General features: G+C 65.3%; 34 protein-coding genes (2 of these 34 cut by a window edge). 9 read left to right on the forward strand and 25 right to left on the reverse strand.

The genetic code is table 11. From position 1 onward, the window contains the following. From EA187_RS14805 to EA187_RS14840, 8 genes are all read right to left on the reverse strand, one after another. Positions 1-270, reverse strand: the 5' portion of a protein-coding gene (locus EA187_RS14805; RefSeq protein ID WP_115605685.1) for a DUF6918 family protein. It extends 183 nt beyond the left edge of the window; only the first 270 of its 453 coding nucleotides appear in the window; it begins with the start codon at positions 268-270; its stop codon lies beyond the left edge, outside the window. A gap of 136 nt (positions 271-406) precedes the next feature. After that, positions 407-1492 carry a hypothetical protein gene (locus tag EA187_RS14810; protein ID WP_115605683.1) on the reverse strand — a complete coding sequence of 362 codons (1086 nt, stop codon included), beginning with the start codon at positions 1490-1492 and terminating at the stop codon, positions 407-409. Positions 1493-1530: 38 nt separating this feature from the next. Next, positions 1531-2436 carry a hypothetical protein gene (locus tag EA187_RS14815; protein WP_115605681.1) on the reverse strand — a complete coding sequence of 302 codons (906 nt, stop codon included), beginning with the start codon at positions 2434-2436 and terminating at the stop codon, positions 1531-1533. Between the two features lie 711 nt (positions 2437-3147). Beyond that, positions 3148-4962: an RCC1 domain-containing protein gene (locus EA187_RS14820; RefSeq protein ID WP_127780755.1), complete on the reverse strand. Its 1815-nt coding sequence runs from the start codon at positions 4960-4962 to the stop codon at positions 3148-3150. A 472-nt stretch (positions 4963-5434) separates the two neighbouring features. Beyond that, complete coding sequence (locus EA187_RS14825) at positions 5435-7258, reverse strand: RCC1 domain-containing protein (protein WP_127780756.1); 1824 nt, start codon at positions 7256-7258, stop codon at positions 5435-5437. Between the two features lie 422 nt (positions 7259-7680). After that, the gene (locus tag EA187_RS14830) at positions 7681-9528 is read right to left on the reverse strand and encodes an RCC1 domain-containing protein (protein WP_115605669.1); all 1848 of its coding nucleotides are present in this window, start codon (positions 9526-9528) and stop codon (positions 7681-7683) included. Positions 9529-9552: 24 nt separating this feature from the next. Next, a complete protein-coding gene (locus EA187_RS14835) occupies positions 9553-10380 on the reverse strand; it encodes a tetratricopeptide repeat protein (RefSeq protein ID WP_115605667.1) in 828 nt (275 codons plus the stop codon). A 99-nt stretch (positions 10381-10479) separates the two neighbouring features. Continuing rightward, the gene (locus EA187_RS14840; RefSeq protein ID WP_115605665.1) at positions 10480-12213 is read right to left on the reverse strand and encodes a serine/threonine protein kinase; all 1734 of its coding nucleotides are present in this window, start codon (positions 12211-12213) and stop codon (positions 10480-10482) included. A gap of 375 nt (positions 12214-12588) precedes the next feature. On the opposite strand from EA187_RS14840, the gene EA187_RS14845 reads away from it, so the two are divergent. Then, positions 12589-13704, forward strand: coding sequence for a M23 family metallopeptidase (locus EA187_RS14845; RefSeq protein WP_164856300.1), 1116 nt, complete (start codon positions 12589-12591; stop codon positions 13702-13704). Between the two features lie 520 nt (positions 13705-14224). Here the strand turns inward: EA187_RS14845 and EA187_RS14850 are convergent. The 4 genes from EA187_RS14850 to EA187_RS14865 all read right to left on the reverse strand — a co-directional run bounded on the left by EA187_RS14850 (position 14225) and on the right by EA187_RS14865 (position 18636). Then, entirely contained in the window at positions 14225-14557 is a 333-nt protein-coding gene (locus EA187_RS14850) for a beclin/Apg6 coiled-coil domain-containing protein (protein ID WP_127780757.1), read from the reverse strand. A 74-nt stretch (positions 14558-14631) separates the two neighbouring features. After that, complete coding sequence (locus EA187_RS14855) at positions 14632-15894, reverse strand: aminotransferase class V-fold PLP-dependent enzyme (protein WP_127780758.1); 1263 nt, start codon at positions 15892-15894, stop codon at positions 14632-14634. Positions 15895-16018: 124 nt separating this feature from the next. Then, positions 16019-17386, reverse strand: a complete 1368-nt coding sequence (gene hisS, locus EA187_RS14860) for a histidine--tRNA ligase (protein WP_115605657.1) — start codon at positions 17384-17386, stop codon at positions 16019-16021. Positions 17387-17529: 143 nt separating this feature from the next. After that, entirely contained in the window at positions 17530-18636 is a 1107-nt protein-coding gene (locus EA187_RS14865) for an aminoglycoside phosphotransferase family protein (protein WP_127780759.1), read from the reverse strand. Positions 18637-18729: 93 nt separating this feature from the next. Between EA187_RS14865 and EA187_RS14870 the strand changes: the two genes are divergently transcribed. Continuing rightward, the gene (locus EA187_RS14870) at positions 18730-20019 is read left to right on the forward strand and encodes a threonine/serine exporter family protein (RefSeq protein WP_127780760.1); all 1290 of its coding nucleotides are present in this window, start codon (positions 18730-18732) and stop codon (positions 20017-20019) included. A gap of 51 nt (positions 20020-20070) precedes the next feature. Here EA187_RS14870 and EA187_RS14875 read toward each other — a convergent pair whose 3' ends face one another. Together EA187_RS14875 and EA187_RS20995 are read right to left on the reverse strand one after the other, a co-directional pair. Beyond that, the gene (locus EA187_RS14875; protein ID WP_241250205.1) at positions 20071-21222 is read right to left on the reverse strand and encodes a MopE-related protein; all 1152 of its coding nucleotides are present in this window, start codon (positions 21220-21222) and stop codon (positions 20071-20073) included. 692 nt (positions 21223-21914) lie between these two features. Then, positions 21915-24887, reverse strand: a complete 2973-nt coding sequence (locus tag EA187_RS20995) for a transglycosylase SLT domain-containing protein (RefSeq protein ID WP_127780762.1) — start codon at positions 24885-24887, stop codon at positions 21915-21917. A 386-nt stretch (positions 24888-25273) separates the two neighbouring features. On the opposite strand from EA187_RS20995, the gene EA187_RS14885 reads away from it, so the two are divergent. Both EA187_RS14885 and EA187_RS14890 read left to right on the forward strand, forming a co-directional pair. Continuing rightward, a complete protein-coding gene (locus tag EA187_RS14885) occupies positions 25274-26173 on the forward strand; it encodes a radical SAM protein (protein WP_164856301.1) in 900 nt (299 codons plus the stop codon). Next, positions 26161-26955 carry a metallophosphoesterase family protein gene (locus tag EA187_RS14890; RefSeq protein ID WP_206524391.1) on the forward strand — a complete coding sequence of 265 codons (795 nt, stop codon included), beginning with the start codon at positions 26161-26163 and terminating at the stop codon, positions 26953-26955. The genes EA187_RS14885 and EA187_RS14890 overlap by 13 nt, the downstream gene beginning before the upstream one ends. 59 nt (positions 26956-27014) lie before the next feature. On the opposite strand, the gene EA187_RS14895 is transcribed toward EA187_RS14890, so the two are convergent. The 4 genes from EA187_RS14895 to EA187_RS14910 all read right to left on the reverse strand — a co-directional run bounded on the left by EA187_RS14895 (position 27015) and on the right by EA187_RS14910 (position 31408). Then, positions 27015-27875, reverse strand: coding sequence for a PEGA domain-containing protein (locus EA187_RS14895; protein WP_164856302.1), 861 nt, complete (start codon positions 27873-27875; stop codon positions 27015-27017). Positions 27876-28060: 185 nt separating this feature from the next. Continuing rightward, positions 28061-29578: an AAA family ATPase gene (locus EA187_RS14900; protein WP_127780764.1), complete on the reverse strand. Its 1518-nt coding sequence runs from the start codon at positions 29576-29578 to the stop codon at positions 28061-28063. A 36-nt stretch (positions 29579-29614) separates the two neighbouring features. Next, positions 29615-30151 carry a hypothetical protein gene (locus tag EA187_RS14905; protein ID WP_127780765.1) on the reverse strand — a complete coding sequence of 179 codons (537 nt, stop codon included), beginning with the start codon at positions 30149-30151 and terminating at the stop codon, positions 29615-29617. Between the two features lie 195 nt (positions 30152-30346). After that, positions 30347-31408, reverse strand: coding sequence for a nucleotide exchange factor GrpE (locus tag EA187_RS14910; protein WP_127780766.1), 1062 nt, complete (start codon positions 31406-31408; stop codon positions 30347-30349). 809 nt (positions 31409-32217) lie between these two features. On the opposite strand from EA187_RS14910, the gene acs reads away from it, so the two are divergent. From acs to EA187_RS14930, 4 genes are all read left to right on the forward strand, one after another. Beyond that, entirely contained in the window at positions 32218-34176 is a 1959-nt protein-coding gene (gene acs / locus EA187_RS14915) for an acetate--CoA ligase (protein WP_115605638.1), read from the forward strand. A 99-nt stretch (positions 34177-34275) separates the two neighbouring features. Further along, on the forward strand, positions 34276-35292 hold the full coding sequence (locus EA187_RS14920) for an alpha/beta hydrolase (protein ID WP_127780767.1): 1017 nt from the start codon (positions 34276-34278) through the stop codon (positions 35290-35292). Continuing rightward, the gene (locus tag EA187_RS14925; RefSeq protein ID WP_127780768.1) at positions 35285-36091 is read left to right on the forward strand and encodes an Fpg/Nei family DNA glycosylase; all 807 of its coding nucleotides are present in this window, start codon (positions 35285-35287) and stop codon (positions 36089-36091) included. Before EA187_RS14920 ends, EA187_RS14925 begins: the two co-directional genes overlap by 8 nt. 14 nt (positions 36092-36105) lie before the next feature. Next, entirely contained in the window at positions 36106-36405 is a 300-nt protein-coding gene (locus EA187_RS14930; protein ID WP_127780769.1) for a hypothetical protein, read from the forward strand. A 1-nt stretch (position 36406) separates the two neighbouring features. On the opposite strand, the gene EA187_RS14935 is transcribed toward EA187_RS14930, so the two are convergent. Further along, complete coding sequence (locus EA187_RS14935) at positions 36407-37036, reverse strand: hypothetical protein (protein WP_127780770.1); 630 nt, start codon at positions 37034-37036, stop codon at positions 36407-36409. A 167-nt stretch (positions 37037-37203) separates the two neighbouring features. Then, entirely contained in the window at positions 37204-40338 is a 3135-nt protein-coding gene (locus EA187_RS14940) for a choice-of-anchor Q domain-containing protein (protein ID WP_127780771.1), read from the reverse strand. A 730-nt stretch (positions 40339-41068) separates the two neighbouring features. On the opposite strand from EA187_RS14940, the gene EA187_RS14945 reads away from it, so the two are divergent. Beyond that, positions 41069-41701, forward strand: coding sequence for a class I SAM-dependent methyltransferase (locus EA187_RS14945; protein ID WP_164856303.1), 633 nt, complete (start codon positions 41069-41071; stop codon positions 41699-41701). A 186-nt stretch (positions 41702-41887) separates the two neighbouring features. Here the strand turns inward: EA187_RS14945 and EA187_RS14950 are convergent, their stop codons facing one another. The 5 genes from EA187_RS14950 to EA187_RS14975 form a co-directional block, all read right to left on the reverse strand. Continuing rightward, positions 41888-45319, reverse strand: coding sequence for a choice-of-anchor Q domain-containing protein (locus EA187_RS14950; RefSeq protein ID WP_127780773.1), 3432 nt, complete (start codon positions 45317-45319; stop codon positions 41888-41890). A gap of 234 nt (positions 45320-45553) precedes the next feature. Continuing rightward, positions 45554-48214 carry a choice-of-anchor Q domain-containing protein gene (locus EA187_RS14955; RefSeq protein ID WP_127780774.1) on the reverse strand — a complete coding sequence of 887 codons (2661 nt, stop codon included), beginning with the start codon at positions 48212-48214 and terminating at the stop codon, positions 45554-45556. A 279-nt stretch (positions 48215-48493) separates the two neighbouring features. After that, complete coding sequence (locus EA187_RS14960; RefSeq protein WP_164856287.1) at positions 48494-51730, reverse strand: hypothetical protein; 3237 nt, start codon at positions 51728-51730, stop codon at positions 48494-48496. Between the two features lie 470 nt (positions 51731-52200). After that, positions 52201-54885, reverse strand: a complete 2685-nt coding sequence (locus EA187_RS14970) for an Ig-like domain-containing protein (protein WP_127780777.1) — start codon at positions 54883-54885, stop codon at positions 52201-52203. A gap of 1054 nt (positions 54886-55939) precedes the next feature. After that, a protein-coding gene (locus EA187_RS14975; RefSeq protein ID WP_127780778.1) for an LVIVD repeat-containing protein crosses the window boundary here: on the reverse strand, positions 55940-57671 show its 3' portion. Its footprint extends 233 nt past the window's final position; only the last 1732 of its 1965 coding nucleotides appear in the window; its start codon lies beyond the right edge, outside the window — the gene reads right to left on this strand; its stop codon occupies positions 55940-55942.

Raw genomic sequence — 57671 nt, forward strand, 5'->3', positions numbered from 1 at the left:
CTGGATATACGCCTCAAAAGTGCTCAGCGCGGCGTTCTCCACGTAGTCCTGGTAGAGCGGGTCGAGCGCGCCGGTAAAGGCGTCGAGCAGGTGATCGATGGACTCCTCGATCATCGTCGGCTTGAGCTTTTTGACGACCTTATAGCCGCCTTTGATCGCCATGCCCGAGAGGCCGCTCTTCGACGAGACCTCGTTTTCGATGAGACGGGCAGCGTCTTTAATAACTTTCTGGCGATCGACCTGGGCGAGTTTTTCGGTGAGCGTCGGCATGGGCATCTCGGTAGCAAACAGAAGTTCATTGGTGGTGGTAGAGGGGAGGGCAGGCTCAACCGCCAGGGGCGTAGCAGGCCTCCATATGCAGCGCTGCTTTTAGACGTCGACAAAGGTGCGTGTAAAGCGCGCCGAGTCAACGCGGGCGAGCGCCAAAAAGTTCCTCGGCCCCCAGGGGGTGGCGCTGCGGGGTGCCGCTGGCGTCGAGGAGCTGGAGGGTGGTGGGGGGCAGGCTCACGCTGAGAATATCGCCAAAGAAGGGCAGCGCGCGCGCGCGCTTCTCCAGGCAGAGGGTGAGCCAGCGCGTCAGAAGCGCGTCGAGCCGGGCCGGCTCAACGCCGAGCTCCTCGCTCATCGCCAGGGGGAGGTTGAGGTGGTGCGGATCTTCGCGCTCATCGAACTCAAAGAGCTCATCGGGCCAGTCGCGCCATAGAATCAGCGTGCCCAGGCGCTCGGTGTCAAAGCCGTGGCGCTCGAGCACGTAGCGGCGAAGGTTATGGTAGACGTCGTCAAGAAGCTCGGCTGCCACCCGCCCGGCGACGTCGTCGGGGGGCGGGAGCTGCCAGTCCCGGGGCAGGAGAAGGGGATGCTCGGGGGGCTCCTCGGAGAGCGGATCGAGGCCGGCGCGGAAGTGGTCGTCGATGGTGGCCCGCCAGATCTCCTGGCGCTCCTGGTCCGCCCAGGTCGCCACGCCGAAGATGCCCTGGTTGGCGTCGTGGTCGACCCGCATCCAGCGCGCCTGGCCGATGAGCTGCACAAACTCCTCATGGTCCATGCGCCCGTCGTCCTCACCCCCGTAGTCGACGATCGACCAGGGCAGCGAGGTCAACGTCTGACGGAGGCGAGGCACCAGGAGCGGTTGCAGCGTGCGGTGGGTGGCCGCGTCGACCTCGGAGGTGCGGTAGAGGATGAGCCAGTCGTCGACGTTCTCAAAAGGAAAGAGCATCGCCGCATCGAGCCAGCTGGCCTGGCGCGTGCGATCAAAAAGCCAGAAGGCCTGCTCGGGAAACTCCAGGGTGCGCTCGCCGTGGTGCATCTCGCGGGCGGGAAACTCCCGGCGTTCGGCAAGCCCCAGCGCCGGGAGCAGCAGGCGCTCATAGGCGCTGTCCTGGGCTTCGAGCACGTCGACAAAGACTCGGGCCAGACGCTCCATCTCGGGCAGACCCGGGTGCTCCGGGAGCAACTCGCGCAACAACTCGAGCGCGTGGGGGGAAGAGGGCATGGGCGCGTGGGTCACTGGTTCGGCAGGGTCGATATGTCCTAAAAACGCCCTCGCACAAGGGCGCCAGCGTGCTCGCCGGTGAGCATGGGCGCGACGCGGAGCGCGTGGGGATGCGGGCGGTCGGCACGCGCGTCGAGAAATAGCATGGTGGCACCGGCCACGCCCAGAGAAACTCCACTGGCGAGCAGCACGATGTTGAGGGTCTGGTGGGTGCGAAGCCGGCGAAGGTCGTCGGCGCGGGTGTGCCCGCTGCCTTCATATACCGCGAGCTCCGCCTCGGGCAGGCGGCTGCGTTCGAGGCGGTCGACGGACGCTTCGATGAGCAGACCGCTGCCAAAGAGAACTCCCGCGCCAAGCGCCGCTCCGCCCGCGCCCACCAGCGACCAGGCCAGGATGGGCGGCGCGTCCTCAGCGGGCTCGGGCGGTGCCTCCACGGGGGCGGGTTGGGTGGGGGATGCCGGGTGTTCCGCCTCCCGGGAGCCCTCTCTGGCCGCAAGTTCCCGGAGGGCGATGGCCCTGCGAAGCTGTCCGCGAAGGTCCACGAGGTCCTCAAAACGGCCGTCCCGCTCAAACGCTTCCGTGTTTTCATCGAGCAGACGCAGCGCGTAGGCCGGATGCTCCATGGCCTGGTAGGCCAGGACCTGGTTGTAGGCGTAGACCAGATCGGGGTGGTGGGCGCGGGCGCTCTCAAGCAGGTCGGCGGCGCGGGCAAAGTCGCCGCGCTGGTAGGCCTGCGCGGCCTCTTCATAGTAGCGCGCGGCGCGGGCCTCGGCGCTCTCTTCGGTGCTTTCAGGGCTTTCGGTGGCCTCAATGAACTCGGCGCGTTCAGCAGGCTCCTGCGCCGACGCCACACCCGGAGCACCGAGCAGCGTGACGGCGAGGAGGGCGGCGAGCAGAGGAGCGAAGAGGGCGTGGGCTTTGGTGCAGATGGTGGTCGCAGGCATCGGAACCCCGGCGGTGGAAGTTGTCTGAGGCAATGAGCCCGTACAACACCACGGTTACGGCGCGTGGATGCGGTCTCGCGAGAGCGGGTACTGCGTGATGTGATGAGGGGGGACTATCTCTCTGAGGGGCGTTCAGTTCAAGCCTGCCGAGCGCGTGCCGAGCGCCCCGGGACGACGCTGACTGCGTCGTCAGGGATTCGCGGTAGCGTTGCTACAGCTTCATCCCTGCCTCCTTGTCAGCCCCGCCCTGGATGCGCTCGGGTTTTTTATGGTGCGGAGGTGCCGAGCGCCCCGGGACGACGCTGGCTGTGTCGCCCTGGATGCGATCGGGTTGGGGGGATCGCTTTTGTGGTTGGGTGGTTGGGTGGTTGTGGGGCGCGGGGGTTTGCGATGTGGGTCGATTTGTGCGGGCGGTGTCGGGTTCGCTTTGTGGTTGGGTGGTTGGGTGGTTGGGTGGTTGTGGGGCGCGGGGGTTTGCGGCGTGGGTCGATTTGTAATGGTCGGTTGGGGTTCGCGAGTTCGCGGTCGAGGTCGAGAGCGAGTTCGAGCCCGAGTACGAGCCCGAGCCCGAGCACGAGCACGAGTACGAGTACGAGGTCGAGCACGAGTACGAGTACGAGCCCGAGCCCGAGCCCGACGCAAAACACCCCACCTCCAGCGTTTGCCGGGGGTGGGGTGTTTTTAGATGGGACGTGTTCCCGAAGCCCGAGTTTATGGCGTGTAAGGCCAGGCGACGGGGGTGGGGGTGGAGGTCTGGTTGGCCACAGCCGGGTCGCCCAGCTGCCCCACTTGATTTCTCCCCCAGCAGCGCATGATACCGCCGGCGATGCCGCAGGTATGCTCATGGCCAGCGGCGATGGCGGTCCAGTCTTCCCGCGGTGCGGTGATGAGCGTGGGGTCGGCGGTGGATATAGCATTCGTTGGGAAGGTCAGGTCGAAGCCCAGTTGGCCGCGGCTATTATCGCCCCAACAATAGGCCTCGTTCGCGGCGATGGCGCAGGTGTGCTCCGATCCGGTCGTGATAATGTTGATACTGGAAAGGTTTAAAATTCCGCGGACATAAGGGGGATCATCGTGGCCAACTTGCCCGGATCCTCCATGAGTTCCACCGCCCCAGCAGTACATTCCAGGATTGAAGTCGCTTGATACAAATGCACATGAATGTGCTCCGCCTGCCGCTATTGTGGTAGTGGTGTAGTTCGCACCTGAGACCGGAAGGCCCACGGGACGAGGAGCACTATCACCCGAAGTGCCACCGTTCAGCTGCCCACTCGAATAATTCCCCCAACACCACCCATTCGCGCCTTCGGCTGTGACCGCACACGTATGCGCATCGCCGGCGGCGACCGCCACGAAGGTGTCGATGGTGGTGCCGCTGCTATTGATACGTACTCGGCCTTGAGTGCTAATGCCGGGTCCAAGTTGCTGATAAGCGTTGTAGCCCCAACAAAATAGCGCACCGTCGGTTTGCAGGGCGCAACTGTGTTCCGAGCCGGTTGTCACGGTGCTCCAATTGGTATTTGTGCCAATGCGGTGGGGGGTGGAGTAACGTGCGAGGTTGCCCGGCTCCGTGCTCACTTGATTTGTGGCGTTGTCTCCCCAACACCACAAACTCCCATCGTCTTTAATCCCGCAGGTATGAAGCCCACCCGCGCTCACTTGAGTCCACACGCCATCACCGGCCACTCGCGTGGGTTGGCTGCGCGGGGTGCTGGATCCGTCGCCCAGGCGACCGTCGCCATTGCTACCCCAGCACCAGAGCGTGCCGTCGTCGAGGATGCCGCAGGTATGTTGTTCGCCAGCGCTCACATCGACCCAGGTGGGACTTTCATAAATGAAAGTGTAGCGCTGTTCTGCCAGGCAATGCTCAAGCTCGGTGTTGGTAGCGCACGCGGTCAAAACGATGGTGACCGAGGGGGCGGCGGGGATCGCCAGATCTTCACATTGTATCGTGGTGCCGCTTTCATCCTCACAACGATGTTCGATCGTGCATGTATCGGCGCGGGTGCAAAAGGGCGTGAGCTCGGGCGGGTGGCTGTAGGTATAGGACTCGCCAGGCGACAGACCTTCAAGGCCAGCCTCAAAGGCATAAAGTACCTCGAAGGTGCGGGAGGCACTTTTGCGCTCCAGACCGAACTCGGCTTCGGCTGTTAGCGTCCAGGTGCCCTCGCGATCGAGCAAGGTTGTGTCGAGCTCAATGGTGCCATCACATGACGTCAGCAGCCGGGGGGCTTCGTTGGCAACGCCGATGGTGCAACGTGCGATGACGCATTCCTCCGGGGCGCACGCCGCCTCGAAGTTCAAAACCCCCTCGGTTTCGTTGATGACATAGGGGCTCTCCTCGCCGCCGGTGAGTGTCAGGGAGAGGTCCGGGTCGGCGTCGGCGTCGGGGGTGGTGTCGGTGTCGGCGTCGGGATCGACGTCGGGGGTGTTGGTGTCGGTGTCTGTGGGCGTCGCGACGCCGTCGCCGCCGCAGGCCGCGGCGAGCAGGGTGAGTGCAATGAGGATCATCCGAAGGTGTGGCATGGTAGGGCCCTCCCGGTACCAATCTGGGTTGATGTGAAGAGTCCCAGACTTAGCGCGGATGGTCGCTGCGGGGCAAGTTTATTGCGCAAAACGGCTCACGGCGTGGTTGGGTGGCGGGTTCGCTCTGTGGTTGGGTGGTTGGGTGGTTGGGTGGTTGTGGGGCGCGGGGGTTTGCGATGTGGGTCGATTTGTTCGGGCGGTGTCGGGTTCGCTTTGTGGTTGGGTGGTTGGGTGGTTGGGTGGTTGTGGGGCGCGGGGGTTTGCGGGCTGGGTCGATTCGTAATGGTCGGTTGGGGGTCGCGAGTTCGCGGTCGAGTTCGAGTTCGAGTTCGAGTACGAGTTCGAGTTCGAGGTCGAGGTCGAGGTCGAGTACGAGGTCGAGCACGAGCACGAGCCCGACGCAAAACACCCCACCTCCAGCGTTTGCCGGGGGTGGGGTGTTTTAGATGGGACGTGTTCCCGAAGCCCGAGTTTATGGCGTGTAAGGCCAGGCGACGGGGGTGGGGGTGGAGGTCTGGTTGGCCACAGCCGGGTCGCCCAGCTGCCCCACTTGATTTCTCCCCCAGCAGCGCATGATACCTCCGGCGATGCCGCAAGTATGCTCATGGCCAGCGGCGATGGCGGTCCAGTCTTCCCGCGGTGCGGTGATGAGTGTGGGGTCGGCGGTGGATGTGGCATCTGGTGGGAAGGTCAGGTTGAAGCCCAGCCGACCATATATACTATTTCCCCAACAATAGGCCTCGTTCGCGGCGATGGCGCAGGTGTGCTCGGAGCCAGTAGTAATAACATCAACAATAGAAAGAGTTGAAATTTTTCGGGGATAGGGGGGGTCATTATGGCCAACCTGACCCGATCCTCCACTAGCTCCACTCCCCCAGCAATATGTTCCAGGATTAAAGTCGCTTGATACAAATGCACATGAATGGGAGCCGCCTGCCGCTACTAGTGTGGTATTAGCATTAGCACTTGAGACCGGAATGCCCACGGGGCGAGGCTTGCTATCCCCCAAAGTATTACCATTCAGCTCCCCACTCGAAAAACGCCCCCAACACCACCCATTCGCGCCTTCGGCCGTCACCGCACACGTATGCGCATCGCCGGCGGCGACCGCCACGAAGGTGTCGATCGGCGTCGGGGTATCGGGGTTGATGGTGACCCTGTGACGTTGGTTGGCGGCGGGGGTGTCGGTGCCGAGTTGTTGGTCGCTGTTTTCGCCCCAACAATAAAGTTCATTTGCACCGGTCAGTGCGCAGGTATGTTCGGCGCCAGCCGCTACTGAAACCCAGTTGGTATCAGTGCCGACTTGATGCGGGTTGGCGTAGTTGAGGGCGCTGCCAGATGTTGGATCGACCTGTTTCTCATTGTTGCGCCCCCAACACCACAAACTCCTATCCTCTTTAATCCCACAGGTATGCTGCCCACCCGCGCTCACCTGAGTCCACACGCCATCACCGGCCACTCGCGTGGGCTGGCTGCGCTGGGTGCTGGATCCGTCGCCCAGGCGACCGCTGCCGTTATTACCCCAACACCACAACGTGCCGTCGTCGAGGATGCCGCAGGAGTGCTCGGCGCCGGTGGCCACCTGCGTCCAGGTGGGGGCTTGATACGTGAACGTATAGACCTGCTCCGGCAAACAATGCTCCGGCTCCAGACCGGTAGCGCAGGCGTTGACTGTGATGACCACCTCGGCCACGCCCGCCGGGAAGGCCAGCCCCTCACACTCCAGCGTGTCGCCCCCGCCGTCGGTGCAGGTCGTGGTGGTCGTGATCGTGCAGTCGTCGTGGGTGCAAAAGCTCGCCAGCGTGGGTGGGTAACTAAAGGTATGATCGCCCGTCGCAAACCCCTCCAGCCCGGCCTCAAAGGCGTAGCGCACGTCGAAGGTTTTTGAGGCGCTCGTGCTTTGCTCGTCGAGGGAGGCGTCGACGGTGAGCGTCCAGCTGCCCTCGGCGTCGAGCTCGTTGGTGGTGAGCACGATCGACGCGCCGCACTCATCAAGCGGCACAGCTTCGCCGCCCTCATAGCTCAGGGTGCAGGAGTCCAGGGTGCAACCCTGGGGGGCGCACGCCGCCTCGAAGTTCAAAACCCCCTCGGTTTCGTGGATGACATAGGGGCTCTCCTCGCCGCCGGTGAGTGTCAGGGAGAGGTCCGGGTCGGCGTCGGGGGTGGTGTCGGTGTCGGCGTCGGGATCGGTGTCGGGGGTGTCACTGTCGGTGTCTGTGGGCGTCGCGACGCCGTCGCCGCCGCAGGCCGCGGCGAGCAGGGTGAGTGCAATGAGGATCATCCGAAGGTGTGGCATGGTAGGGCCCTCCCGGTACCAAGATGGGTTGATGTGAAGAGTTTTATGCTTAGCGCGGATGGCCGCTGCGGGGCAAGTTTATTGCGCAAAACGGCTCACGGCGTGGTTGGGTGGCGGGTTCGCTCTGTGGTTGGGTGGTTGGGTGGTTGTGGGGCGCGGGGGTTTGCGGGCTGGGTCGATTTGTGCGGGCGGTGTCGGGTTCGCTTTGTGGTTGGGTGGTTGGGTGGTTGGGTGGTTGTGGGGCGCGGGGGTTTGCGGGCTGGGTCGATTCGTAATGGTCGGTTGGGGGTCGCGAGTTCGCGGTCGAGGTCGAGCCCGAGGTCGAGTACGAGTTCGAGTACGAGCCCGACGCAAAACACCCCACCTCCAGCGTTTGCCGGGGGTGGGGTGTTTTAGATCGGACGTGTTCCCGAAGCCCGAGTTTATGGCGTGTAAGGCCAGGCGACGGGGGTGGGGGGGGCACCGCTGCCCGGATGACCAAGCTGACCAGTGTTATTTCGTCCCCAGCAATACATCGTGTCGTCGGCGATGCCGCAGGTGTGTTCTTTGCCGGCAGAGATGGCAATCCAGTCGGTAAAACCACCATTTACAGCGGTGGGGACCGTGGTGGTGTTTTCGGTATGACCGAGTTGACCGCGAACATTATCGCCCCAACAATATGCCACCCTGTTGACCCCCTCTTGCTGGATGGCGCAGGTGTGCTCCGATCCGGTAGTGATAATGTTAACACTGGAAAGGTCATCAATCGGATGGACATTTGGGGGGAAAGCATGGCCAAGTTGGCCTGCGCTGTCACTACCCCAACAGCGCATTCCAGAAATTTGGGTCGCTGACACATAGGCGCATGAATGTGCTCCGCCTGCCGATATTGTGGTTGTGGTATAGTTCGCACTTGAGACCGGAATGCCCACGGGGCGAGGCTTGCTATCCCCCAAAGTATCACCATTCAGCTCCCCACTCGAAAAACGCCCCCAACACCACCCATTCGCGCCTTCGGCTGTGACCGCACACGTATGCGCATCGCCGGCGGCGACCGCCACGAAGGTGTCGATCGGCGTCGGGGTATCGGGGTTGATGATGACCCTGTGACGTTGGTTGGCGGCGGGGGTGTCGGTGCCGAGTTGGCCTTCTATCCCTCTTCCCCAGCAATACAGCTCATCTTCATTATTTAATGCGCAGGTATGTGTGCCTCCAGCCGTTACCGTATGCCAATTTAAAGCATTATTAATTTGATGAGGTTCATTATAGAAGTTAGCGGCGTTTGAGGCTGGGTATGCTTGTTTCTCACTATTCAACCCCCAACACCACAAACTCCCATCCTCTTTAATCCCACAGGTATGCTGCCCACCCGCGCTCACCTGAGTCCACACGCCATCACCGGCCACTCGCGTGGGCTGGCTGCGCTGGGTGCTGGATCCGTCGCCCAGGCGACCGCTGCCGTTATTACCCCAACACCACAACGTGCCGTCGTCGAGGATGCCGCAGGAGTGCTCGGCGCCGGTGGCCACCTGCGTCCAGGTCGGGGCTTGATACGTGAATGTGTAAACCTGCTCCGGCAAACAATGCTCCGGCTCCAGACCGGTAGCGCAGGCAGTGAGCGTGATGACCACCTCGGCCACGCCCGCCGGGAAGACCAGCCCCTCGCACTCCAGCGTGTCGCCCCCGCCGTCGGTGCAGGCGATGGTGAGTTCGCAGTCCTCGTGGGTGCAAAAACTCTCCAGCATGGGCGGGTGACTAAACGCATATGACTCGCCGGCCTCATACCCCTGCAGCCCGGCCTTAAAGGCGTAGCGCACGTCGAAGGTTTTTGAGGCGCTTGTGCTTTGCTCGTCGAGGGAGGCGTCGACGGTGAGCGTCCAGCTGCCCTCGGCGTTGAGCTTGTCGGTGGTGAGCTCGATCGACGCGCCGCACTCATCAAGCGTCACGGGCTCGCCGCCCTCATAGCTCAGGGTGCAGGAGTCCAGGGTGCAACCCTGGGGGGCGCACGCCGCCTCAAAGTTCAAAAACCCCTCGGTTTCATGGATGACATAAAAACTCTCCTCGCCGCCGGTGAGTGTCAGGGAGAGGTCCGGGTCGGCGTCGGCGTCGGGGGTGGTGTCGGTGTCGGGGGCGTCACTGTCGGTATCTTCACCAACATCATCGGGGCCGGTGTCGGTGTCGTTTAGATCCGTGTCCGTGGTGCAGTTTTCGCAGAACGACGTGTCCACGCCAAAGATGCAGCCAGTGGTGGTGAGCAGAAACGCGATTGACGCTATAGCAATACGGTTCATGGCAGTTCCCTCCCGCTGCACAGTTTAAAAGCGAAGATTGAAAGTGGCCCCGGCATGGCTCGGGCCAATGGTTGGCATGAGGCTCAAAGTCGACGTGTCGTCTTGAGCGCGTTTGTCGAGCAGGAGCAACGTTGCTCCGGTTGCACCCAACACAACCCCACCCGCGAGAAACGCTACGCTGAGGGTGCGGTGAGTGCTCAATTGATCGAGATCATCATCTCGGGTGAGATCGCCTGTATAGGTACTTTGTCGACCTTCGGGCGTTGTGGAGTTTTCAACACGCTCGATCGTATCCCCGATCAACACCCCACTTCCAAAAAGCGCGCCACCGGCCAGGGCCACACCGCCGGCGCCGATGAGCGACCAGGCCAGGATGTTGGGCTGAGGCTCGCCGACCTCCGGGGGCACTTCAATCGCCGGCGCTTCGACCGGCGTCTCCCCGGTGGTTTCGCCCTCGTCGGGGGCTTTCACCACCTCGCTTTCTTTCTCGGCGATGGCCTCTTCGAGCTGGGCGCGGATCTCCAGAATATCGTCAAAACGCCCGTCGCTCTCCATGGGCTCGGCGTAGATATCGAGGACGCGCAGCGCCTCTTCAAACTCGCCAAGGCCCTGGTAGGCCAGGATCTGGTTGTACTTGTAGACCAGGTTCTGGTCGTGGGCGAAGGCGCGCTCCAGAAGATCGATGGCGCGGGCAAAATGGCCCTGGCTGTAGGCCTCGCTGGCCTGCTCGTAGAACTGGGTGGCGCGGGCGCGAGCGTCGTCCTGGGCAAAGGCCATCGTCGGGGTGGCCAGGAGGCTCGCCGAGATCAAAAGGGCCAGCAGGCGGCGGCCGGAGAGAGCTGAGAAGTTCAACACAGGCATCATTACCACGGGGTCAAAGGTCCATCGGGGAAAGCGGCCATTGGAACATGAGAGGTGCGTCAGGTGACGCGGCCCTCATAGAGTGATTCGTCAGTTGGTGGCGGTGGGCGGTCGGCCGAATTTGCGGGGAACGCTGTCGGGGCTCTTAAACTTGGTGGGGCCCTCGTCTTCGTCGCGGGTCTCGGCGGGTTGTCTGGCTTCGCGCTCGGCGGTCGTCTCACGCCGACGTGTGGGGGGCGGCTCGGCCGGGGCCTCTTCGGGCTCGGGTCGGGCCTGCGCCGCTTCGACCGGAGGCTCTTCGGTGGGCGAGTCTTCCTGCGCCTCAACCTCGCCAGGGGATTCGGGAGTGGCGACTTCGGGGGCAGGCGATTCGATGACGTCGACGGGCCCGGGCGTCTCTTCGACCAAAACTTCGGGCGCTTCGGCCGGCGCGTTTTCGGTCGCAGCTGTCGGCGCTGCGGAGGGCTCGGCCGCGGCCACCGGCGCGTCGGTCGTCGGCGGGGCGGGGCGGCTCATCATGAAGGCGCCGCCCACCAGCAGGAGCAGAATGAGGATCGCCAGCGCGGCGTAAAGGCCGCGACGTCGAGGCGGTGTGGCCTCTTCCTGTTGATCGTCGCCAAGAAAGACGGTGTTTGCGCCGGTGTGTGCGATCGGCGGAACATTCGGATCGGTGGGGACCCCATCGCCTTCGGCGGCCATGGGATCGTCGATGGCCGGGCCCGCCAGCGGTGCAAATTCGGGGGGCTCCGGGTCGGTGTCGGCAACGTTGGAGGGCAGCGAGGCGATCAGGAGATCGGTGGGGGCGCTGGCCGCGACGCGCTCCTCGGTGGTGGGCTCAGGGGCCGCGCTGTGGGCCTCGGGGGCCTTCCCCGACATCAGGCGATCGAGGGCCGTGAGCATCTCGCCGGCGTTTTGATAACGCTCGGCGGGGTCTTTTTTGGTGGCCTGGGCGATGAAGCCGTCAAGCCAGTCAGGAGCCTTGATGCCCGCCCGCGGGATGAGCGTGGGCATCGGATCGTTGATGTGCATAAAGAGCACCGAGAGGGGGGCCTCGGCGTCAAAGGGCGGCTCGCCGGTAAAGAGCTCATAAAACATCACGCCCATGGCGTAGACGTCGGCCTGGGGGCCGATCTCGCGTTTCCCCTGGGCCTGCTCCGGGCTCATATAATGCGGCGTGCCAAAGACCTCGCCCTCGCGGGTCAGGCCGCGGGTGGAGCCCTCGTTGATGAGGCGAGCGATGCCAAAGTCGAGGAGCTTGGGGAAGTCGCCGTCGTGCCCGGTGGTGGTGATGATGACGTTTTCGGGCTTGAGATCGCGGTGCACGATGTCGCGGCGGTGGGCCTCGGCCAGCGCCGAGAGGATCTGGCGGCCGACGTGCAGCAGGCGCTCCGCCGTCATCTTGCGGCTCCACATCCAGCGGGTCAGCTCCACCCCGGGGGCAAACTCCATGACCATGTAGGGGTGGGTTTCGCGCTCAAACCCGAAATCGTGCAACGTGATGATGTTGGGATGGGAGAGGCGGCTGATGGCGCGGGCTTCCTGGATGAAACGCTCGCGACCTTTGTTGGAGTCTTGAAGCTCGGTGCGCAGCACCTTGAGGGCGACCTCCCGCTCCACCGGGAGCTGCAGCGCGCGGTAGACCGCGCCCATGCCCCCTTCGCTGATCAGCCCCAGAATCACATATTTTTCGGCAGCCAGGGTGCCGATCCGCGGATCGGTCTCGGCGTCTTCCAGCGCGCTTTCGTAGACGTAATAGAAGCCGTCGCGGGGACATTTAGCGCCGAGGGCCGGGTTTTTTTCACGGCATTTTGGGCAGATAGGCATGCGATGTGGCTCGTTCGCTAGCGCGGTATTTTAAAGAGGAAGGTCGGTCGAGTAGCCAGCGCGTTGGCAAGCGCAAGAGGGCGACATTTGGAGCTCTTAGGACAGACGGCGCAACGATAACAGCAGCCGGGCGCAGGCACAACCAGGTGGGGGGCTTGCTCCTCACCTGAGTGCGGTAGTCGCCGAATCTGGTACGCCGCAGGAGGTTGGCAAGGTGTCGCAGGCGTTGGCTTTGGCTTGACGCCCCGTCGTGCCGGTGCTTGTTTGGCGGGCTGAGGCGCCGGTTAACTCGGGCGCTTCTACGCCGTCAACGATAGCTCACGGCGTCATGATGACATCTTAAAAAAGCCACCGCGCCTACCCCGGATGCAAGCCATGCAGCACGAGAACGAACACGAGGATCAGGGACCGAAACCTCGGGGCATCTTCAATAAGATGAGCCCCGAAGACGATCGTTTTGAGATGTGGGCAAAGATCGCCATCGCGCTGGCGGTGCTGATGCTGGTGGCCTACAGCGTGGCGCTTTTGAAGTTGGGTAAGCCCAGCGTGATCGCCCACGCCACGATCATCCCGATGCTCGGGATGTTGACCCTGCCGATGGCCTTCTGGGGGCTCTTGCGCACGCTTTTTCAGCCGCCGGTGATCCGTCGCACGCGCACCATCGGGTTTGGGGCGCTGCTGGTGGTGGGGATGCTGGGCAACCGCCCGGTGATGTCGGCGCCGGTCTCCACCGTTGATTACGCCACCGAGGTGCGTTTTGAGCTTCCCTTCAACGGGCGCTGGGTCACGCTGGCCGGCGGCCAGGAGCGGGAGACGAACTACCACGCGACCACCGCGATGATGCGCTGGGGCTATGATTTTGCGCCGCTGGTCGATGGCAACCGTTTTGAGGGCGACGGCTCCAAACTGGAGCAGCATCATTGCTTCGGCGCGCCGGTCTACGCGCCGGCCGCCGGCGAGGTGGTCCGGGCGGTGGGCTCGGAGATCGATCAGGTGCCCGGGGAGTTTGATCCGGTCAGCGTGCTGGGCAATCACCTGGTCCTGCGCGTGGCCGATGGCGAGTACCTCTTTATGGCGCATTTGAAGCGCGGCTCGCTCAAGGTCTCCGGCGGCGACAGGGTGGAGGCGGGCCAGCCGGTGGCGGAGTGCGGCAACTCCGGGCGGACCTACACCCCGCACCTTCATGTGCATCTGCAGAACAGCCCGGAGGTGCCGATCGCCGAGAGCCTGCCGCTCTATTTTGAAAACTACCTGGCCGATGGCGAGCCGGTGACGCGCGGCATGCCCGTGGGAAGCCCCGATGTGGAGACGCAGGTCGGCGAGCTTGTGGAGCGCCGGGAGCCCTGGCCGGTGGCTGACGTCAGCGAGGCGGCCGACGCGAGCGACTCGAACGAGAGTGTGGACGAGAGCGCCGCCTCCGCTCAGGACGCCCCCGGGCAGGACGCCCCCGCGCAGGCTGCGGCCGGCTCCGATGGCGAGGCCGCCGAATAAGCCCTGGCCTGCCCCGGGGGGGGGGGAGGGCTGAGAGGGGGATACCCCGGATAGGTCGCGATCCCACCGGACCGGGACTCGCAAGGGGTGGAGGTTGGCTTTTCTTCCCATCTGAATGCGAGGGTCAGGGAGCGCGGATAGGTCGTTTGTCCTTCTGAGTCGGAGGTTTAGGGGTAGGAGGTAGGCTTTTCTTCGCATCAGACCCTGACAAAGAGATAGCGTGGAACTCTCGGTCTGAGGGTCGACCGCGAGCGATACATGGTGGAGGAAGCCTTGAGCCGAGGGTCGCCACCCGGCCATGAGCTACAGGGGAAGCCTTGAGCCGAGGGTCGACAGCGAGCCATGAGCTATGGGGGAAGCCTCGGGCCGAAGGTCGCCACAGGTTTGAAGCTATGGGGGAAGCCTCGGGCCGAGGGTCGCCACAGGTTTGAAGCTATGGGGGAAGCCTTGAGCCGAGGGTCGCCACAGGTTTGAAGCTATGGGGGAAGCCTTGAGCCGAGGGTCGACCCCGAAGCCGGGGCTAGTTCTCGCGCTCGGCGCGCTCGATCTCAGCGTCGACGCGGGCCTCTTCCAGCTCCAGCTCGCGGAACTTCGCTTCGAGGGGGTCGATGTCGGTGTCGGTGCCCAGGCGTAGCTGCGGCTCGGGGCCAGGGAGCTCGCGGGTGCCGAAGATGCGTTTGAGCAGGCGGTAGACGCCCCAGCTCAAAAACGCGAGCACACCGATGGCGAGCACGAAGCGAAACGCGCGCATCAAAAGCGCGATGAGCACCAGGCCGCCGATGACGAGCATGATGATCTTGAGGACATCCCAGAGAATCTGCCCGGCGGTGGGGGGGGCGTTGTTGTCGCTCATAGCTGCTCCGTGGGGGGCCGGTCCGGTGCGGGTCTGGCGAAAAGTGTAGGGCAGAGAGGCCGGCTGACAAAGGCTTAGATCATGGTGGAGAGCGCGTCGGCCAGCTTCTGCAGATCGTCTTCGGTGGTGTAGAGCTGGCAGCTCAAACGCAGCAGGCGATGGGGATGGGCAGGCCAGGTCATCACGGCGATCTCGATGCCGGCCTCCTCAAAGAGGGCCTGCTGCAGGGGGTCGACCTCCCGGGGGAAGTCGACCGGCGGGCCCGGGCGGTCGGGGAGGGGGAGGGCGGCCATGGAGCCCAGAAGGTCGTCGGGGGCGGGCGGATCGATGCCGAGCGCGTCGCAGACCAGGTCGCGGCCGAGCAGGGCCATGCGGTGGTTATGGGCCATCAGCGCGGGCCAGCCGCCGGGGACCAGCGCGCGCAAAAAGTCGATGGCCGCCGGCACGCTCAGGTAGCTCGTGACGTCGTAGGTGCCCATCCAGCCGAATTCCGACTGGAAGCGTTGCGGATCGTCGTCGGGAAGGCCCGCGCCGTGACTGAAGACGGGGGGGCGAGTGGTGGCCTGATGTTCGGGCGCGACGTGTAAAAAGGCTGCGCCCCGGGGGCTGCAGAGCCATTTATGGCAGTTACCCACGTAGAAGTCGGCGCCGAGCGCGTTGAGGTCGAGCGGGATCATGCCCGGAGCGTGCGCGCCGTCGATGAGGCTGAGCACGCCGCGATCGCGCAGGCTTTTGGCGATGCGCTCCGCCGGCAACATCAGCGCGGTGGGGCTTGTGACGTGGTCAAAGAGGGCGATGCGGGTCTGCGGCGTCACGGCGTTGATGAGCGCGTCGTGCAGGGCGTCGGCCGAGGTGGGGTTAAAGGGGAGCTCGGCGGTGATGAGGCGCGCGCCCTTTTGCGCGGCGATGGCGCGCGCGGCCAGGGTGCAGGGGCCGTAGCCCTGGCTGTTGACCAGGATCGCATCGCCGGGCTGAAGATCGAGCGAGCCCAGCACCGCGTTGACCCCGGTGGTGGTGTTGGGCACGAAGACCAGGTTCGGGGCGTCGGCGCCCACAAAGCTGGCGAGCTCGGCGCGGGCGTGGGCCATCAACCCCGGGAGCTCGCGGCCGACAAAACGCACCGGGTTGGCCTCAAGCTGGCGGCGAAACGCGTCCTGGGCGTGCAGCACGCGCCGGGGGCAGGCGCCAAACGCACCGTGGTTGAGGTGGATGACGCCCGAGTCCAGCCCCCAGTGCGGTGCGTAATCGATCTTCAGAGGAGCGGGCGTCGGGGGGCGCTCAGCGGGGGTGTCGGCGTCGATGTTCGCGTCGCTTTTCTCGCCGCTTTTCTCGCTCATGGCCGGCTCCTTAAAGATCTTCAGATGTGCAGATGACCCGCATAGATACCGAACGTCGTCCGTCTCTCGGACGGACAGGGTTCGGTCGGGATAGGGCTCGGTCGGGCAGGGGGCGTCAAAAAGCTCAGGCCTGGCGGGCTTTGATCCAGTCGGCGACCTCGTGGCGGGGGACTTCGGCCTGGTCGCCGCGCTTCATGTCTTTGATGGAGACGACGCCCTGCTCAAGCTCGTTTTCGGCAAGAATGGCCACGAAGGGGACGTTGCGCTCGTCGGCGTATTTGAACTGCTTTCCGTACTTATCGGCGTCCGGATAGAGATCGACGCGCAGCCCCGCCGCCCGCAATTCGCCGGCCAGCGCCAGGCTCTTGGGGGTGAAGTCGTCGCGCCACAGGGTGACGAGCACGTCGACATCGGGGGCAGGTTCGGCCAGGGCGTCGCGTTCGGCCAGGAGCATGAGCACGCGCTCCAGGCCCAGCGAGAACCCGCAGGCCGGCAGGCTCTGGCGGGTGAACATGCCGATAAGCCCGTCGTAGCGCCCGCCGCCGCCGAGGCTCCCGGAGAAGTCGTCGCTGCGGATCTCGAAGATCGGGCCGGTGTAATACGAGAGGCCGCGGGCGAGGTAGGGGTCGATCTTCAGGTAGGGAGCGGCCGGGGTGGTGGCGGCAAAACGCAGGAGATCGCCGAGCTCCGAGAGGGCTTTGTTGCCGCTCTCCAGCTCCCCGACCCGCTCGGCCAGGGCGGCCAGCAGCGCCTGGTTGCCCTCGACCTCGTCGGCCAGCCCTAAGAGGGGAAGGAGCGTGGCCGTCGACGCGTCGCTGATGCCGCGCTCGGAGAGCTCTTTTTTGACGCCGTCGAGGCCGATCTTATCGAGCTTGTCGATGGCGACCAGCGCGTCGTTCTGGAGGTCGGCGGGCACGCCGGCGGCCTCCATCATGGCGTTGAGGAGCAGGCGGTGGTTGAGGTGAATGCGGAAGTTTTTGAACTCCAGGCGCTCCAACACCTCGCAGATAGCCGAGGCGACCTCGACCTCCACCGTCATGGAGGTGGAGCCGATGACGTCGACATCACACTGGTAGAACTCGCGAAAACGCCCGCGCTGGGGGCGGTCGGCGCGCCAGACCGGGGCGATCTGAAAGCGTTTGAAGTAGCGGGGGAGCTCGTTCTGGTACTGCGCCACGATGCGTGCCAGGGGCACGGTCAGATCGTAGCGCAGCCCCATATCGGCCAGGTCCACCTCGGTGGGGGCGTCTTTTTTGAGGGCTTTTTGCAGCTTGTTGCCGCGCTTCATCACCTTGAAGAGGAGCTGGTCGCCCTCCTCACCGTACTTGCCCATGAGCGTGGAGAGGTTCTCCATCGTGGGGGTCTCCAGGGGCTGAAAGCCGTAGCTCTGGTAGACCTCTTCGATCAGCGCGAAGACGCGTTTTCTGAGCGCGGCCTCCCGGGGGAGGAAGTCGCGCATGCCGCTGGCGGGCTTGGTGGAGATCTGGCTCATGGTGGGGCTCGTCGGATCGAAAACAAAAGCAAAAGGGCTGAGAGTGGCGCGGGGAGCCAGCCTCGTCGAGGTTGGCTCGCTTTAAGGGGCGCCGTCCGGGCGATGATCTGTGGGCGCGGGGAAGATCGCGCGCGCCTCATTGTTCAGGGCTCACCGAAGGCCGGGTCCACCGCTGCGAGCAGGGTGTCGAGGCCGTGGTAGCCGTCGAGGGCGCGCAGCGCCTGGCGCACGTATCCGATAGAGGGCTCGTAGTAGTCAAGGAAGCTCGGGTTATGCTTGACCTTGTCGATAAAGATGAAGCGGCCGGCGTCTTTGAGTTTGCGCTGCACGGTCTGCAGGTAGAAGGCGCGGCGTATCAGCGCGGCGTCCTCGCACCAGGCAAGGCCGCGTTGTTGGCCCACCTCGATGTAGTGGTCGAGGAGGCGGGCGACCTGGTCGGCGTCGAGCGCGATGTAGGAGTCGCGCAGGAGCGCCACCAGGTCGTAGATCACCGGGCCGATGAGCGCGTCCTGGAAGTCGATGAGGATCCAGGTGTCTTTTTTGCGCATGATGTTTCGCGACTGGTAGTCGCGCAGCACAAGCGTGGTGGGGAGCTCGGTGAGCTCGGCGGTGAGGCGGTCGAAGAGGGCGTTGAGCGCCTCGCGATGCTCGCCAGCGGCCTCGGGGCCGTAATGGTTGTCGAGGCCCCACTCCCGGTAGTGGTCGAGCTCCCAGCGCAAGAGCTCCGCGTCGAAGGCGCGGCCAAAGGCCACCGTCTCGTAGCGGGGCTCGGCGCGCTCGGCCTCCACCCGCACCTGCAGATCGACCAGAAGCTCGATGGCCTCGCGGTAGAGCGCCTCGACCTCGTCCGGGCCCGAGGCGGCCAGCACGGCGTGCTCGAACATCTCATCGCCGAGATCTTCGAGCAGGAGAACGCCGCGGGCCATGTCAACATGATCGATGGCGGGCACCGGCAGGCCGATGTTGGTCAGGTAGCGCTGCACGTCGACAAAGGGCAGCTCGGTGGGCGGTGCGTCGGCCGAGGAGCCGCCCTCATCACTACCCATCACATCGACGCCCTCCGGGAGCACCATCGCCATCTGAGTGAGCTCGCCACGGGGGTAGGCGCGTGCCTCGGAACGATCGTCGGGGAGATTCACGCGCCAGTAGATCCGCAGGGAGGCGTGGCCGCCCAGGTTGTCGAGGCGAGCGTGCTCGGCGACCTGAGGATCGAAGAAATCAGCGAGTGTTTGACGCAGGCGTTGTTCCATGGGTGAGACTCGGGTAAGGGAGCGGGCCAGATCCGGCCGGTCAACGAGATTGCCGGCTCTAAGGTGCGTCAGGAGTGCAAGAGGAGCAAGTTCATGAGCACGATCAGGCCCGATAGTAAGTTCAGGAAAATGCTCGGGGTGCCACGCACTCGCCGCGCGCGGGAGACGGGGGAGCCGAAGATCGACTCGAAGGCCGTGGAGTTCGTGCTGCGGGTGGGGCGCGCGCTTCACCAGTACGGTACGCCGGCCCACCGCTTAGAAGAGGTGCTCGAGGAGATGACCCGGCGCTTTCATATGGAGGCGCATTTCTTTTCGACGCCGACCTCCATCATGGCGGCGTTCGGGCCGCTGGGGGACCAGCGCTCGTATCTGGTGCGGGTGGAGCCGGGCGATGTGAACCTGGGGCTGATGTCGGATGTCGATGAGATTGTCACCCGAGTGCTGGCCGGGGAGCTCACCACGGCGCGGGGGCTGGAGCTGATCGAGGAGATCGAGCGGGCGCCCCAGCGCTACCCGGCCTGGCTGGAGACGCTCTGCTGGGTGACGTCGGCGGCGGCGGCCGGGATCATGTTTGGTGGGGGCTGGCGGGAGATGTGGATCGCGGGGCTCTCCGGGCTGGGGATCGGGCTTTTGACGCTGTTGGCGGCGCGCTCGCCAACGGTGAACCGGATCTTTGTGGCGCTCAGCGCCTTTATCGCCTCGTTTGTGGGCGGGGCGATGGCGGTGGTGGCGGACGGGGCGTCGGTGTTCATTCCGATGGTCGCCGGACTGATCGTGCTTTTGCCCGGGCTGACGCTGACGGTGGCGCTGACGGAGCTGGCCACGCGTAACCTGGCCGCCGGGGCGGCGCGCCTGACCCTGGCGCTGATGATCCTTTTGGAGATGGCCTTCGGGGTGGCGGTGGGGCTGCGCCTGGCCGAGATGATCTTTGGCAGCCCGCCTCAGATGACCACGGTGGGGTTGAGCTTCGGGGTGGCGGCGGTGGCGCTGGTGGTGGCGTCGATCTCGTTTACGGTGCTCTTGCGGGCGCGTTTTGCCGATGTGGGGTGGATTCTGGGGGCGGCGGCGTTGGCGTACATCGGCACGCGGCACGGCACGTTATGGCTGGGCTCGGAGGTGGGGGTGTTCATCGCGGCGTTGGTTGTCGGCGTGGCGAGCAACGCGTTTGCGCGCTTCTTCGATCGCCCGGCGTCGATTGTGATGGTGCCGGGGATTCTGCTGCTGGTGCCCGGGAGTGTGGGCTTTCGCAGCGTGTCGCGCCTGCTGGAGCGCGATGTGGTGGGAGGGCTGGAGACGGCGTTTGTGATGACGCTTGTGGCCGCCTCGCTTGTGGCCGGCTTGCTGGTGGCCAACCTCTTGCTGCCGCCGCGCAAGGCGCTCTGAGTCCGGGGGGACGCAGGCGCCCTGCGCAACGTCAGGTCAGGGGAGTCGACCTCAGGGGGAGACGTTCTCAATGAGGTAGTCGATGCCGCCGGTCGGCAGCGAGGAGCTTCCGCTGTAGTAGACCTGCAGGGTGATCCGCTCGGTGGCGGCCTGAACGTCAGAGCTGCTGAGGGTGTGGTCGATCTCGCGCAGTCCGTTGGAGCCCTGGCCGTACTTGATCTGGCGAGAGCCTGCCCAGAGCGAGAAGTTGATCGACGAGGTGCTCGGGTTGTAAGCCAGCTCGACCTGCACGCGTTCGCCAGCAGCGAGGTGGCCCAGGTAGAACCAGTCGTAGCCCTCGCCCGGGCAGAGGGTCATCTCTTCAAAGCCGCCCGAGAAGAACTCCACACCGCTGAGGCTGCTGGCGTTGGTGGTGCCGTAGCTGTCGTTGGTGCAGCTGGTGGGTTCGGGGTCCGGATCCGGGTCAGGGTTGGTGCCGCCGCAGACGTTGTCTTCGTCGACAGCGCCGTCGCAGTCGTTGTCCTGCTGGTCGCAGACCTCGGTGGAGCCCGAAGAGGGCAGGGCGTCGCAGAAGGTGCCGGTGCCGTCGTAGCGACACTCCAACTGACCAAAACCTTCGCAGGCACCCAGGCCCACGGAGCAGGCCTCGCCAACGTTGAAGCCCTCGTCGGTGGCGCCGTCGCAGTTGTTATCGATCCCGTCGCAGAGCTCGTCGGCACCCGGGTGGATGCTGGCGTCGGAATCGTCGCAGTCCGGGCCGGCCAGGCAGCCCTCGCCAAAGCCATCGTCGTCGTTGTCGACGCAGACATCGCAGGCGTTGGCCGAGCAGGAGGCGCCCCCGGGGCAGAGGGCGGCTTCGGTCCACTGGCCACAGAGGTTTCCGTTATCCACGCACTCGATGAACTCCGCGCCGCCCACGCAGGAGGTCTCCCCGGGGGTGCAGCAGACGGGATCCGGGCCGGTGTCGGGCTCCGGGTCGGTGTCGGGCTCCGGGTCGGTGTCGGGCTCCGGATCGGTGTCGGTGTCGGTGTCGGGCTCCGGGTCGGTGTCTTCCTGAGGAGAGACATCTTCGTCAGCGTCTTCTTCAACGCCGGTATCAGGGCTCGGCCGGATGGGGTCGGTATCGGCCGGGGCGGCGGTGTCGCTGTCGGCGCAGGCGGCAAGGCTGCAGGAGAGGAGCAGAACAATCAGGGTTTTTAACATCGCGGGCACAGCATCCTCCGGGGACCGACCGCCCCGGGACAAAGTCAGCATCGTCGCTGCGTTCTCGCAGCGGCGCTGCTACAGCTTCGTCCTTGCTCCTTGCCGGGCTTCGCCCTGGATGCGGTCGGGATATTTAATTTACGAAACGACTTTTCTGACTCGGATCGAGGTGAGGGTCACATGAAGAGGGTTGCAGGGGATCGTTCAGAAAGCAAAGAGCATCGTCGCCGAGTGCCCCAGAACAAAGCCAGCATCGTCGCCGAGCGCCCCAGAACAAAGCCAGCATCGTCGCCGCGTCCTCGCCGAGCGCCCCAGAACAAAGCCAGCATCGTCGCCGCGTCCTCGCCGAGCGCCCCAGGACCAAGCCAGCATCGTCGCCGCGTCCTCGCAGTAGCGTTGCTACGGCTTCGTCCTTGCTCCTTGCTGGACTTTGCCCTGGATGCGCTCGGAGCTTTTATCTTGCGAAGTCGTTGGATATCGTCGCCGCGTCCTCGCCGAGCGCCCCAGGACCAAGCCAGCATCGTCGCCGCGTCCTCGCAGTAGCGCTGCTACAGCTTCGTCCTTGCTCCTTGCTGGACTTTGCCCTGGATGCGCTCGGATCTTTTATCTCGCGAAGTCGTTGGTTGTGGCGTCGGTTCAGGATGCGCTCGGAGCTTTTATCTTGCGAAGTCGTGCGTTCAGGGCACCGACTTTTAAAAAACCAAAAGCATGGAGATGGGTTCGCTCTGGGCGGCTTCGACCTCGGGGATTTTGCCCCAGGGGCGGAGCTCTTCGGGCATCTGCAGGGGGATGTCGGGGAGGGTGCCGTCGCCGTAGAGGCCCTGGTAGGTGATGAAGCTGGTCATGACCTTGCGCACGTAGCCGCGGGCTTCCTGGTAGGTGATGGACTCGACCCAGGCGTCGACCTCGCGGTTGCCGTAGCGATCCATCCAGGAGCGCAGCGGTGCGGGGCCGGCGTTGTAGCCGGCCAGGGCCAGGGCAGGGCGGTCGTGGGCGTGGGCGATATGAATGCGGATGTACATGGTGCCCAGGCGTACGTTGGTGTCGGGGTTGAGGATCTGGTTGTTGGAGACGGATCCCTCTTCCAGGAAGGTGCGCGAGGTGTAGCGGGCGGTGCCCGGCATCAGCTGCATCAGGCCCATCGCGCCGGCGTAGCTTTTGACGGTGGGGCGGAAGCCGCTCTCCTGGCGGATAATCGCCTGCACCAGGAAGGGAGAGACGCCGTAGGCGTCGCCGTACTTGTGGGCGAGCTCCATGTAGTTGACCGGGAAGGCAAAGCCCCAGTCGCGGATGTTGCGAAGCGAGGGGCCGCGCTCGTCGATCACGGACTTCATGATCCAGTGGGCCCAGTTGGGCTCATCGACAGCGAGGTGGAGGCCGGCGCGAAGCTGTACGGTGCCTTCGGGGATGGGGTGTACGGCTTGCTGGCGGCGAACTTCGGCCAGAGCGTCTTTGTAGAGGGAGAGGCGCACAAGTTCGGCCCCGACTTCCAGGCGCGGGTTATGGGGAAGGCGCAGGGTGGCGAAGTTGGCGATCTCTGCGGCGTCGAGGTTGATGGTGGGCAGGCGCACGTGGGCGGGGAGCTCATGCTGCTCCAGACGGGCGACGGCCAGGCGGCCGTACCAGGTGAGCGGGCCCGAATCGATGGTGGTTTGCAACCAGTGGCGGGCCTGTTCGGCGCGGCCGGCTTTGAGGTGATTGACGCCAAGCCAGTAGCGGGCTTTCAGCCCCAGGGTGAGCTCGGATTCGTCTTTGATATGGCCGTAGTGGTTGACCAGATCGAGGAGCGGGGGAATGGCCGCGTCGTAATCTTCCTGAAGGTAGGCGCTGAGCGCGGTGCGCCAGAGGGCGTCGGGGACGTGGCTGCTGAAGGGATGCAGGCCCACCAGGTCGAAGAAGTGAGCGCGGGCCTCTTCGTGTTTGTTTTTGAACTGGTAGAGGCGTCCGGCCTCATAGAGCGCTTCGGGGCAGAGGGCGTTGGTGGGGTACTCTTCGCAGAGGCGCTGGTAGAGGGCAATGGCCTCGCTGTCGCGATCCATGCGGCGTAGCGCGCGGGCCCAGCCGAAGTAGAGGCGCGGGCGGATGGCCGGGTCACGCACCAGGCGCTCGGCCTCGGCGAATTCTTCGAGGGCGCTCTCGCGCTTGCGTTCGCGCTCGTTTTGCAGGGCCTGACGGTAGCGGGTCCAGCCGCGGACCTCGGAGCCGGCGACCCGTCGAAGTTGGGCGTTTTCGCGGGAAACCTGATGGGCGTGGCGGTAGCGCCCGCGAGCGATGAGCTCACGCATGCGGTCGATGCGGTCGCCAAAGGGGATAGTGGCGTCGAGGCGGCGCATGGCGTCTTCGACATCGCCCACGATGCGGTCGCTGCTGCGCCAGGAGCGCGTCATGCGGTAGATGCCCAGCCAGACCTGAGCGGCTTCCAGGGGGCGGTCGGCGCGCTCAAGGATGCGGGCTTCGGCGCGGCGGACCTGGTACTGATCCCAGGATTGCTTGAGCTCCTGGCGAAGCTCGTAAAGATCGCGCAGCGCCTGGTCGACCTCGCCATCGTTGGCGCGCTGTTCGGCCTGGCGGATATGGGAGGAGAGGGCCATGGCCTCGTCCTCGACCGCCTGCTGACGGGAGTGGCCCAGCGCGCGGCGGGCGAGCTCACCGACGGCGGAGGGAAGCTCAGCGAGCTGGCGCATGGTGGCCAGCCCCTGAGCGCGGGCGTTGGTGCACATCTGGATGCGGGCAAAGGCGTAGCGCACCGCCGGCTCGCCATCGGCGTGCAGCTCAGGCGGGCCGAGGATGTCGGTGGCAAGTTTGAGCGCATCGTTGCACTCATTGTCGACGAGCAGCTGCATGGCCTGAGGCCAGCGCGGGTCGGGCACATAGGGGGTAAGCACGAGGTAGTCGCCACCGCCGCCGAGCAAACGGCTGGAGACAGCCTGAAGGCTGCGGAGCGCGGCGGGGCGAGGCCAGGAGCTCTCGTCGTCGGTGATGCGGGCGAAGAAGTCGCGCAGGCGCGCGGCCTGGTCGGCATCAAGGCCGATGGCGGGCTGGGTCGGGGCGTCGCTCGCTGCTTCTTGGTCGTGCGCGTCAGCGTCGAGGGGAGCCTGTGCGGCGAGCTCGGCGTCGAGGATGGCGTCTTCGATGAGCTCGGCGGGGACGTCGGCGTCACCACCACGCTCGGTCTGAGAGCTCTCGTCAGGTTCGTCGTAGGCGCCGAAGATGGCGTCGTCTTCGTCGGTGCTGTCGCCGTGAGGCTCGGGCGTGTCGAGCGCGTCGGCCTGGGCCGTGGAAGATGCCGAGGCATCAAGCTCTTCGGCGTCATCAGGCGCGGCCGCCGGGGCGTTGTCGGAGACGTTTGTGCCGACGGCGTCGGTGGATTCGTCTTTGTTTTCAACGAGTTGCCGAGGGGGTGCGCTGCCCGCTTCGGCGATGGTGGCGTCGTCTTCGGCGACGTCTGAGGTGTCTGCGTCGCCGTCGTCGAGGGCCTGTTGGGCGCGTTGAAGGGCGCGCAGGGCGGCCGCCTGGCGCGCGTCGTCACCGGGTTCTTCGGTGACCTGCTCCAGGGCATCCGCCGCAGCGTCGGGTGCCTCTTGAGCCGAGGCGACCGAGGAGATTCCCCACAATAGAGCGCTCATCAAAAGAGCGCGCGTCAACGTCGTGCGCAGATCGTTCATGATCGTCGTTACCCTGTGCCAGGTTCTTCCGCCAGGTACCCCGCGCGTCCCTGCCCGGTTGGCGAGGTTATCGAGGGCGGCGCTCTCGGCTAGCAGCCGGGCCATCGCCCTGTCAAATCGCCGAATTCAAAGTGGCACCGTGCCCGCTATCGCAGGCCTGCGGCCCCCGCATTATAGAGTTCCCCTTCTGCTGCACCAAGAAAATTACCCGGACGGTCTTGCGCACCGCCTGCGAGGCGTTCACCTTTGCGACCACGACGCCTGCCGGCCGGGTAAGTTCCATGAACGTTGGAACAGGCTGAGCGAAGGCAACGTTTTTCCTGGCGAGTGCGTCGCCGTATCTCGGATACATGGCGCCGCCGTCTTCTGAAGTGAAGGGTAACCTGATGATCGACGTCAACCTGGCCATCGACCGGCCGCCGGAGGGGCCAGCGCCGCTGCTGGAGCTGCGCCACCTGGACACGCTCTGGCTGCAGGTCACCGGCACCCTGTGCAATCTGGCCTGTCGGCACTGCTTTATCTCGTGCGGCCCCAAAAATGAGAGCCACCCCTTTATGGCGCTTGAGGAGGTGCAGCGCGCGGTGGAGTCGGCGGCAGCGATGGGGGTTAAGGAGTTTTATTTCACCGGCGGGGAGCCTTTTATGCACCCGCAGATCCGCGAGATGATCGCGCTGACCCTGGAGCACGGGCCGCTGAGCGTGCTGACCAACGGGGTGCTCATCGATGAGGAGCTCGCTTCGTGGCTGGCCGGGGTTTTTGAGACGTCGCGCTATAACTTCGATGTGCGAGTCTCGCTCGATGGGACAACGCCCGAGGAAAATGACGCGATTCGCGGGCGGCACACCTTTGAGAAGATCTTAGGCGGGGCCGAGCGCCTGCACGAGGCCGGGCTTAACCCGGTGTTTACGGTCACCACCTGCCATGCGGAGCTTGCGGAGAGTGCCGGTCGTCAGCGTTTTTTCGACCTGCTGGCGGAGCGGGGCATCACCCGCCCGCGTCTCAAGTTTCTGGCACCCTTTAAGATCGGGCGAGAGGAGCGGCGAGGCGGGGCGTATGAGGAGTTCGAGCGGTTGAGGGAGGGGATGCTCGATGAGGAGGCGCGCGCCAGTCTGCAATGCTCCAGCTGCCGGATGGTGACGGCCAAAGGTGTTTATCCCTGCCCGATCCTCATTGAAGAGGAGGGCGCGCGCATGGGCGATACGCTCGAGGATGCGATGGGGCCGATTAAGCTCGACCACCCGGCCTGCTATACCTGTTTTGTGGAGGGCGTGACGTGTCGGACCTGAGGCGTTTTGCAGTCTTTGGCGGGGTTTATAACAACTTTTTGAGCCTGGAAGCCACGTTGCGCGATGCGCGGGCGCTGGGCTGCGAGGCGATCTTTTGTCTGGGGGATATGGGCGGGTTTGGGCCGCAGCCTGACCGGGTGTTTCCGCTTTTGCGCGATGTGTCGGATCTTTTTGTGATGCAGGGCAACTACGATCATTCGATCGGCAACCGCCTGGAGGATTGCGCCTGCGGGTACACCGATCCGCGCGATAATTATTATGCGCAGATCAGCTACGACTACACCCTGGCCAACACGGCGGATGCGCATAAGGACTGGCTGCGCGACTTGCCCACCGAGTTTCGACACACCTGGGCCGGGCAGCGTGTGCTGATGGCGCACGGCTCGCCCAGGCAGGTCAACGAGTTTTTATGGGAGTCGATGTGCCCGGACGCTTTTCTGGAGCACCTGCTCAAGAGCTACGAGGCCGATGTGCTCTTTGTGACGCATACCGGGATCCCCTGGAAGCGGGAGCTTGAGGGGGGGCGTCAGGTGATCAACGTGGGGGCGATCGGAAGGCCGGCCAATAACGGGCGCACCAGCGTGGATTATGCGCTGGTGGAGGTCGACGCCGAAGGGGTGAGGGTGGACTTTCGGGAGGTCGCCTACGACCACGAGGCGTTGGCCGTGGTGATGCGCGAGGAGGGGCTTCCGGAGCCCTTTGTGGAGACGATCCTCACCGGGTGGTGGACCACCTGCCTGGAAGTGATGCCCGCCCGGGAGCGCGCCGCGGGTGTGTATTAAGTTCTTGATAGTAAAGAGGTTTCTGTGAAGGGCGCGCTTCGGGGTTTTGAGCCAACTTCTTATTTGGACTGTCGGAAGAAGAGCTTGATGCGGGAACCTTCGCGTACGCGGACGACCTTCTTCTCGCTGACTTCGCCGTCTTCGTAGCGGACCTGGACCTCGTGGCGGCCGGCCTCGACGTCGACGGTGCCGGGGGTCTGCTGGCCGCGATCGGAGCCGTTGACGAGCACGGCGCCGCGGGGACGCGAGTAGACGGTGATGCGGCCCTGGCCGTCTTCAGCCTCGGGTTCTTCGGGTTTTTCTTGAGGCTTGGGAGGCGCGGCGGTGCTTTTGGAGGCGACCGGGGCGCCGTTGTAGTTGGTGAGCTCGACCATGAGCATGCGTGCTTCGTTGGGGCGAAGGGCGATCTCATAGACGCGCTGGTTGCCGCTGTAGTCGACGACCACACGGTGGGGGCCGCCAGCGGGCAGGACCATGCCTTCGTTTTCGCCGTCTTCGGAGTAGGCCGGGTAGGGCAGACCGTTGACGGTGACCTGGGCCCTGGAGAAGTCGGTGATGACGGTGAGGTGGGCCGGGCGCAGGCGGCGCTGTCGCTGGCCGACTTCCAGAGGTGTGGGAGCTTCGAGCGTGCGTTCCTCGGCGACCGGCGTAAGGAGCTCCCAGTCTTCGGCGTGGAAGTCCTCCGGTGAGGTGGGCTCGGGTGCGAGGTCGGCTTCTGCGAGGAGCTCCGATGAGGTGGAGCGTTCAGCCGAAGGCTCGGAGGGGGCGTGGTAGGCAGCGAACTCGTCAGCACCCTCGTTTTGGGGCAGCAGCTCCAGGGTGTCGCGCTCGTTCAGAAGCAGCGCGCCGGCCGAGAAGAGGCTCAGGGCGATCAGCGCGTAGAGGACGTAGACGACTTTGGGGGAGTGCGCAGGGCGCATACCATCAACCTTCGATAAATCTGAATGGGGGCCGCGGGCGGTGATTGTGGAGCGCTCAAAACGCCTGCAGGCCGGCATCGGTTCAGCAGCTGTGGTGGTACTGCGGTGCCGGAGTTGATGTCAACGTCGGGGCCGCGGTGAGGTGCAACCGTCTCGGGGGTTGGACCTATTTCGAGGGTGAGAATTCACGCCGGGCTGAAGAAGTCGAGCATGCGCCGGGTGCGGGAGGCTTTGCGGGCACGCTCGTGGGCCCATTCCCGCAGCGCTTTGATGCTCTCCTCATAGGTGCGGTAGAGGGGGACGGTGTCGCGGGCGGCGTAAACGAGGTCGTCGCGGTCGATGTCGCGGCCGTCGGCAAAGGCGGCGTACATCGCGCTGATGACGACCTGCTCGAGCTCGGCACCGGAGAAGTGTTCGCAGATCTCGGCGAGCTCCGCGATCGTCTCGGGCTCGACGGCGCGTTGGCGGCGAGCGAGGTGAATGCTCAAGATCTCCTGGCGTTCGTGGGGTTGGGGAAGATCGACAAAGAAGATCTCGTCAAAACGGCCCTTTCGCAGCATCTCCGGCGGGAGGCTCTCGACGCTGTTGGCGGTGGCCACCACGAAGACCGGGGTCTGGCGCTCCTGCTGCCAGGTGAGGAGGGTGCCGAGCACGCGGCTGGCGCGGCCGTCATCGCCGGAGCCCTGCGCGAAGCCTTTTTCGATCTCGTCGATCCACAGGACGCAGGGGGCCAGGGCGTCGCAGGTTTTGAGCGCGGAGCGCAGGGATTCTTCGGGGGAGCGTCGCCCGTCGAAGACGCGGCCCATATCCAGGCGCAGGAGTGGAAGACCCCAGTGGCGGCCGATGACCCGGGCGGTGAGGCTTTTGCCACAGCCCTGCACGCCGAGCAGTAAAAGACCTTTCGGCGCAGGCAGGCCGAAGGCGCGGGCCTCTTCGCCGAAGGCGGCGCGTCGCTCCATAAGCCAGTCTTTGAGGGCATCGAGGCCACCGACGTTGTCGAGGCCGGCGTCCAGGGGGTGAAACTCCAGGACTTCGCTGCGGCCGACCAGGCGGCGTTTTTCTTCGAGGATGGCGTCTTCGAGGTCGAGCAGCTGGCCGGTCTGGCGAGCGTCGAGAAGTTGTTGGCGCACACGGTGAAAAGCGCGGTGGGCCTCGCGCTGGGTCAGGCCGAGAGCGCCGGCGGTGAGAGCGCCCACATCAAGGTCGGGGAAGTGCTCGGGAGGGAAGACCGCCAGAAGTTGTTTTCTGATGCCCTCACGGTCAGGCAGGGGCAACGAGAGCGGGGTGAGATCTTTCTGAAACTCGGGGTGCTCAATGGGGTCGGGACCCACAAAGATCAGTGTTTTTCCCTGGCGGGCGCAGGCACGCTCGGTCTCGCGGAGCAGCCGTCGCAGGTGGGGGGCGTCGAGCAGTCGGGTGGCGTCGAGGAAGATAAAGACGCCGCGTTCGGCGCTCTGCTGCACTTCCAGGAGGGCGTCGGCCAGGCTGGCCGATGCCCCGATGTTGGTGGCCGGGGTGAACCCGCAGGTGATCGACCAGGTGTGTATCGGGCGTTGGTCGCGGGCTGCCAGGCGGCCGATGAGATCGAGGGCGCGCTCCTCCTCGTGGGTTTCCAGGTGGAGCAGAGCGTAGGGCGCGCGCAAAAGAGCCCCCAGCTCGCGCATAAAGCGCAGGTGGGGGCTCAGGGAAGAGGTCGTGCTCATGGTTCGGGCCGAGGAGGCCGGGCACCGCCTGGAGGTTCAGCGCCCGTAGTAGTCGACGACCTGGAAGCCTTCGGCAGCCACGTCGCGCTCTTTGCTGGAGCGGTAATGATCACGCATGCCCTGGTAATGGTCCAGAAAATCGCCTTCTTCGTAGTTGGCGTTGACCACGATCTTGGCAGAGAGCCCACGCCCGCGGGGCTGGACGGTGATGATGCCCACGCCGCGCTCGCCGGCGGTCTTGAGCAGGATGTCGTTATACTCGGCTTCGCCTTCGCGAAGCGCCTCCAAAGGCAGGGCCAGCCAGCGGTAGTTGGCGGTGGCGCGGCTCATGGCGTGCAGACCGGATCGCACGTCAAAGAGGCAGTCGTCATAGGAGGATGCCAGCTTGATGGCGTGGAGCTTTTGCACCGAACCGGCCACGTAGACGACGTCGACCGGGACGCTGCGAGGGCCTTCATCGCTGAGTTTGGGATCGTCGTTGAAGAGGTCGAAGGTGGAGGGGAACTCGCGCTCGAAGAGGCGCTCAATGGGCTCCACCATCGCGTCGGTGCTAAAGTCGTAGAGGTCTGTCATACCTACCTGTGGGGAAAGAAGTTTACGAAGTCTCGCTGTCGAATCCCCTCCCCCCCGGTAGAGTGCAGCGATGCGGTTGGCTGCCAGTGTGCGACAATCGTGGTGCGCCGTGAGCGGGTGATGAGGCCAACCCAGGTGACCTCGAGAGCGGCTCATGGCGTGAAACAAGCAGGCAGACACCATAAGACGCCGAGATTAGCCGGCGCTGAGCGACCAGCGTAGCTCATCGCGCAGCGTGTCGATCTCCTGGTTAAGGACACGTTGGTCGGCGGCGCCCAGGACCACGCCGTGCAGACCGACAAAGGTTAAGTCGATATCAAAGACCGGCTCGCCATCGACGAGCCGTTTTCGAAATTGAACATCAAGTTCCACCGGTTCCTGATGGATGGTGGAGCGACCCATGCAGTAGAGAAAAAGGTAAACGAAGAGCGGTAGCACCAGCACGAAGAGAGGCACCATGGCGATGATGAAGGTGAGTGAGCCGCGCTCAAAGCGCAGGCGTTCGTGCTCGGATTGAACGACCCGGTAGCCGAAGGATTCGAAGAGGCGCTGGACGTGAAAACGAAGTTCCTCCTCATCTTTGACGCCGTAGGCGCGCATCTGGCGCATGAAGACGGTCTGCGAGGGGTCGCAGAAGGTGTCGTCGCTGGCTTCGATGCGGAAGGGGAAGCGCGCGTCGTTGTCGAGGGCGACCATCGCGCGGCTGGTGGGGTCGACGACGGGGAGCTGGTCTTTTTGCAGGCTGGTCTGGGAGAGGGGGACGAGCTGGGCGTCGGTATGTTTGTAGCGCTCTTCGATGTGGGCGCGCAGCGAGGCTGGCAAGAGCGGGTGGCTGGCCACCGCCAGCCGGCTGTGTTCGGTGCGGGGCTGGCCGTCCTGCAGGTTTTTTTGAGCCGGTGTTGGCGAGGAGGGGGTCGCGTCGGGGTCGTGCGCCATCAGCTCGCGAGCGGCCTGTGTGGCGGCCTCAGAGGGCTTCGCGTGGGCCTCGCCAGAGTCGCTGCCGGCCTGCTCTTCTTCGCGCCAGATGGGGCGAGGAAGGCTGCGGGAGTGGTCGACGCCGGGGATGGTGTATTCGAGGCGGCCGTCGCTTTTGATCTCCATCTCGACCAGCCCGGCCTGGGTGGCCTGCTCCAGGAAGGCGGTGACCCGTTCGTGGGTCAGCCCCAGGGCGTAGGCCAGGTAGGAGGGCTGGAGCCTGTCCATGCCTTCTTCATAGACCAGGCGCAGGATGTGCCACTCAAACTCCTCGTAGGTCATGGTCCCGTCGCTCAGTCGTTGGGGTGAAGCCAGGGGGCGAAGTCAAAAGATGGAACGTCCCGGGGGCGCCCCGGCATTCCCGCGGGTTGGCCACGGGTCGATGGGGGCGGGCGAGTCGGTGGAGCGCGGAAAAGGGCTCCCGCGCTCCAGGGCAAGAGTCTCCACGCCAGAGATCGGGCTTATAGGTAGAGTTTAAGCACATGCCACACACATGGCAAACCTCCGAGCGCACCAGGACGACGCTGGCTGCGTCGTCAGGGATTCGCAGTAGCGCTACTACAGCTTCGTCCTTGCTCCTTGCCATCCCCGCCCTGGATGCGCTCGGGTTGGGGGGGATGCGGGGTGTGGTTGGGTGGTTGGGTGGTTGGGTGGTTGTGGAGCCCGGGGGGTACACGATGCTGGTCGATTCGTGAGGGCGTTTGGCGGGGCGCGGTTGGAGAGGGGGTGACACATGCCGACTTTTTGGTCCGAGTTGGCGACGTGTCCGCGCAAACCCGGGCGCCCCACAACCACCCAACCCCAAAACGCGAACCCCCGAAGGCACACTCGAATCGACCCACTTTGCGAACCTCGGCGCCTCACAACCACCTGACCTCAAAGCTCCCAACCCACGCGAACCTCGGCGCTCCGCAACCACCCAACCCCAAAACGCGAACCTCGGCGTCCTGCAGCACCTCCCCACGTCGCGAACCTCGGAGCCTGCTGGCCAAGTCGGGGTCGGGGAGTTATTTCTAGTGCCACCGAAGTTGTAGCTACCCTTTTTGGTCGGTCCCGCCCGGGGCTTCATTCGACTTTGCCAGGAGGACAGTGTGTCGAGGTCTGAGATTGAGAGCGTTCTTAAGGAAGATCGTACGTTTGAGCCGCCGGCGGAGTTTGCGGGGCAGGCCAACATTGACGCGGCGAAGCTCGATGCGCTTTACGCCGAGGCGAAGTCTGATCCGGAGGGGTTCTGGGCGAGGATGGCCAGAGAGGAGCTGGTCTGGGAGAAGCCTTTTGAGAAGACGCTGAGCTGGGAGCCCCCCTTTGCGCGCTGGTTTGAGGGGGGGGAGCTCAATATGAGCGTGCAGTGCCTGGATCGGCATCTGACGACCTCGCGCAAGAATAAAGCGGCGATCATCTGGGAGGGGGAGCCCGGTGATAAGCGCACGCTGACCTATCAGCAGCTGCATGCCGAGGTGTGCCGCTTTGCCAACGGGCTTAAGCGTCTGGGGATTGGTAAGGGCGATCGGGTGGCGATTTATATGCCGATGGTTCCCGAGCTTGCGATTGCGCTGCTGGGATGTGCGCGTATCGGGGCGGTGCATTCGGTGATCTTTGGCGGTTTCTCAGCGGCGGCGATTCGCGACCGGGTGGAGGACGCCGAGGCCAAACTCGTGATCACTGCCGACGGGGGATATCGGCGTGGGAAGGTGCTTCCGCTCAAAGAGCAGGTCGATGCGGCCCTGGCCGAGGGCTGCCCCACGGTCGAAGACGTGGTGGTGTATAAGCGCTGCGGCAATGAGGTGACCTGGTTTGAGAACCGGGATCGCTGGTGGCATGACGTGGTCAATGATGAGTCGACCCATCATGAGGCGGAGGCTTTTGATGCGGAGCATCCGCTCTTCATCCTCTACACCAGCGGGACGACGGGGACGCCCAAGGGCGTGGTGCATGCGACGGCGGGTTATGCGCTGTGGACGAAGTTGACCACGCGCTGGATCTTCGATCTCAAAGAAGAAGATACCTACTGGTGCACGGCTGATATCGGGTGGATCACCGGGCATAGCTACATCGTGTACGGTCCTTTGCAGAATGGAGCGACGAGCCTGATGTATGAGGGGGCGCCGAACTGGCCGCAGCCCGACCGCTTCTGGGATATTATTGAGCGCCACGCGGTCAACATCTTCTACACCGCGCCCACGGCGATCCGCGCCTTCATGAAGTGGGGAGAGCAGTGGGTGGACCGCCACGACCTCTCCAGCCTGCGCCTTCTGGGGACGGTGGGCGAGCCCATCAACCCGGAGGCGTGGATGTGGTACCACCGCACGATTGGGGGGGAGCGCTGCCCGATCGTCGATACGTGGTGGCAGACGGAGACCGGCGGCATCCTCATCTCTCCGATGCCCGGGGTCACGCCCACAAAACCCGGAAGTGGCACGCGAGCGTTGCCGGGCATTGAAGTTGCGGTGGTCGACAAAGATGGCAACGAGGTGGCCGATAATGAGGGCGGCTTTCTGGTCATCAAGCGGCCCTGGCCCTCGATGCTTCGGACCGTCTACAAGAACGAGGCGCGCTTTAAGGCCGGGTATTTCGGGCGCTTTGAGGGCATCTACTTCGCCGGCGACGGCGCGCGTCGTGATGAAGACGGCTATCTCTGGATCATGGGGCGCATTGATGACGTCATCAACGTGAGCGGGCACCGCCTGGGCACGATGGAGATCGAGAGTGCGCTTGTGAGCCACCCGCAGGTCACCGAAGCGGCGGTTGTGCCCAGGCCGGATGATATCAAGGGGCAGGCCATCGTGGCCTTTGTGACGCTGGAGGGCGGGGAGCCCTCCGATACGCTGGCGCACCAGCTTCGCTCCGAGCTCAGTGAGCACGTCGTCCAGGAGATCGGGGCGCTGGCGCGGCCGGCGGAGATTCGTTTTACGGACGGCTTGCCCAAGACGCGAAGTGGGAAGATCATGAGGCGACTTCTGGCCGACATCGCCGCCGGTCGCCAGAGCGGGGATACCTCCACGTTGGAGGATGCCTCGGTGCTCGACAAGCTTCGCAAAGATAACGAGTAAGACGCGCATGACGTGCCCCGGCGGCCGCGTTTGCTTTTGATGTAGCCCGGCTGGCCGCCGGGGCTGCTCCACCTCCCTACTGCACGCGACGTACCCCCTATGCAGATTGATGTGTTTCGGCTGAACAACGGCCAGGGCTGGGATCTCCAGCTCAAGCGTTTTGTGGACCCCGAGCGTCTGATCGAGGGACGCCGCCCGGTGATGATGATCCCGGGCTATTGCATGAACACCTTCATCTTGAGCTACCACCCGGGTGGGACCTCGATGGTCAGTCATCTGGTGGAGCAGGGCTTTGAGGTGTGGACGGCCAACCTGAGGGGGCAGGGCGACGCGAAGCGGCGCTGGCCCGGGGTCGAGGACCACGGCTTTAAGGAGCTCGCGCTGGTGGACCTGCCGGCGCTTCGAGACAAAGCCCTGACCGAGAGCCTGCTCTCGCCGGACGCCATCGACCTTGTGGGATGCAGCCTGGGGGCGACGGTGATCTATGCGTACCTGGGGCACCATCCTGACGATCATCAGGTGGGGTCGGTGATTTCGATCGGGGGGCCGCTGCGCTGGAACCGCTCCCATCCGCTGGTGCGCCTGGTGCTCGCGTCGCCGGCGTTGGCCGGGGCCGTGCCCATCAAGGGGACGCGGCAGATGGCGAAGCTGGCGCTGCCGGTGGCGAAGCGCTTTCCAAAATTGCTGCAGCTCTATCTGAACACCGAGATCATCGATATGAACGCGGCCGATGAGTTGATCAAAACCATCGATGATCCGAGCCGTCGGCTGACCCGGCAGATCGCGCACTGGCTGAAAGCGCGCGATCTGGTGGTGGACGGGCTGAACATCAGTCAGGCGCTTCACAGCGTGGACGTGCCGATGATGTGTGTGCTGGCCAACCAGGACGGGATTGTGCCGCCGCAGGCGGCCCTTTCGGTGCTCGATCATATCGGCTCAAAGCAGACGCGGGTGGTGCGGGTGGGGGATCAGCGCTACCCCCACGCCCACGCCGACCTGTTCATTTCCAGGGGCGCGAAAGAGGCGGTCTTTGAGCCGATGGCGCGCTGGCTGGCGGAGCGCTACGAGCAGGCAGATCCGGGGAGTTCGGCGCGCCGGGAGGCCGTCGATGCCTGAGCTTGCCGAGGTCGAAGTGGCGCGTCGTAATGTGGCGAGCTGGTGGGAGGGGGAGGCCGCAGCCGAGGTTCGTCTGCTGGATGCGAAGGTGCTCAAGCGCGGCAGCGAGCGAGAGCTTGAGGAGGCGATGTTGCGCCCGCTGGTGGCGATGCGGCGGCGCGGCAAGTACCTGTGGGCCGAGCTTGAGGGCGGGCATGCGGTGATGTTTCATTTTCGTATGACCGGCAAAATCACCTGTGAGACGACGCCCCAGCCGCGCTTCGCGCGTCTGGCCTGGCGGGTCAACAAGGCAGGCTGGCTGACCTTTAAAGATTCGCGGCGGCTGGGGCATGTGGAGGTGCTCTCGCCAGGGGAGCTTGAGCGCTACGACGCCCTTTTGCGCATGGGCAAAGAGCCGCACGACATCAGCGCCGCGGAGCTCCGAGAGGCCGCCTCCGCCGGACGCCAGCTCAAGAGCGCTCTGCTCGACCAGAGCGTGGTGGCCGGGGTGGGCAACATCGCCATCAGCGAGCTTTTCTGGCGTCTTCAGCTGCCTCCCGAGGTCCGCTGTGGTGAGCTCAGTTCGCTGCAATGGCAGGCGCTGGCCGAGGAGATGCCGCGCTATTTTGATGAGGTCATCGCGCGCTCCATGGCCGATGAAATCGCCTATATGAATGAGGCCGGCGGCGAGAATATTTTTGAAGTCTATGGTCGAAAAGGGGAGGCGTGCCCCCGGTGTGAGGCGGCGATCGAGCGGGTGAAGGTCGCCGGTCGCTCCACGTACTTTTGCCCGGCCTGCCAGCCTCCTGTTAACGCCTGAAGAGTGAGCATACGATGAGCGAGAATCTTCAACGCATCGGCCAGCAGGTGGCCGCGGCGATATCTCAAAACGCTTCGGAATTTGAGGGCTTTAAGCTGCGCTGCGACCCCGGCGAGCCGGGCATGATCTATGTGGCGCTGCGGGGGGCAAAGCGCGAGACGGCTGTCGGGGAGCGCCTGGCCGAGAAGCTCGACGCCCTGGTGGGGGCGGAGCTTGCAAAGGAGCAGGACCTGTCGCTGACGCATACCATCCTGATGGGCCGCGGCGACAAAGACCTGCTCCTTCGCGTGGAGATTTCCCGGTCGGGGGCTTGAATTAGCCCGGGCCGTTGCCGGGGTGGTCGAGCTCGGGGCAGTGGGGGATGTTCATGCTGCCGTAGAAGGCGTCTTCGGTCGTCGTAAGGTCCTTGCCGTCGAAGGTGATGCCAGCGTTGACGCGAAACTCCAGGCCGCCTCCCTGCTGGTAGCAGTCTTCGGTGCACATCTCGGGGTTGTTCATGTCCAGTCCCAGCAACACGTTGCTGTCGGCATAGGTGCCTCGCCGCATCTCGCCCTTGTGGGTGAGTTCAATGGCGGTGTCGTCATGGAGCAGGGGGCGGCCGTTGCTGGCGTTGAGTTGGAAGGGGCCGATGGTGGCAAAGGGGTCGGTGGGGGCGGCGCCGTCTGACGGGCAGGCCTCATCACCCTGGTTGCGGGCATAGACCATGAACTCCCAGCCGCCGGAGTCGCTGCTTTCGGGGGGAATCATGCCGTAGGCGACGTTGGACAGGTAGGTGCCTTTGTCGGCCTCTTTGATGCAGAAGAGCTCCTGGCCGTCTTCCCGCAGGCCGCAGCCGCTGCCCTGGTCGCGGTTTTGATTCGTGTCGGGGTCATCGCCTTCGCCGCAGGCGCTGATGGCGAGCAGGGCGGTGGCGGAGAGGGCAAGGAGGGGCAGAGATTTCAACATCATCGCTCCGTGGATGCGATCATCGAAGGTGCGCCGGGCGCAGTGAAAGTAGGAGCGCTCAGTGTGGCCGCTACGACGTAGATTGCAACAAAAAACGCCGGCGCCTTCCCTTGATCGGGGGAGGCGCCGGCGTCTTTTCTTCAGGAAGGCTCAGCCCTCAGGGGGCGTCACTCCCAGGTGATGGAGTCGATGACGATTTGTTTGCTCAGGGCGTTTCGCACCTCCAGCACGAACTCCCCGGAGATCCCAAGGTTATCGACGCTCAGCGTGAAGATCTCATCGTCGACGTCGAAGGCGGGGCTGGTGGCGACGACGTTGCCATTGACGAGGATCTCGAACTGGCGGTTGCCGCCGCCGGTGAAGCCTTTGCGGTAATCGACGGAGATGGCGTCGACGCCGCCGGGGAGGGTCGCGCGCACATAGGCACCGGAGGATTTGAAGAGGATGCCCTTGCCGTCGATCTCAAAGCCGGACTCGTTTCGCGCCCCGGTGTACTCCCAGGTGATGCCGTTCACGCCGACAAAGGTGCCATCCACATACGAGGAGCCGGAGAGCTCCAGGGTATCAAAGGTCTCGGTGGTGGGACCCGAGCTCGGAGCGAGCTGCCAGGCGCCGATCGTGCAGACGCCTTCAAAGGGGCGAGCCTCGCCGCGCTGGTCGACGGTGAGCGGGGTGCCGTCGAGAGCCAGGCAGCGGGCTTCGGTGATGGAGAGGTCGGCCTGCGAGGCTTCAACCACCTCGATGGTGCGGGTGAAGCCGCCGTTGTCGGCCAGGGCGCCCAGCGGGCTGGCCAGCGGGCTTGCGACCGTACCGATGGTGTCGGTGGCATCTTCGTCGATGTCGGCCAGGTCGGCGGCGTCGATGAAGTTGTCGCCGCCGGAGACGATGACGCTGGAGGTGGAGACGCGTCCGAGCTGGGCACCGGCCGCACCGGCGATGGTGTTAGCGGCGAAGATGGAGCGGGAGACGTTGAGCGAGGAGGTGGCGCTGCCGTCGAGGAGCACCGCCGCGCCGCGGGTCGCGTCGTTGCCGTGGAAGGTGGCGAAGTTGAGGGTGGCGTCTGCGGTGGAGCCTACGAGGATGGCGCCGCCGTCGCCTTCGGCCGTGTTGGCATCGAAGGTCGCGTTCTGAACGTTGAGCACGCTGCTCACCGAGATGGCGCCGCCGTCGGGGGCGGTGTTGAGCTCGAAGAGGGCGCGGGTCACGTCGGTCTGGGCCAGGGGGATGCCGGAGACGCCGCCGTTGAAGGGGGCGTCGATGGCCCCGCCGTGCATCAGAGCGCTGTTGGCCGAGAAAAGGGCCTGGTCGACGGTGAGCGCGCCGGCGTTGTGGATGGCGCCACCGCGCTGGGTGGCCTGGTTGTTGGTGAAGATCACCTCGTTGGCGGTGATGCTTCCCGAGGGGGCGTTCGCAAGCGCGCCGCCCCTGGAGCCGTGGTTGTCGTCAAAATGCACATCGAAGAGGGTCAGGTCAGCCTGGTTGTAGATGGCGCCGCCCTGGTCGGACCCGGCGCGGGCACCGCGGATGCTCAGGCTCTGGAAGAGAATCACAGCGTCGGGGTTGGTCACCGAGAAGATGCGCAGCGGGGTGCTGGCCGCAGCGATCGCGGTGGTGTCGCGGCCCTTGCCGATGATGGAGATGTTGCGGGTAAGGTCGATCTGGCTGCCCGTGACCTCGACCTGGTCGATGCCCGGCGCGAAGGTGACGACGCTCTCGGCGTTCACGCGGCCGATAACCTCGCGAAGCGAGCCCCGGCCGGCGTCGTCGGCGCGGGTGACCATGGTGGGCACCACCGCCGCAACGCTGGCGCTGACGATGTTGGACTCGGGGATCACCACGTCCTGTGCGCCGGTGATGTAGAAGTCGTTGCCCCAGGCATCGGTGGGGGCGGTGGTGGCGCGCACGCTGTAGGTGCCCGCGGGAACTTCGATGGCCTCGCTGCCCTGGCCGCTCAAGGTGCGGGTGGCCACGACGGCGTCGGTGGCGTCGACGATGTCCAGGGTGTAGCTGCCGGCGTCGCCCAGGTCGTAGTTCAGCGTCAGGGTGGTGGCCGGGGCGACGTAGGTGAGCACCGCGGCGGTGTTTTGCTCGCTGATGAGCTCGACGGTGGTGCCGGCGGCGCTGTAGGTGATGCCGCCCGCGCTCACGTCCGCCGGGGTCAGGGTGTAGTCGCCGGGGATGAGATCGCCGAGAAGCCCGCTGCCGGTCAGCGTGGTTTCAAAGCCTTCGGGGCCCACAAGGACGATGTCGGCGTCGGTGCCCGAGGGCAGTCCTTCGACGACGAGATCCAGGCTGGCGGGCATCCGCTCGTAGAGAAGGTCGCTGGTCACGTCGTCGCCGCTGGCCAGCTCCACCTCCAGGGGCTCACCGCGGTAGAGGGCCGGACCATCGGTGATGGGCTCGGGGGTGAGCTCGTAGAGGCCCGGGGTCAGCCCGCTGAAGGTCTCCGAGCCGGTGAGCGGACCGATGGTTTCGGGACCGTCGACGGTGATGTTGGCGTCGACACCGGCGGGCAGCCCACCGACGACGAGCTCCCAGTTTGCCAGGACGAGCTCGAAGGTCAGGGTGACGTCGCTCTGGGTGTCGCTGGTGATGCTCACGGCCAGGTCTTCGGCCTCAAAGGTGCGAAGCCCCTCGATGACCGGGTTGGCGAGGAGGGTGTAATCGCCCGGCTGCAGCTCTTCGAGACGTTCGTCGACAACCACCGGGGTCTCGGTGCCGTCTTCGGCGCGCAGGGTGAGCACGGGGACGATGCCTTCTTCCAGGCCCTCCACGCTGACGTTGAGGCTGCCCGGGAGGGCATCACCGCAGATCAGGCGCACGGTCAGGGGGAAGGTGAGGTTTTCGGGATCGTTGGTGTTGAAGGTCAGATCGGAGGCGAAGTTTCCGCCGCCGCTCTCCGGGCAGCTGGCGAGCACGCCGACTGCGGCGCTCTCGCCAGCGTCGACCTCCAGGGAGTCCGGGCTGACGCGAAGCGCGTTGCTCGGCGAGAGGATGTTGACGATGAGGGTCTGGGTGCCGGGGTTTTCGACGTCGATGGTGCCTTCGACGGATTGTCCGGCGGCGGCGTTCAAGATGAGCTCTTCGGGCACGACAATGACCGGGCCGTCGCGGGGCTCGACGTCGGGTTCGGCGTCGGGCTCGTCGGTGTCGGTGTCGCCGGCATCGGGATCGTCGGTGTCGGTGCCGACGTCGCTTTGATCGCCGGTGTCGGAGTCGGCCACCGGGGTGTCGTCTCCGCCGCAGGCGATGCTGAGGCTGAGGATGAGGCTTAAGATGAGGAGCGAGGGGCGAAGCTGCATCGTGCTCTCCTTCCCGAAGGTTGGGACGTGGTCGTGGGGGCGCTCCCGGAGGCGGGGCGACGGCGCAGCCTCTTTAACAAGTTCGCGTGAGGGATCCAAACGCGATGGGTGACAGGGCTGTGACGTTCCAGGGGCAGTGTCGGAAGATGCTGTGTGCTCCGGGGAGTGGTGTGGGGGCCGCGGCCACCGGCCCCGGGGCACCGAAACCTGCCCTCGACACCATCTCCTTACATACGCGACATCCTCCAACGCGCCCTCGACACCCCTGGTCACGTACCCCCCGGGTATTTTCGGCCGCCCTCGACACCTCGAGCGCGTACCCCCGGGGCATCGAAACCTGCCCTCGACACCCGGAGCACCTACCCGGCGGGCATCGAAACCTGCCCTCGACACCCCGAGCGCGTACCCCCGGGGCGTCGAAACCCGCCCTCGACACCCTGAGCTCTTAGCTCAGCATGTTGCGCGCTGCTCTCGACACCGCCCGGCTATGCCCGGTCCCGCTCAACGCCGCCCTCGACAGCGTGTCGGCTTACCCCCCGGGTACCGGATCCCGGGGTCGACACCCTTCCCAGATCCCCCTGGCCGAGGGGGGTCGGCCCTTGAGGGCACCCTGGGAGATGCCGCCGCGGCAATAAGTCGTGGGGATCGGGCGTTGTGGAGGCGCCCGAGCGCCGGCATCTGCCAGGCAGCGCGGCGCTCCTTGATGTCGACGATTTCAGACGAGGACACGATGGCTGAGCAGCGACCCTTTGAGCCCGGACGATTCTGGGATGAGATGTTTGATCGCCCCGACTACCGCTATGGCGAGTCGGCCAACCCCTTTGTGATCGAGGCGGTGGAGGCTCGTCTGGAGCCCGGCGCCACCGTGCTCTGCGTGGGCGACGGGGAGGGGCGAAACGGGGTGGGGCTGGCCCGGGCCGGCTACCGGGTCACCTCGCTGGAGCCCTCGGCTGTGGGGCTGGCCAAGACCCGCCAGCTCGCCGCGAAGTATCAGGTGGAGGTGGAGACGATCCAGGGGGTGATGCCCTCCGATGTGCTGGGGGAGCGGGAGTTTGATGCGGTGGTGTTGGCCTATGTGCATGTGCCGCCGGCGATGCGCCCGGAGTTGCACCGCGCCTGTGTGCAGCATCTGGCCCCCGGAGGGCGAATCGTGCTGGAGGGGTTTACCCCCCGCCAGCGCGAGTTGGGACGCACCAGCGGCGGCCCCGGCGATGTGGCGATGCTCTTTGAGCCCGAGACGCTGCGCGAGGACTTTGAGGGGCTGACCATCGAGCTCCTTCAGGAGGAGCAGGTCGAGCTCGCCGCCGGCGATGGCCACCGCGGGGTGGCCGAGGTGGTGCGCTTGATCGCGCGTCGCGTCTGAGGGGAGCCGCGGCGGTGAACCCAACAAAAAAGCGCCCCGGGAGGACTCCCGGGGCGCTTTAATTTTGGAGCGCGGAGCCTCCGCGCCCGCGGGCAGTTTTTGGATGCCCACGTGCAGCTGACCGGTGGCCAGAGGGACCCAAAGCCAAAGAGGCGTCTTGCTCTCCGGCTCTGGGTGCTGGAGGCGTTAGTGCCAGCGGAGGTTATCGATCACCACCTGACCATCGGTCGGGGTGAGGTTTTGAATCTCGATGGTGTAGTCACCGCTGATGTTGAGCCCGCTGGCCGTCAGGGTGTGGACGGTCTCGTCGGCACCGGAACTGGCTCCGAAGGTGGGGCTGGTGGCCACGACGGTGCCGTTGACCGCGATGGCGATCTGGCGAGCGGCGTTGCCGGTGAAGGCTTTGCGGTAGTCGACGCTGATTTCCGAGAGCGTGCCGCTTAAGTTCACGCTGCGCACGTAGTCGCCGAGTTGGCGGAACATCAGGCCCTGGCCGGCGATCGGGTAGGCGCCGGCTGCGCGCACCCCGATAAGCTCCCAGTAGTAGCCCTGCGCGGTGGAGATGATGCCGTTGAAGTAGGTCTGGGAGCTGAGCCCGTGGCCGTAGAAGGGCTCAAACGATTGAAGGACCGAGGAATCGAACTCCCAGGCTCCCAGGGCGCACATGCCGTTGACCGGGCGAGTGTTGCCGCGCTGGTCTTCGGTCAGGGGCTGGCCGGCTGCGTCGAGGCAGGAGGCCGCGGCGATGGTCAGCCCGGTGGTGAAGGTCGGGTTGATGGCGGCGGTATGGGTGAATCCGCCATTGTTGCTCAGGGGCAGGAGGGGGTTGGCCAGGGGCGCGGCGCTGGTGCCGATCTGGTCGGTGGGAGCCGCGATAAAGTCATCCACGGTGTTGTCGGACTGGATGTAGTTATGGCCCCGCGAGGCGATGAGGGTTCTGGTGCTCAGGCTGGTCACACAGGTAAACGCGTTGGCGTTGCCCGCGATGATCGAGCTCCCCAGAGTGATGGACGTGGCGGCGTCACAGAGTGAGGCGATGGCGTTGCCTGTGCCAGCGGTGTTGTTGAGGAAGGTGGTGTGCACCAGGGTCGCATCTTTATCGTACTGGTAGTAGGCGCCCCCGGAGTTGTTGGCGTGGTTGTCGGCAAAGGTGACGTTTTCCACGGTGGCTTTATTTGAAGCATACACCGCGCCGCCGCTGGTCTCCGCGGTGTTGTTTTGGAAGAGGGTTCGCCGCAGCACCAGCGTGTAGGGGGAGGTGGATATACCCGTGTAGGGAACGCTGATGGCGCCGCCGTTGGAGTCGCTGGAGTTGTCTTTGAAGAGCGTATCTTCGACGTCCAGGCTGCTTTTAGAGCTGATGGCGCCGCCGGCATACCGGGCGTAGTTGTCTTCAAATGTGGAGCGTAGAATCACCAGCGTGTGACCATGAAGGTCGTTGAGGATCGCGCCTCCATAGTCGTTATTGCTTCTGTTGTTGCGGAAGGTCGAGTCTTCGATCAGGAGCTCGCCGGTGGCATCGCTGATGGTGATCGCGCCGCTGCTGACGTCGTGGGAGGTGGCGTTGTTTTCGATCACGACGTTGCGCAGGCTAAAGCGCCCGCTGCTGTGGATGGCCGGGGAGCCCTGTGTGGTGTCAATGTCGGCGATGCGCAGGTTTTCGAGGTGCACATCGGCCTGGGGCAGGAATGAGAAGAGGCGATCGTTGCCGGTGGTGGTCAGCGTGAGCTGAGCGGGGCCCGGGCCCACGAGGGAGAGCTCCTTATCGACAAGGATGCGCGTCTCGGTCGTGACCCGGGTTACGGAGGGGGCAAAGGTGATGACGCTGCCGGCGTTGACGCGCCCGATCACCTCACGCAGCGAGCCCGGTCCCTGGTTGTCGTTGCGGGTCACCAGAGTGGGGTTACGCGCGGAGAGGGAGACCTGGGTGCTCTGGCCGCCGACGATCGAGAAGCCAATGTCGGCGCCTTCTACCTGGTAGGGGTTGCCGTAGAGGTCGGTCCCCAGGTTGTTGCTGGCCACGGTAAGCTCGTAGCTTCCCGTGCTCAGGGTAAGCTCATGGGTGCCGGAGCCGCTCAAGGTCACCTGCTGCGGGGCGTTGATGCCGTCGCCGATGTTCAGGGTCAGTGAGCCCCCCGGGGTGAGCGCGTGGTTCAGTGCCAGGGTTCCAAATCCCAGGGAGTAGCTCGCGGTGGCTTGAGCGGTCTGGCTGCTGGTCACATTCAGCGAGATCGTGTGGCCCGGTGGCGCGTAGCGCTCGCCATTGTGGACAACCTCCGCAAAAGCCAGGGTGTAGGTGCCCGGGGTGAGGTCATTCAGGAGCTTGGGCCCGGTGTGGGAGGTGAGGGTTGTGGCCGGGGCGGGGCCTGAGAGCGTGAAGGAAAAGGAGACGCCGGCCGGCAGGCCGGTGGCGCTGACGTTAAGCGAGCCGGGTACCACCTGGTAGGTCAGCGTGAGCGTGGCGCTCTCGCCACTGCGCACCTCCACGCTGCTCTGGACTGCGCGGTGGGTGGCAGGGCCCGAGATCACCTCGGCGCCGGTGGCGCTGTAGGTGCCCGGAGCCAGGTCGCTCAGCGTGTTGGCGCCGGTGAAGGTGGAGGTGCTGCCGTCCGGAGCGATGAGGGTGATCAGGGGGTTGAGGCCGGCGGGGAGCCCTTCGATGACCACCTCCAGCTCGCCGGGAAGGGCGGCGAAGTTCAGGGTCACCTCGGCGGCGGAGCTGCCGACCTCCACGCTCTGCGGCTGGGCCTGGTAGGTGACGCCATTGGCCTCAACCGGGGCGGCGCTCAGGGTGTAGGTGCCCGGCACGAGCGCCTGGAGGGTGGTGGCGGAGTTGACCGTGGCGCTGTAGCCCTCGGGGCCGCTGACGGTGATGGTGGGCGTAACGCCGGCGGGCAACCCCTGGACGTTAACCTGAAGCTCACCGGCGGCCAGTCCGTAGGTGATGGTGGTGGGCTCGTTGGCGCCGCTGGTCAGCGCAACGCTGCGCACGGCCGCGTGGTAGGTCGTGGTCCCGTCGCTCACTTCCTGTGGCGAGAGCTGGTAGGTGCCCGGGGGCAGGTCCTCAAAGAGCGCGGAGGCGGTGAGCATCACATCGGTGTTCGGGCCGCTCAGGTTCACCAGGGGGGAGAGCGTGTCGGGGAGCCCCTCGATGATCACCTCCCAGCTGGCCGGCAGCAGCGCGTAGCTCAGGGTGAGCTCGGCGTGTTGATCGGCCTCGACCGTCAGGTTCACCACCGGAGCGCTGTAGGTCGCCAGATCCAGCACCATGCTCTGGGCCACCACCTGGTACTCGCCAGCGGGGATGGCGTCGAGGGTGCCGCCCTCGGGCACGCTCAGCGTGGTGTCGCCCACCAGCGCAATGTTGGGCCAGGGGCTCTCGGCGGGGAGGCCCTCCAGGCTCAGAGAGAGCGAGCCGGTTTCGATGTCGGTATCACCGCCGTCGGGGTCGTGACCGCCGTCGGTATCACCACCGTCGGGGTCGTGACCGGCGTCGGGGTCGTGACCGGCGTCTGTTACTCCGGTGTCGTGGCTGCGCCGGGCGTTGGGGCTATCGCCACATCCCAGGGCCAGCGTGCCCAGGAGTACGAGGGTGAGGAGTGGATGGAGACGATGCATGGAGGCTCCTTAGTTTAGGGGAGCCCGGGAACTCGTATGTGAGGCGTGTCCCGGAGTGAAGTCGTGAGGAGGAACGTGGAAAAATGAAGGGGTGAAGCGGGGGCCAGCGAGCCCCAAAGCCGGAGAGCTGTTTTGCTCTCCGACTTTGGGGCATTCCGGCGTGCCGGCGTCCAACTCAAGAGCGCAGGGGGGCGGCGCATCGAATAAGGAGGGCCGACAAGCGATGAAAGGGGCTCAGCGCGAGGTATTCTCCCAGGCGCCAATCGTGCAGGAGCCGCCGTTGGGGCGCGGCTCGCCGCGCTGATCTTCGGTGACGGGGTCGCCGACTTCATCGGTGCAGGCGGAGGCGGGGAGCACCATGGTGTAGTCGAGAGCGGCCTGGGTGGCGATGGTGTGGGTGAAGCCGCCATTGTCCGCCAGCTCGCCCAGGGTGCGGGCCAGCAGGAGCCCGGGAACGCCGACGTAGTCGGTTGTGTGGCTGGAGAAGGCGCTGCCACCAAGCTGAATGTAGTTATGACCCCGTGAGGCGATGGGTTGTGCTGTGGTCTGGCAGTGGAAGGCGTCGGTGTCGGTGCCCATCACCGCCGAGCTCTTCAGGTAGACCGGTGTGGTGTCGTCGCAGTAGGAGGCGATGGCGTAGCCGAATACCGCGAAGTTATCGTCGAAGGTGGTGTGCACGAAGTTGGCTTCCCCGTCGAACTGCACCCAGGCCCCGCCGGGGCTTGTGATGGTCGAGTTGGCGTAAAACGTGGTGTTGCCGATGAAGGCCCCGCGCTGGCTGAACACGCCCCCGCCGCCGCCTCCGGCGACGTTGCTGTCGAAGAGCGCGCGGCTGATCACCATGTTGCCGTTGGTGACGCCGGGGTGCGCAAAGATCGCGCCACCGTTGCCGTCGGCTGTGTTCGACTTGAAGAGGGCGTCTTCGAGCACGAGGGGAATGCGCGTATGGATTGCGCCGCCATCGGCTTCGGAGGTGTTGGAGGTAAAGCGGACCCGACGCAGCACGTCAAAGAACTCCCCATCGTTGATGTAGAGCGCGCCGCCATGGCCCCCGGCACTGTTGTCGATGAAGTCGACGTCGGTGGCGCTGAACGATCCGGTGGCGTGGACGGCTCCGCCATCTCCGGCGATGGATGCGTCGGCGAGGGTGAGCCCTTCGAGGTGGAGCGAGCCGCCATCCAGAACGGTGAAGAAGCGATCGGAGCCAATCGCGCTCAGGGTGAGCTGGTCGGCTCCGGGACCCTCGATCGTGATGCCGCCGTCGATGATAAAGGCACTGGCGGGCTGAATCAGCGAGATGCTCGGATCAAAGGTGATGGTGCTGCCCTCGTTGACCCGGCCAAGCACCTCCCGCAGCGTGCCGGGGGTGGAGGCGTTGTCGCCGTCATCGGTCACAAGCGTCGGCTCGATCGCGCGGATCGAGGCGGAGGCGCTCTGGTTGGCGACGACGATGATGGTCTGGCCATCGCCCACCAGCGGGTAGGTGTTGCCGAAGGCGTCGGTGCCCAGGTTGTTGGCGATCACCGAGAGGATGTGCATGCCCTCGGGCATCGGGATCTGCTGAGAGCCCTGGCCGCTCAGGGTGTGCACGGAGGCGATGGCGCCCTGGCCCACCCGCACGGTGATGCTGCCGCTGCCGAGAAGGTTGTAGGTCAGCGCGACGGTGCCCATCGCCGCAGCGTAGGTGACCTCGACCTGACTTTGCTGACGGCTGGTAATGGTGACGGGCAGGGTGGTCGGGGTTGGCTCGAAGCTCGCCCCGCCGGCCTGCACCACCCCGAAGTTGAGGGTGTAGTTGCCCGGGGCAAGCCCGGTGGTGGTCGCGGAGACGGAGTGTTCGGTGGTGGCCGGAGAGGGGCCAACAAGGGTCGCGGCGGCATCCGTTCCGGCAGGCAGCCCGTTGGCCTGGATGACGAGCGAGCCGGTCACCAGCGCGTAGCTCAGCGTGGCGGTCTGAGAGGCGTCGCTCTCCAGGGTGAGGGTGATCGGGGCCGCCTCAAAGGTCTGATTGCCCACCACGACGTCGGCGCCGTTCAGGGTGTAGTCGCCCGGGACCAGATCGCTGAGCGTGGTGCTGCCGTTGATGATGTTCTGGTAGCCGGCCGGGCCGCTGATGGTGATCTGAGAGCTCTGGCCGGCGGGAAGACCGCTGACCACGACGTTCAGCTCTGCCGGAGAGAGGGTGTAGGTGATGGTGGTGGCATCGTTGGTGCCGCTGGCCAGCGCGGCGGTGCGGATGCCCGCGCTGTAGGTGACGCCGCCGTGGTTCACCTCGTCCGGCGAGAGCAGGTAGGCACCCGGGGTGAGCGCGTCGAAGGTGGTGGATTCGCGCAGAACTTCGTTGAAGTCGGGGCCTTCGAGGGCCACGTCCGCATGGACGCCTGCGGGAAGGCCGGCGATGACGACCTGCCAGCTTGCCAACATGAGCTCGTAACTCAGGGTGAGCTCGAGGGTCTGATCGGCCTCAATGGTGATCGTCCGGGGGGCGGCCTCGAAGGTCGAGAGGCCCCGCAGGACGCGCTCGGCCACCAGCTCATACTGGCCGGCGGGCACGTCGATGAGCTCGCCACCTTCAGGGACGCTCAGGGTCGTGTCGCCGATGAGCTCGATGTCGGGCCATTCGGCGTCGTCGGGGATACCTTCCAGCGTGAGGACGAGCGTGCCGAAGCCTTCGAGGGGGTCGGTATCGGCATCCGGGTCGTCGTTCGTATCGGCATCCGGGTCGATATCGGTGTCAGCGTCGGGGTCGCGATCGGCGTCGGCGTCACCTCCGGCGTCGCTCTCGTCGATGGTCGTGTCGGGCTGGTCGAGGTCGGTGTCGTCGACGTCACCACCACAGCCCAGCATCACCAGGGCGCAGAGGGCAAAAAAGAGGGGCTGGCGAGTCCAGGTCATACGCGTCTCCATCCAGGCAGCAAGTTCACAGGACGAGCATGGTGTTCAGCGTGAGCAGGTCACGCACCGGCGCTCGCCCGAGAAGGTGAAATACGGGAGGAACGTGCTTAGCAGACGCGGGAAGAATCATCAAAGTCGCATAAGACCTTGAAGACCCTGGGTTTCGCATCGCGAGAAAAGGATGGGGGGACGACGCGCAAAAAAAACGCCCCGGAAGCTCTTCCGGGGCGGTGTTCAGATACGGGACCTATGGAGCCCCCGGGGCGATGCCGGAGGGGCTCAGCGCCAGGAGAGGTTGTCGATGACGACCTGACCGCTGGAGGGGGTGAGGTTGTGAATCTCGATGGTGTAATCACCGCTGATGTTGAGGTTGTCGGCGGTGAGGGTGAAGACCGAGTCGTCGGCGCCATCGAAGTCACCGAAGTAGGGGCTGGTCGCTACCACGGTACCGTTGACCTCAATGGAGATCTGGCGGGGGGCGTCGCCGGTGAAGGCTTTGCGGTAGTCGACGCTGATGAAGTCGACGCCGCCGGTCAGCCCCACGCTGCGCACGTAGTTGCCGACCTGACGGAACATCAGCCCCTCGCCAGCGATGCCGTAAGAGCCCTCGGAGCGCACGCCGCTGACCTCCCAGCTAAAGCCCATCGAGGTGGTGAAGGTGGTGTTGACGTAGGTCGAGGCTCCCAGCCCGTGACCGTGGAAGGGCTCGTAGCTCGACACACTATCGGTGGCCTGGAACGCCCCGGCCGTGCACAGTCCGTTGGTCGGGCGATCTTCGCCACGCTGATCTTCGGTGATGGTCTGGCCGGCGACGTCGGTGCAGAGGGTGGCCGGCTCGCTGAGATCGCTGAGGTAGAAGGTGTTAACGGCCATGGTGGGGCTAAACCCACCGTTGTCCGTCAGGAGACCCAGAGGGTTGGCCAGCGGAGCGAGCGCCGTGCCGACCTGGTCGGTGGGTGCCGCATCGAAGGCATCGGGGGCTTCGACCTCGATGTAGTTGTAGCCTTGAGAGAGGGTTGGGTTTGTGTAGGGAGGGGCGCTCTGAGTTTCGCAGCCAAAGTGGGCACCGGTTCCCACGACGATCGCGTTCTTGAGCTGCACGGAGGTCGTCTCGTCGCAGTACGAGGAGAGTGCGCTGCCGTTGGGGGCGGTGTTATCGGCGAAGGTCACATAGGACATCGTGGTGTGGCCGTCGAACTGGTAGTAGGCGCCGCCGTAGTCGTTGGTGGCGTTGTTATCGGCAAAGGTGACGTTGCGAAGCGTGGAGTCCACGCCGGTGTAAATCGCCCCGCCTGCATCGTCGGCGTGGTTATGGGCGAAGAGCGCACGCTCGATCACGGTGGATCGCACGCGGGAGAGCCCCTGGTAGATCGCGCCTCCGTTGACGGAGGTGTTGTTGGTGAAACTCGCTGTGTCGATGGTCAGGCTGGCCGAGCTGTCGATCGCACCGCCGTAGATCGCCGAGGAGTTCCCCTCGAAGCGCACCCGGGTGAGGAAGACGCGGTGGTCGATCGGGGTGATGTCGATGGCTCCCCCTCGGCTGGCGTGGTTATTGGAGAAGACGGTGTCCTCAATGACAATCGCGCCAGTGGCCTGGGCAATGGCGATGGCCCCACCGACGGCGCCGTCGTCGGTGACTTGAATGCGGTCGAAGACCATATCGCGCAGGCTAAAGGTTCCCAGGTTGTAGATGGCGCCACCGGTCCCACGGATGGTGATGTCGGCGATGCGGATGCCTTCAAGATGCACATCGGCGCCCGGGCCAAAGGAGAAGAGGCGGTCGACGCCGGTGGTGCTCAGGGTGAGCTGGTCGGGGCCGGGGCCCACGATGGAGATCTCATTGCCAAGGACGATAAGCCCCTCGGTGGTGACCTGGCTCAAGCCCCGGGCGAAGGTGACGACGCTGCCGGAGACGACGCGGTTGAGAACCTCGCGCAATGAGCCGCGACCCTGGTCGTCGCCGCGAAGCACCTCGGTGGGGGGCGGGGCGTTGAGCGCCGTCGTGACGCTCTGGCCGCTGGCCACCGAAAAGCCGACATCGAGCCCGAGGACGTAGTAGGGGTTTCCGAACGCATCGGTGCCCAGACCGTTGCTGGCCAGGGTGATCTCGTAGCTTCCCGGGGCAAGCTCGACGTTGGTGGAGCCCGTGCCGCGCAGAGTGACGTTGCGGCTGAAGCCCAGGCCATCGGAGACAACGACGGTGAGCGCGCCGCTATCGGGCAGGCCGTGGTTCAGCACGAGCGTGCCGACGTTCGTAGCGTAGACTGCGGTTGCGGTGGTGCTCTGCTCGCTTGTCACCGTGAGGTTGAGGATGGCGGTGTTGGGAGTGTAGGTGGTGCCGCCGGCCTCCACGGCCGCGTAGGTCAACACGTAGTCGCCGGGGGTGATGGCGTCGAAGCTCCGGGCGCCGATGATGTTTACCGAGGTGGTCGCGGGAGCCGGGCCGACCAGCGTGGCCCGCAGGGCGGCGTTGGAGGGGAGGCCGGTGGCGCCTACAGCGAGCTGGCCGGGGACCACCTCGTAGGCCACGCTCAGGGTGGTGCTCTGGTCGCTTACGACGTCAACGCTGGCTCCCTGCGCGCGGTAGATGGCCGGTCCAACGCTGACGTCACTCCCCACGAGGGTGTAGGTGCCCGGGACGAGTTCCGAGAGGACGTCGTTGGGAGCAGCGGTGGCCTCAAAGCCCTCGGGGCCGGTGAGGGTGAGTTCGGCGCTCAGGCCTTCGGGAAGCCCTTCCACCTCAAGGCGAAGTTCGCCGGGGAGGAGCTCGTAGCTTAGCGTGAGGGTCTCGGCGTCGCCGCTGGCGAGCTCAACGGTGGTGGCTACGGCTTCAAAGAGAAGGTCACCGCTGGCGACCTGCGCCGGGGTGATGGTGTAGCTTCCCGGCGCAAGCCCGGTGAGTGTGGTGGTCTCGGTGAGGGTTTCGCTGCCTTCGTCACCGAGGACTTCGACCTGAGCGTCGACGCCTTCGGGGAGCCCTTCGATGATGACCTCAAGGCTGGCGCGGACCAGCGCGAAGTCGAGGGTGACCTCGGTGGTCTGATCGGCCTCGATGGTCAGCTCAACCGGCGCGGCCTCATAGCTGGCAAGCGCCACGGTGAAGGGCGCCGCGCTGAGGGTGTAGTCGCCCACCGCCAGATCGTCGGCCAGACCATCCTCACCGATGGTGATGTCGCCCTCGTCGCCGCTCAAGGTGAGTTCCGGCCAGGCGCTGCCTTCGGGCAGGCCTTCCACCGATACCGAGAGGGTGCCGAATTCGGGATCAGGGTCGACGTCGGGGTCCGGGTCGACGTCGGGGTCCGGGTCGACGTCGGGGTCCGGGTCGACGTCGGGGTCCGGGTCGACGTCGGGGTCCGGGTCGACGTCGGGATCTTCAGCGTCCGGGTCGGCGTCAGCGCCGGCGTCGACATCCGAGACATCGGGTTCGTTGACCGGGGTGGTGGTGTCGTCACCGCCACAGCCGATGGCCAGAGATGCGATGAGGGTCATCGCAAGCAGAGGGCGTGTCATCAACATCAAGTGCTCCTGATGGTTAGGTCGGGATACGCAGAGAGACGATAGCTGCTCCCCCGTGCGGCCATCGAAAGGTGTGAAGTTCAGGTGGGCACTGGTAGCAGAACCAGGGGGATATTCCAAAGCCGAGCGCCCCAGGACGACGCTGGCTGTGTCGCCGCGTCGTCGCGGTAGCGCTGCTACACGCTCCTCCTTGCTCCTTGCCAGTCGCCGCCCTGGATGCGCTCGGGTTGGGTGCCGAGCGCCCCAGGACGACGCTGGCTGTGTCGCCGCGTCGTCGCGGTAGCGCTGCTACACGCTCCTCCTTGCTCCTTGCCAGCTCCGCCCTGGCTGCGCTCGGGTTGGGGTGCCGAGCGCCCCAGGCCGACGCTGGCTGTGTCGCCGCGTCGTCGCGGTAGCGCTGCTACACGCTCCTCCTTGCTCCTTGCCAGCCCCGCCCTGGCTACGCTCGGGTTCGCGCAGGACGACGCTGCTCAGCGCCAGCGCAGGTTGTCCACGACGATCTGTGCGCCGGAGCTTTCCAGCCGAAGGTCAAACGCTCCGCTGATGGCGAGATCCCGCAGCTCCAGGGTGTGAATCGTGGGGTCCGCGCCGCTCACGGCTCCAAAAGGCTCGGTCTGCCCGACCAGGGTGTTGTTGATGTAGGCCTTCAGGGTGCGGTTGGTGCCGCCGGTGAAGGCTTTGCGCACGTCGACGATGAGCAGGCCGATGCCGCCGGGGAGTCCGGTGGCTTCAAGCGTGCCGTTGTTTTGCAGAAGGATGCCTTTGCCCTCGATGGGGTAGCTCCCTTCGCCGCGCGCGTCGGTGTAGGACCAGGTGATGCCGTCACGGCCGACGAAGAAGTGGCTGGAGTAGTTGTTGTCGCCGAGCGCGTGGTTTTCAAAATCTTCAAAGCCGCCGACGTTGGAGGCCTCCCAGGCGCCGGCGGTGCAGAAGGCACGGTCGGGTCGGGGCTGGCCGCGCTGATCTTCACTCAGGGGCTGGTCCCAGGCGTCGAGGCAGGATGCGGCAGGCAGGCTCAACGCCGGGATAGCGCTCGGAGCTACAGCGGCGCTTTGCGTCGGGCCGCCGTTCTCAGCCAGGGGTAGCAGCGGGGAGGGCAGGGCGGTGGTCAGGCTCAGGGTGTCGGAGTCGGCAGCGGCAAAGGAGCCCGGGGAGGTGCGGCCGACGTAGTTGTCGCCCAGGGAGGCCACCGGGTTTGCGCCGTTATCGTTGACGATTTTGAGCTCGTTGAGGTCGCTTCCGGTGGAGGTGTTACCGGCGACGATCGACGCGCGCAGGCTCATGGTGGTGAGGCTGTCGCCGAAGCTCATGATGCCGGTGCCTTCGGCGGCGCTGTTGCCGGTGACGGTGACAAAGGAGAGGGAGGCGGCGCCGTCGAACTGGTAGTAGGCACCGCCGCGCCCGGCGGCGCTGTTGCCCGCAAAGGTCGTGTTCTCGACCTCGCTTGCGCAGCCGCTGCGCACCGCGCCCCCGTGGGTGCCCGCGCTGTTACCCGTGAAAAGAGAACGACGCAGGGTCAGGGGGGCGCAGCTTGAGGTGTCGTCGACGAAGATCGCACCACCCTCGTTGTCGGCGTTGTTCGTAGCAAAATGCGTGTCTTCCACGAGGAGCGACGCGCCGTTGGCGAAGATGGCGCCGCCCTCTTCGGAGGCGTCGTTGTTGAGAAAGACGACGCCAGAGAGCAGGGCGTCGTTTGCGCTTCCGCTGATGGCGAGCGCGCCGCCATCGGTGGCGCTGTTATTCTCAAAACGCACGTTGCTCAGCCTCACCGGGGCGTTGGCGTTGATCGCGCCACCCGGGCCCGAAGACGTCGCATCGCGCAGCGTGAGGCTCTCAAAGCGCACCTCCCCGGTGCCGATGAGCGAGAAGAGGCCCATGGATTGCGCCGCGGAGATGGTGGTCTGGGTCGGGCCCTGGCCGATGATGCTGAGCGCTTTGTTGATGGCGATGGTGCCCTGGCTGATGCTCAGCGTGGGGAGGCCGGGGGCGAAGGTGATCTCGGTGCCCGGGTTGACCGAGGCGACGATGCTGCGAAGCGAGCCGGGCTGACCATCGGTGGCGGTGCGCACCTCGGCGGGGTTGAGCGCGGTGATGGTGGCGCTGGCCTGCTGCTCGGAGCGAACCTCCACCGGCGAGTTGAGTCCCTCAAAATCCAGGGGATTGCCCCAGGCGTCTGTCGGCGCGGAGCCGCCCAGGCGCACGCGGTGCTCGCCGGGGCCCAGGGTCAGCGTGGCCCCGCCCGGGCCGTTGGTGGAGAACTGCCCCACGCGTTGCCCGGTCGCGTCAACAACCTCAAAACTCGCCGAGCTCCCCGCGGGAAGAATCACGCTGATCTGCAGGGAGCCGTTGATCGCCTCGTAGTTGGCCTGCGCCACGGCGCCGGCCTGAGCGCTGACGCTGACCTCGATGGGGGCGGCGCGGTAGAGCGCCGGCGGCGCGCTGACATCGGCAAAACTCAGGGTGTAGTCGCCGGGCTCCAGATCCGGCAGAGAGGTGGGCGCGCCGAGCGTTGTCTGAAACCCTCCGGGGCCGGAAATGGTGGCTTCAAAGCTCTGGCCTGCGGGAAGGCCGCGGGCGCTGATCACGAGCTCCCCCAGCGGGAGCGCCTCGCAGCTCAACGTAACGTCGCGCTGGCTGGTCGAGGCCTGAGGGTCGTTGCTGGTGAGGGTGATGGTGTAAGTGAAAGTGCCCGGCTCCGTGCAGGTGACTTCCACCGCGATCGTGGCGTCCTGGCCGGCCTGCAGCTCCGCGCTCTCCGGCACGAGGCTCAACGCCGGGTCGGACGAGGTCAGCGAGAGCGTCAGCGGCTCATCGCCGAGGTTGGCGACCGAAAGTTCACCGGTGGCGCTCTCGCCGACGCTGGCGCTTAAGCCGATATCATCTCCGAGCTCCAGGATGGGGCCGATCGGCTCTTCGACGTCAGGCTCGTCGACGTCGGGCTCGTCGGTGTCCGGCAACGTGGTGTCGTCGGCGTCGGCGTCGGGCTCGTCGACGTCGGATGTGTCGCTGAAATCAGTGTCATCACCGGCATCGACCTCGCCGGAGGCATCCGGCTCGGGCCTCTCGTCGAGTGGCGTGGCGTCGCCAGCGCAGGCGGCCAGAAGGCCCACCAGGGTGAGAATCGTCAGGGAATACGAAAGGGATCTGAGGTTCATCGGACCTGCTCTTGCTCGCGACACGATAGGGTGGCGACTAACCACCTGCTCTAAGGGACGTTGTATGTCTAACAGGGGAGTGGGGAGGCGTAAATAAATGAGGTCGGGGGGGCGGTGGTTCGCGATGTGGGGAGGTTTGTGCGTGGGGTGGGTGGTTCGCTTTGTGGTTGGGTGGTTGGGTGGTTGGGTGGTTGAGGGGCGCAGGTGGTTCGCGATGATGGTCGGTTCGTGCGGGCGTTGGCGGGTTCGCTTTGGGGGTGATGGGTGCCGGGGGTTCGCGATGATGGTCGATTCGTGCGTGCGTTGGCGGGTTCGCTTTGTGGTTGGGTGGTTGGGTGGTTGGGTGGTTGAGGGGCGCCGGTGGTTCGCGATGATGGTCGATTCGTGCGTGCGTTGGCGGGTTCGCTTTGGGGGTGATGGGCGCCGGAGGTTCGCGGTGTAGGGGAGGTTTGTGTTGCTTGATGGCCGGGCAACAGGGCTTGAGGAAGGGATCCGAAGGTCGACTTGCAGCGCAGGGAGCGCGCTGAAGGCTCTGGAGGGTTTGTCGGGAGGTGTGGTGCGTGGTGCGGACGCTTCGGAGAGGGGGGGTTGTAGGCGGGGAGGTCTGCGGAGGCTTCAGACGAGGATTTTTCCGGAAAGGAGCTCTCCGGACGCTCCCGAAGGTAGGTCAGCAGGGCGCGGCCTGGCAGGGAGTCTTCTGAGGAGGGAGGGTGATGTGCGAGAGGGAATCGGAAGGCTCCGGAATGCGATTTTCATTTTGCGGACACCGATCCGAAGCGCATGAACACTGGGCGTGCGGGATGTGGGCCATTTTGGCGAATGTCGGTTCTTCGGGCAGCCTTCGGAACGTGAAACCCAAAACGTGTCCCCCCCAACGCCCACACGAATCACCCCTCATCGCGAACCCGGGCGTCCCACAACCACCCAACCACCCAACCACCCAACCCCAAAGCGTGTCCCCCCCAACGCCCACACGAATCACCCACCATCGCGAACCCCAAAGCGTGTCCCCCCCATCGCGAACCCGGGCCCCCCCCATCGCGAGCTCCGGGCGTCAGCGCCCCACGCGATGGTTGGAGGCGCGCACCACGGTGAGGTGGCCGCGGATCTCGGGGGCGACCCTCGGGAGATCGACGTCGCGCTGATAGAGGGGCGCGAGATCGAAGGTTTGCACCTCGTTGGGGCTGAGGGCGAAGAGGTCGAAGTCGCTCACCACGAGGTCTTTGACGCCGTAGATCTGCCAGGTGGCGGCAAAACTCGGGGCGACCGGGTCGCTCAGGTCGAAGATCTGCACGCCGTGGTGCTCGTCGGCGACGAAGAGGCGCTCACCGAGGACAGCCAGGCCGCGGGGGCGGCTGATGGGCAGGGTGGTGCGCAGGGTGGGGCTGTGGGGCTGGCTTAAGTCGATGACTTCCAGACGTGAGGTGCAGCGGCTGCGGGGCTGGTCCACGATGATGGTGCGGTAGGCGACGGTGCCCTGGACGACGACCGGGTCGTAGTTGACCGGGCAGAACTGTCGGAACTCTCCGAGCAGGCGGGGAGCGTGCGGGGTGCCCAGCGAGGCGGTCATCACGGCATCGCGACCGGCGATGAGCAGGAGGTTATCGTGGCGTTGCAGGGCCTCGGGGCCGTTGTCCAGACGGATGATATGGCGCAGGCGCGGCTGGCGGGGGTTGGAGACATCGAAGCTGCTCAACCAGCCCTGCGCGATGTTTCCGGCAGCGCTGAGGACGTAGAGGGTGTTGCCGTAGAGCATCATCTGGCTGAGTGAGCCGGCGCCGCCGGTGCCGCCGTCGGGCATGGGGGCGTCGGTGAGCGCGTCCAATTCGCGGCGAGGGGCGGGAGCGGCCATGTCGGCGGCCATGGAGCGCTCGGAGATGGCGCGGGAGCGGCGCGGTGCCATGCCGGCTTCTCCCATACCGCCGCGCATCGGGGCGCTGTCTTCCAGGGCGAAGGCTTCCTCGTCGAAGCGCGGCTCAGGCATCGGGCGTCCAATGGCCCGTGAGGGGGCGGTCTCCACGCTCTGGCGCTCGCAGACGCCGGTGTCGGGGGCGAGTTTGGTCTTCTGCACGTAGCAGGAGCCGTCGGGGCGACAGGCCACATCGGGGTGGGAGGAGACGGTGGGCGGCGCGCCGCATTGGGCGAACTGAAGTTTGCCCTGGCGCATCCGCCGGTACTGATCGAAGGAGGGCGGGGTGGCCGGCAGGTTATGCAGGTAGACCGGGGCATGGCTGACGTGGGGCAGCGCACCGACCAGGCGGCGTACCTCGCGGGGATCGTCGCGGTCGGAGATATCGAGAATGACCAGGTCGCGGGCGCCGCCGGCCTCGGAGGCGTCTTCAATGACGGCATGGTTGGCGTCGATGACGAAGAAGTCTTTGGAGCCGGTGTGGTTGGAGCTGCCCTCGACCTCAAAGGCGTAGCGGCGCGCGATGCTCAGGGAGACCAGGCCTTCCTCGGCGCTGGTCAGGAACATGCGCTTGTTGTCGCGATCGACAAAGATGCGCTGAAGCTCACCGCGCACCCGCGCCGGCTCCGCCGAGAGGTTGGGGGCGAGCTCTTCGACCTGGGCTGCGGTCAACTCGATGGTGCGATCGTTGAAGTCGACGGGGTTTCGGCGCACGAAGCGGGCGGCCTCGGGGGTATCGCGAAGGTCGTGCCCCCGGGAGATAAGCCAGGCCTGATACTGGGCCTCAAGCTGGGGGACGTGTTGGGGGTGGGCGCCGAGCCATTCGGCGGCCAGGGGCTGGACACAGCTGTAGTACTCTTCAAACGCGACCTGCACC

The sequence above is a fragment of the Lujinxingia sediminis genome (genome assembly GCF_004005565.1).
GTDB lineage: Bacteria > Myxococcota_A > Bradymonadia > Bradymonadales > Bradymonadaceae > Lujinxingia > Lujinxingia sediminis.

Bases quoted from the DNA above. Each gene is read 5' to 3' on its own strand.
- EA187_RS14810 (WP_115605683.1), bottom strand. From the start codon at position 1,492: ATGCCCTCTTCCCCCCACGCGCTCGAGTTGTTGCGCGAGTTGCTCCCG.
- EA187_RS14815 (WP_115605681.1), bottom strand. From the start codon at position 2,436: ATGCCTGCGACCACCATCTGCACCAAAGCCCACGCCCTCTTCGCTCCT.
- EA187_RS14820 (WP_127780755.1), bottom strand. From the start codon at position 4,962: ATGCCACACCTTCGGATGATCCTCATTGCACTCACCCTGCTCGCCGCG.
- EA187_RS14825 (WP_127780756.1), bottom strand. From the start codon at position 7,258: ATGCCACACCTTCGGATGATCCTCATTGCACTCACCCTGCTCGCCGCG.
- EA187_RS14830 (WP_115605669.1), bottom strand. From the start codon at position 9,528: ATGAACCGTATTGCTATAGCGTCAATCGCGTTTCTGCTCACCACCACT.
- EA187_RS14840 (WP_115605665.1), bottom strand. From the start codon at position 12,213: ATGCCTATCTGCCCAAAATGCCGTGAAAAAAACCCGGCCCTCGGCGCT.
- EA187_RS14845 (WP_164856300.1), top strand. From the start codon at position 12,589: ATGCAGCACGAGAACGAACACGAGGATCAGGGACCGAAACCTCGGGGC.
- EA187_RS14850 (WP_127780757.1), bottom strand. From the start codon at position 14,557: ATGAGCGACAACAACGCCCCCCCCACCGCCGGGCAGATTCTCTGGGAT.
- EA187_RS14855 (WP_127780758.1), bottom strand. From the start codon at position 15,894: ATGAGCGAGAAAAGCGGCGAGAAAAGCGACGCGAACATCGACGCCGAC.
- hisS (WP_115605657.1), bottom strand. From the start codon at position 17,386: ATGAGCCAGATCTCCACCAAGCCCGCCAGCGGCATGCGCGACTTCCTC.
- EA187_RS14865 (WP_127780759.1), bottom strand. From the start codon at position 18,636: ATGGAACAACGCCTGCGTCAAACACTCGCTGATTTCTTCGATCCTCAG.
- EA187_RS14870 (WP_127780760.1), top strand. From the start codon at position 18,730: ATGAGCACGATCAGGCCCGATAGTAAGTTCAGGAAAATGCTCGGGGTG.
- EA187_RS14875 (WP_241250205.1), bottom strand. From the start codon at position 21,222: ATGTTAAAAACCCTGATTGTTCTGCTCCTCTCCTGCAGCCTTGCCGCC.
- EA187_RS20995 (WP_127780762.1), bottom strand. From the start codon at position 24,887: ATGAACGATCTGCGCACGACGTTGACGCGCGCTCTTTTGATGAGCGCT.
- EA187_RS14885 (WP_164856301.1), top strand. From the start codon at position 25,274: ATGATCGACGTCAACCTGGCCATCGACCGGCCGCCGGAGGGGCCAGCG.
- EA187_RS14895 (WP_164856302.1), bottom strand. From the start codon at position 27,875: ATGCGCCCTGCGCACTCCCCCAAAGTCGTCTACGTCCTCTACGCGCTG.
- EA187_RS14900 (WP_127780764.1), bottom strand. From the start codon at position 29,578: ATGAGCACGACCTCTTCCCTGAGCCCCCACCTGCGCTTTATGCGCGAG.
- EA187_RS14905 (WP_127780765.1), bottom strand. From the start codon at position 30,151: ATGACAGACCTCTACGACTTTAGCACCGACGCGATGGTGGAGCCCATT.
- EA187_RS14910 (WP_127780766.1), bottom strand. From the start codon at position 31,408: ATGACCTACGAGGAGTTTGAGTGGCACATCCTGCGCCTGGTCTATGAA.
- EA187_RS14920 (WP_127780767.1), top strand. From the start codon at position 34,276: ATGCAGATTGATGTGTTTCGGCTGAACAACGGCCAGGGCTGGGATCTC.
- EA187_RS14925 (WP_127780768.1), top strand. From the start codon at position 35,285: ATGCCTGAGCTTGCCGAGGTCGAAGTGGCGCGTCGTAATGTGGCGAGC.
- EA187_RS14930 (WP_127780769.1), top strand. From the start codon at position 36,106: ATGAGCGAGAATCTTCAACGCATCGGCCAGCAGGTGGCCGCGGCGATA.
- EA187_RS14935 (WP_127780770.1), bottom strand. From the start codon at position 37,036: ATGTTGAAATCTCTGCCCCTCCTTGCCCTCTCCGCCACCGCCCTGCTC.
- EA187_RS14940 (WP_127780771.1), bottom strand. From the start codon at position 40,338: ATGCAGCTTCGCCCCTCGCTCCTCATCTTAAGCCTCATCCTCAGCCTC.
- EA187_RS14945 (WP_164856303.1), top strand. From the start codon at position 41,069: ATGGCTGAGCAGCGACCCTTTGAGCCCGGACGATTCTGGGATGAGATG.
- EA187_RS14950 (WP_127780773.1), bottom strand. From the start codon at position 45,319: ATGCATCGTCTCCATCCACTCCTCACCCTCGTACTCCTGGGCACGCTG.
- EA187_RS14955 (WP_127780774.1), bottom strand. From the start codon at position 48,214: ATGACCTGGACTCGCCAGCCCCTCTTTTTTGCCCTCTGCGCCCTGGTG.
- EA187_RS14960 (WP_164856287.1), bottom strand. From the start codon at position 51,730: ATGTTGATGACACGCCCTCTGCTTGCGATGACCCTCATCGCATCTCTG.
- EA187_RS14970 (WP_127780777.1), bottom strand. From the start codon at position 54,885: ATGAACCTCAGATCCCTTTCGTATTCCCTGACGATTCTCACCCTGGTG.